The 57,051-nt window shown below is 70.3% G+C and carries 53 protein-coding genes (1 of these 53 running past the window's edge); 33 read left to right on the top strand and 20 right to left on the bottom strand.

Annotation, left to right across the window (positions count from 1 at the left end; all coding sequences use genetic code 11):
• The 7 genes from CRP27_RS11885 to CRP27_RS11855 form a co-directional block, all read left to right on the top strand.
• On the top strand, positions 1-2,384 hold the 3' portion of the coding sequence (locus tag CRP27_RS11885; RefSeq protein ID WP_097180844.1) for an MMPL family transporter. 556 nt of this gene lie to the left of the window's left edge; 2,384 of the gene's 2,940 nt are visible here — the last part of the coding sequence; the start codon falls outside the window, past its left edge; its stop codon occupies positions 2,382-2,384.
• The gene (locus CRP27_RS11880; protein WP_097180843.1) at positions 2,381-4,504 is read left to right on the top strand and encodes a YhgE/Pip domain-containing protein; all 2,124 of its coding nucleotides are present in this window, start codon (positions 2,381-2,383) and stop codon (positions 4,502-4,504) included. Before CRP27_RS11885 ends, CRP27_RS11880 begins: the two co-directional genes overlap by 4 nt.
• The gene (locus CRP27_RS11875) at positions 4,501-5,208 is read left to right on the top strand and encodes a response regulator transcription factor (RefSeq protein WP_097180842.1); all 708 of its coding nucleotides are present in this window, start codon (positions 4,501-4,503) and stop codon (positions 5,206-5,208) included. Before CRP27_RS11880 ends, CRP27_RS11875 begins: the two co-directional genes overlap by 4 nt.
• Before the next feature lie 86 nt (positions 5,209-5,294).
• Positions 5,295-6,665: a cell wall metabolism sensor histidine kinase WalK gene (locus CRP27_RS11870; protein ID WP_097180841.1), complete on the top strand. Its 1,371-nt coding sequence runs from the start codon at positions 5,295-5,297 to the stop codon at positions 6,663-6,665.
• Between the two features lie 39 nt (positions 6,666-6,704).
• Positions 6,705-7,481, top strand: a complete 777-nt coding sequence (locus tag CRP27_RS11865; RefSeq protein WP_097180840.1) for a DUF2993 domain-containing protein — start codon at positions 6,705-6,707, stop codon at positions 7,479-7,481.
• 91 nt (positions 7,482-7,572) lie between these two features.
• On the top strand, positions 7,573-8,478 hold the full coding sequence (locus tag CRP27_RS11860) for an alpha/beta hydrolase fold domain-containing protein (RefSeq protein ID WP_097180839.1): 906 nt from the start codon (positions 7,573-7,575) through the stop codon (positions 8,476-8,478).
• Between the two features lie 333 nt (positions 8,479-8,811).
• Positions 8,812-9,243, top strand: a complete 432-nt coding sequence (locus CRP27_RS11855) for a DUF5695 domain-containing protein (protein WP_141399751.1) — start codon at positions 8,812-8,814, stop codon at positions 9,241-9,243.
• Between the two features lie 226 nt (positions 9,244-9,469).
• Here the strand turns inward: CRP27_RS11855 and CRP27_RS11850 are convergent, their stop codons facing one another.
• Both CRP27_RS11850 and CRP27_RS11845 read right to left on the bottom strand, forming a co-directional pair.
• Complete coding sequence (locus tag CRP27_RS11850) at positions 9,470-10,507, bottom strand: methionine synthase (protein ID WP_097181055.1); 1,038 nt, start codon at positions 10,505-10,507, stop codon at positions 9,470-9,472.
• A gap of 14 nt (positions 10,508-10,521) precedes the next feature.
• A complete protein-coding gene (locus tag CRP27_RS11845; RefSeq protein WP_097180837.1) occupies positions 10,522-11,535 on the bottom strand; it encodes a putative oxygenase MesX in 1,014 nt (337 codons plus the stop codon).
• Between the two features lie 64 nt (positions 11,536-11,599).
• On the opposite strand from CRP27_RS11845, the gene CRP27_RS11840 reads away from it, so the two are divergent.
• The 6 genes from CRP27_RS11840 (at position 11,600) to CRP27_RS11815 (ending at position 18,625) form a co-directional block, all read left to right on the top strand.
• A complete protein-coding gene (locus CRP27_RS11840; protein WP_097180836.1) occupies positions 11,600-12,541 on the top strand; it encodes a LysR family transcriptional regulator in 942 nt (313 codons plus the stop codon).
• 22 nt (positions 12,542-12,563) lie between these two features.
• Positions 12,564-13,595 (top strand): LacI family DNA-binding transcriptional regulator, encoded by a 1,032-nt coding sequence (locus CRP27_RS11835; protein WP_176505576.1) that lies wholly within the window; start codon positions 12,564-12,566, stop codon positions 13,593-13,595.
• 94 nt (positions 13,596-13,689) lie between these two features.
• Positions 13,690-14,913: a Gfo/Idh/MocA family protein gene (locus CRP27_RS11830; RefSeq protein WP_255257560.1), complete on the top strand. Its 1,224-nt coding sequence runs from the start codon at positions 13,690-13,692 to the stop codon at positions 14,911-14,913.
• A 108-nt stretch (positions 14,914-15,021) separates the two neighbouring features.
• Positions 15,022-15,417, top strand: a complete 396-nt coding sequence (locus tag CRP27_RS11825) for a hypothetical protein (protein WP_097180834.1) — start codon at positions 15,022-15,024, stop codon at positions 15,415-15,417.
• Positions 15,418-15,696: 279 nt separating this feature from the next.
• The gene (locus CRP27_RS11820; RefSeq protein ID WP_097180833.1) at positions 15,697-16,584 is read left to right on the top strand and encodes a serine hydrolase; all 888 of its coding nucleotides are present in this window, start codon (positions 15,697-15,699) and stop codon (positions 16,582-16,584) included.
• 88 nt (positions 16,585-16,672) lie between these two features.
• Positions 16,673-18,625 carry a potassium transporter Kup gene (locus CRP27_RS11815; RefSeq protein WP_255257559.1) on the top strand — a complete coding sequence of 651 codons (1,953 nt, stop codon included), beginning with the start codon at positions 16,673-16,675 and terminating at the stop codon, positions 18,623-18,625.
• Between the two features lie 111 nt (positions 18,626-18,736).
• On the opposite strand, the gene CRP27_RS11810 is transcribed toward CRP27_RS11815, so the two are convergent.
• The 3 genes from CRP27_RS11810 to CRP27_RS11800 all read right to left on the bottom strand — a co-directional run bounded on the left by CRP27_RS11810 (position 18,737) and on the right by CRP27_RS11800 (position 21,207).
• Positions 18,737-19,615: a DUF808 domain-containing protein gene (locus tag CRP27_RS11810; RefSeq protein WP_097180832.1), complete on the bottom strand. Its 879-nt coding sequence runs from the start codon at positions 19,613-19,615 to the stop codon at positions 18,737-18,739.
• Between the two features lie 9 nt (positions 19,616-19,624).
• Positions 19,625-20,578 carry a helix-turn-helix domain-containing protein gene (locus CRP27_RS11805; protein WP_101686009.1) on the bottom strand — a complete coding sequence of 318 codons (954 nt, stop codon included), beginning with the start codon at positions 20,576-20,578 and terminating at the stop codon, positions 19,625-19,627.
• A gap of 68 nt (positions 20,579-20,646) precedes the next feature.
• A complete protein-coding gene (locus tag CRP27_RS11800) occupies positions 20,647-21,207 on the bottom strand; it encodes a GNAT family N-acetyltransferase (RefSeq protein WP_255257558.1) in 561 nt (186 codons plus the stop codon).
• A 121-nt stretch (positions 21,208-21,328) separates the two neighbouring features.
• On the opposite strand from CRP27_RS11800, the gene CRP27_RS11795 reads away from it, so the two are divergent.
• A complete protein-coding gene (locus tag CRP27_RS11795; RefSeq protein WP_097180830.1) occupies positions 21,329-22,282 on the top strand; it encodes a manganese catalase family protein in 954 nt (317 codons plus the stop codon).
• 6 nt (positions 22,283-22,288) lie between these two features.
• Here CRP27_RS11795 and CRP27_RS11790 read toward each other — a convergent pair whose 3' ends face one another.
• Positions 22,289-22,726: a VOC family protein gene (locus CRP27_RS11790; protein ID WP_097180829.1), complete on the bottom strand. Its 438-nt coding sequence runs from the start codon at positions 22,724-22,726 to the stop codon at positions 22,289-22,291.
• A 51-nt stretch (positions 22,727-22,777) separates the two neighbouring features.
• Between CRP27_RS11790 and CRP27_RS11785 the strand changes: the two genes are divergently transcribed.
• Positions 22,778-23,047: a hypothetical protein gene (locus CRP27_RS11785; protein WP_097180828.1), complete on the top strand. Its 270-nt coding sequence runs from the start codon at positions 22,778-22,780 to the stop codon at positions 23,045-23,047.
• Positions 23,048-23,075: 28 nt separating this feature from the next.
• Here CRP27_RS11785 and CRP27_RS11780 read toward each other — a convergent pair whose 3' ends face one another.
• The 3 genes from CRP27_RS11780 to CRP27_RS11770 are packed head-to-tail and all read right to left on the bottom strand — an operon-like array spanning position 23,076 to position 24,489.
• Positions 23,076-23,471, bottom strand: coding sequence for an arsenate reductase ArsC (locus tag CRP27_RS11780; protein WP_097180827.1), 396 nt, complete (start codon positions 23,469-23,471; stop codon positions 23,076-23,078).
• Positions 23,468-23,881 (bottom strand): VOC family protein, encoded by a 414-nt coding sequence (locus CRP27_RS11775; RefSeq protein ID WP_097180826.1) that lies wholly within the window; start codon positions 23,879-23,881, stop codon positions 23,468-23,470. Before CRP27_RS11775 ends, CRP27_RS11780 begins: the two co-directional genes overlap by 4 nt.
• A gap of 17 nt (positions 23,882-23,898) precedes the next feature.
• A complete protein-coding gene (locus CRP27_RS11770) occupies positions 23,899-24,489 on the bottom strand; it encodes a TetR family transcriptional regulator (RefSeq protein ID WP_255257557.1) in 591 nt (196 codons plus the stop codon).
• Positions 24,490-24,597: 108 nt separating this feature from the next.
• Between CRP27_RS11770 and CRP27_RS11765 the strand changes: the two genes are divergently transcribed.
• Positions 24,598-25,542, top strand: a complete 945-nt coding sequence (locus CRP27_RS11765) for an aldo/keto reductase (protein WP_097180824.1) — start codon at positions 24,598-24,600, stop codon at positions 25,540-25,542.
• 64 nt (positions 25,543-25,606) lie between these two features.
• Here the strand turns inward: CRP27_RS11765 and CRP27_RS11760 are convergent, their stop codons facing one another.
• Positions 25,607-26,185, bottom strand: coding sequence for a TetR family transcriptional regulator (locus CRP27_RS11760; protein ID WP_097180823.1), 579 nt, complete (start codon positions 26,183-26,185; stop codon positions 25,607-25,609).
• Between the two features lie 68 nt (positions 26,186-26,253).
• On the opposite strand from CRP27_RS11760, the gene CRP27_RS11755 reads away from it, so the two are divergent.
• Entirely contained in the window at positions 26,254-27,018 is a 765-nt protein-coding gene (locus tag CRP27_RS11755) for an SDR family NAD(P)-dependent oxidoreductase (RefSeq protein ID WP_097180822.1), read from the top strand.
• 7 nt (positions 27,019-27,025) lie between these two features.
• Here the strand turns inward: CRP27_RS11755 and CRP27_RS11750 are convergent, their stop codons facing one another.
• On the bottom strand, positions 27,026-27,592 hold the full coding sequence (locus CRP27_RS11750; RefSeq protein WP_097180821.1) for a TetR family transcriptional regulator: 567 nt from the start codon (positions 27,590-27,592) through the stop codon (positions 27,026-27,028).
• Between the two features lie 94 nt (positions 27,593-27,686).
• On the opposite strand from CRP27_RS11750, the gene CRP27_RS11745 reads away from it, so the two are divergent.
• On the top strand, positions 27,687-28,547 hold the full coding sequence (locus CRP27_RS11745; protein ID WP_097180820.1) for an SDR family NAD(P)-dependent oxidoreductase: 861 nt from the start codon (positions 27,687-27,689) through the stop codon (positions 28,545-28,547).
• 192 nt (positions 28,548-28,739) lie between these two features.
• Here CRP27_RS11745 and CRP27_RS11740 read toward each other — a convergent pair whose 3' ends face one another.
• Together CRP27_RS11740 and CRP27_RS11735 are read right to left on the bottom strand one after the other, a co-directional pair.
• Positions 28,740-29,330 carry a TetR/AcrR family transcriptional regulator gene (locus tag CRP27_RS11740; protein ID WP_097180819.1) on the bottom strand — a complete coding sequence of 197 codons (591 nt, stop codon included), beginning with the start codon at positions 29,328-29,330 and terminating at the stop codon, positions 28,740-28,742.
• A 70-nt stretch (positions 29,331-29,400) separates the two neighbouring features.
• Positions 29,401-31,482, bottom strand: coding sequence for an MDR family MFS transporter (locus CRP27_RS11735; protein WP_176505575.1), 2,082 nt, complete (start codon positions 31,480-31,482; stop codon positions 29,401-29,403).
• Positions 31,483-31,591: 109 nt separating this feature from the next.
• Here CRP27_RS11735 and CRP27_RS11730 point away from each other — a divergent pair, with 109 nt between their 5' ends.
• The 3 genes from CRP27_RS11730 to CRP27_RS11720 all read left to right on the top strand — a co-directional run bounded on the left by CRP27_RS11730 (position 31,592) and on the right by CRP27_RS11720 (position 35,573).
• Complete coding sequence (locus CRP27_RS11730; RefSeq protein WP_158521911.1) at positions 31,592-32,068, top strand: MarR family winged helix-turn-helix transcriptional regulator; 477 nt, start codon at positions 31,592-31,594, stop codon at positions 32,066-32,068.
• A gap of 114 nt (positions 32,069-32,182) precedes the next feature.
• Complete coding sequence (locus CRP27_RS11725; RefSeq protein ID WP_097180816.1) at positions 32,183-33,982, top strand: DEAD/DEAH box helicase; 1,800 nt, start codon at positions 32,183-32,185, stop codon at positions 33,980-33,982.
• Between the two features lie 277 nt (positions 33,983-34,259).
• Positions 34,260-35,573 (top strand): fibronectin type III domain-containing protein, encoded by a 1,314-nt coding sequence (locus CRP27_RS11720; protein ID WP_176505574.1) that lies wholly within the window; start codon positions 34,260-34,262, stop codon positions 35,571-35,573.
• A gap of 58 nt (positions 35,574-35,631) precedes the next feature.
• On the opposite strand, the gene CRP27_RS11715 is transcribed toward CRP27_RS11720, so the two are convergent.
• Complete coding sequence (locus tag CRP27_RS11715; RefSeq protein ID WP_097180814.1) at positions 35,632-36,555, bottom strand: NAD-dependent epimerase/dehydratase family protein; 924 nt, start codon at positions 36,553-36,555, stop codon at positions 35,632-35,634.
• A gap of 125 nt (positions 36,556-36,680) precedes the next feature.
• On the opposite strand from CRP27_RS11715, the gene CRP27_RS11710 reads away from it, so the two are divergent.
• The 4 genes from CRP27_RS11710 (at position 36,681) to opgC (ending at position 42,636) form a co-directional block, all read left to right on the top strand.
• Positions 36,681-37,424 (top strand): TetR/AcrR family transcriptional regulator, encoded by a 744-nt coding sequence (locus CRP27_RS11710; RefSeq protein WP_097180813.1) that lies wholly within the window; start codon positions 36,681-36,683, stop codon positions 37,422-37,424.
• A gap of 306 nt (positions 37,425-37,730) precedes the next feature.
• Entirely contained in the window at positions 37,731-39,677 is a 1,947-nt protein-coding gene (locus CRP27_RS11705) for a glycosyltransferase (RefSeq protein WP_255257580.1), read from the top strand.
• Positions 39,674-40,087, top strand: a complete 414-nt coding sequence (locus tag CRP27_RS11700) for an ATP-binding protein (RefSeq protein WP_176505573.1) — start codon at positions 39,674-39,676, stop codon at positions 40,085-40,087. The genes CRP27_RS11705 and CRP27_RS11700 overlap by 4 nt, the downstream gene beginning before the upstream one ends.
• Positions 40,075-42,636 (top strand): OpgC domain-containing protein, encoded by a 2,562-nt coding sequence (opgC, locus tag CRP27_RS11695; RefSeq protein ID WP_255257556.1) that lies wholly within the window; start codon positions 40,075-40,077, stop codon positions 42,634-42,636. The genes CRP27_RS11700 and opgC overlap by 13 nt, the downstream gene beginning before the upstream one ends.
• A gap of 339 nt (positions 42,637-42,975) precedes the next feature.
• Here opgC and CRP27_RS11690 read toward each other — a convergent pair whose 3' ends face one another.
• The 5 genes from CRP27_RS11690 to CRP27_RS11670 all read right to left on the bottom strand — a co-directional run bounded on the left by CRP27_RS11690 (position 42,976) and on the right by CRP27_RS11670 (position 48,001).
• A complete protein-coding gene (locus tag CRP27_RS11690) occupies positions 42,976-44,091 on the bottom strand; it encodes a Gfo/Idh/MocA family protein (RefSeq protein ID WP_097180811.1) in 1,116 nt (371 codons plus the stop codon).
• On the bottom strand, positions 44,088-44,894 hold the full coding sequence (locus tag CRP27_RS11685) for a ThuA domain-containing protein (RefSeq protein WP_097180810.1): 807 nt from the start codon (positions 44,892-44,894) through the stop codon (positions 44,088-44,090). The genes CRP27_RS11690 and CRP27_RS11685 overlap by 4 nt, the downstream gene beginning before the upstream one ends.
• Before the next feature lie 38 nt (positions 44,895-44,932).
• Positions 44,933-45,685 carry a carbohydrate ABC transporter permease gene (locus CRP27_RS11680; RefSeq protein WP_255257579.1) on the bottom strand — a complete coding sequence of 251 codons (753 nt, stop codon included), beginning with the start codon at positions 45,683-45,685 and terminating at the stop codon, positions 44,933-44,935.
• A 109-nt stretch (positions 45,686-45,794) separates the two neighbouring features.
• Positions 45,795-46,763, bottom strand: coding sequence for a carbohydrate ABC transporter permease (locus CRP27_RS11675; RefSeq protein ID WP_079238304.1), 969 nt, complete (start codon positions 46,761-46,763; stop codon positions 45,795-45,797).
• Positions 46,764-46,765: 2 nt separating this feature from the next.
• Complete coding sequence (locus CRP27_RS11670) at positions 46,766-48,001, bottom strand: extracellular solute-binding protein (protein WP_097180809.1); 1,236 nt, start codon at positions 47,999-48,001, stop codon at positions 46,766-46,768.
• 202 nt (positions 48,002-48,203) lie between these two features.
• On the opposite strand from CRP27_RS11670, the gene CRP27_RS11665 reads away from it, so the two are divergent.
• From CRP27_RS11665 to CRP27_RS11630, 8 genes are all read left to right on the top strand, one after another.
• Entirely contained in the window at positions 48,204-49,220 is a 1,017-nt protein-coding gene (locus CRP27_RS11665) for a LacI family DNA-binding transcriptional regulator (RefSeq protein ID WP_255257555.1), read from the top strand.
• A gap of 454 nt (positions 49,221-49,674) precedes the next feature.
• A complete protein-coding gene (locus CRP27_RS11660; RefSeq protein ID WP_097180808.1) occupies positions 49,675-50,994 on the top strand; it encodes an ABC transporter substrate-binding protein in 1,320 nt (439 codons plus the stop codon).
• The gene (locus CRP27_RS11655; RefSeq protein WP_176505572.1) at positions 50,991-51,962 is read left to right on the top strand and encodes a carbohydrate ABC transporter permease; all 972 of its coding nucleotides are present in this window, start codon (positions 50,991-50,993) and stop codon (positions 51,960-51,962) included. The genes CRP27_RS11660 and CRP27_RS11655 overlap by 4 nt, the downstream gene beginning before the upstream one ends.
• Entirely contained in the window at positions 51,962-52,810 is an 849-nt protein-coding gene (locus CRP27_RS11650) for a carbohydrate ABC transporter permease (RefSeq protein ID WP_255257554.1), read from the top strand. Before CRP27_RS11655 ends, CRP27_RS11650 begins: the two co-directional genes overlap by 1 nt.
• Positions 52,811-52,936: 126 nt before the next feature.
• On the top strand, positions 52,937-53,638 hold the full coding sequence (locus tag CRP27_RS11645) for an acyl-CoA dehydrogenase (RefSeq protein ID WP_255257553.1): 702 nt from the start codon (positions 52,937-52,939) through the stop codon (positions 53,636-53,638).
• Positions 53,639-53,645: 7 nt separating this feature from the next.
• Positions 53,646-54,203, top strand: coding sequence for a signal peptidase I (locus CRP27_RS11640; RefSeq protein WP_097180806.1), 558 nt, complete (start codon positions 53,646-53,648; stop codon positions 54,201-54,203).
• Positions 54,200-54,916, top strand: a complete 717-nt coding sequence (locus tag CRP27_RS18260) for a hypothetical protein (RefSeq protein ID WP_097180805.1) — start codon at positions 54,200-54,202, stop codon at positions 54,914-54,916. The genes CRP27_RS11640 and CRP27_RS18260 overlap by 4 nt, the downstream gene beginning before the upstream one ends.
• On the top strand, positions 54,913-56,724 hold the full coding sequence (locus tag CRP27_RS11630; RefSeq protein ID WP_097180804.1) for a choice-of-anchor G family protein: 1,812 nt from the start codon (positions 54,913-54,915) through the stop codon (positions 56,722-56,724). Before CRP27_RS18260 ends, CRP27_RS11630 begins: the two co-directional genes overlap by 4 nt.
• A gap of 44 nt (positions 56,725-56,768) precedes the next feature.
• Here CRP27_RS11630 and CRP27_RS18255 read toward each other — a convergent pair whose 3' ends face one another.
• Complete coding sequence (locus tag CRP27_RS18255; RefSeq protein WP_176505571.1) at positions 56,769-56,924, bottom strand: hypothetical protein; 156 nt, start codon at positions 56,922-56,924, stop codon at positions 56,769-56,771.
• Positions 56,925-57,051: the final 127 nt, after the last annotated feature.

Genomic DNA, 57,051 nt, shown 5'->3' with positions numbered 1-57,051 from the left:
TCCTCATCTTGCTCGTGACGTTCGGGTCGTTCCTCGCCGCCGGCATGCCTCTGGTCACGGCCATCGTCGGCGTGGCGGTGACGTTGTGCGGTGTGATCGTCGCGTCGCACTTCGGTCGGATCTCGAGCACGTCGCCGACGCTCGCAGAGATGCTCGGCCTCGCCGTCGGCATCGACTACGCCCTGTTCCTGCTGTCCCGGCATCGAAGCGAACTCGCGACCGGACTCGACCCGGTCGAGGCGATGGCGCGGGCTCTCGCGACCGCGGGGAGCGCAGTCGTCTTCGCCGGCGCAACGGTGGTCATCGCACTCTGCGGGCTGTCGATCACGGGTATCCCGATCCTCACGGTGATGGGACTGACCGCCGCAGGCGCCGTGGCGATCGCGGTCCTGATCGCACTCACCTTGGTACCGGCGATCGCGCTCACCTTCGGCACGCGGCTTCGTCCGCGAGCGAAACGCCGTCAGCGACGTGGCCGGGGAACGCAGCCTGCAAAGGCCCCCGCCATGCCGCCGACGAAGCAGGCGGCGCCTTCTGGTGGGTTGAGCCGCATCTGGCTCCGTCTGGTCACGCGCCGGCCACTGATCACCGTCGTCGTCGTCACCGTCGGCCTCGCCGTGATGTCAGTACCGGCATTCAGTATCGCCCTCGCACTCCCCGATTCGAGCACCGCCTCGGTCTCGACACCAGCCGGGAAGACCTACCAGAAGATCGCTACGGAGTTCGGCGCCGGGTACACCGCCCCGCTGTCGGTAGCTGCGAACATCATCTCCTCCGACGACCCGAAACAGACCGTCAGCGACCTCGCGGACGACATCAAGCAGATCGACGGTGTTGAAGCAGTCACGCAGGCCACCCCGAACGAGAGCGCTGACACAGCCCTCATCCAGGTGATCCCAGAGGGAGGACAGAGCGATCCCACGACTGCGGCGCTCGTGAATCGGATCCGTGCGGACGCATCTGCCCTCGAGAAGAAGGCGGGCGTCACCGACATTCTCGTTGCGGGCACGACCGCGGTCACGCTCGACGTGTCCGCGAAGCTCGCGACGGCGCTCGTCCCATTTGGGGCCGTCGTGATCGGGCTGTCGCTCGTGCTCCTGATGATCGTATTCCGGTCGATCGCTGTCCCGCTCAAGGCGACGTTCGGGTACCTGCTGTCCGTCGGTTCCGCGCTCGGAGCCGTCGTTGCAGTCTTCCAATGGGGCTGGCTCGGCCCGGGTCTGGAGACAGGTACGGGCACGGTGGTGAGCTTCCTCCCGATCTTCATCATGGGTGTGCTTTTCGGTCTGGCGATGGACTACGAGATGTTCCTGGTCTCCCGGATGCGGGAGGACTTCATCCGCACCAGGGACGCCCGCGCATCCGTGCTGACCGGATTCGCTGCTTCCGCGAAGGTTGTCAGCGCGGCGGCACTCATCATGGGCTGCGTGTTCCTGGCGTTCGTCCCGAACGGGTCAGCGACGATCCAGCCCATTGCGCTCGGACTCGCCATCGGCGTCTTCGTCGACGCGTTCCTCGTCCGGATGACCCTCGTCCCTGCAGTGCTCCAGCTCCTCGGTGCGCAAGCCTGGTGGCTCCCGGCCTGGCTGGATCGTGTTCTGCCGACCGTTGACGTCGAAGGTGCCGCCCTCGAGCGGTACGTGCGGTACCTGGAATGGCGGGACCGAAACGGTGCGGACGCGGCCATCTGGGCCCACGGGCTTCGCCTGCACGACACGCCGTTCGACATCGACCTGGTCGTGCCCTGCGGGGCGGTGGCGGGCGTCGTCGTCCGCGACGCGCACGTCGAGCGTTCCCTCGCGTACGTGCTCACGGGACGCGGGCGCTTCGCTGGCGGGGACATGGTGATCAACGGGCAGCTGCTCCCGGAACGGCGATCCGCGGTCGCTCGCTCGAGCGCTGTGGTGAACCTCGGTGACAACGTGTCGGTCGGCGCGTTCAACAGCCGCGAAGCAGCGCTCCGCGAGGTGCGGCACCGGGTCGACGGCCTGACATGGTCCCGCCGGAGCCGGCAGCGCATCGTTGCTCAGACCTTCGACCTTCTCGACACACTGTCCGAAGGTCGTGACGACGATGGGCACGAGATCGGGTCCGCCGACCTCGACGTCGCGATCGCGGCAGCAGCGGGAGCCGCGGTCATCGTGCTGTTCGGCGCAACCCCAGCGGATCACGCCGAAGCGATGGACCGTGCTGCTCAGTTGGCGCAAGGAACCGCGGAACACGGAGCCGCCGTTGTCCTCCTCGGAGCTGACCTCCGCGCTGCGGTCGACCGTAGCGTGCCGGTCGCCGAACTCGCTGGTCCACGGGCCCCAACCCCGCTGCCACTTCTCGACGTCGCGCCGCTGACAGCGGAAGCCGCACTCACCTCGAAGGACGCCCGATGACCACGATCGCCCCATTCGATGCTGCCGCGAAGCGCCCTCGGCGCGGGGAACGCCGCATGATCCTCTTCGTCACGACTGCCATCGTCCTGCCTCTGCTCGCGGCAGCAATGCTGGTGTGGTCAGTCTCAGGACGGAGCGATGCGCTCAACCGGGTTCCCGTGGCGATCGTCAACAATGACCAGATCATCACGGGAGACCAACCGATGGCCGCTGGCCGGTCCCTCGCCGCAGCATTGACCGATCCAAAGACATCGTCCACGGCCGACCTTGACTGGACGTTGACGAGCAGCCAGGACGCGAAGGACGGGTTGCAGAGTGGGAAGTACTACTCAGTGCTCACCATCCCAAAAGACTTCTCGAAATCCGTCCTGTCATCGGGAACCGACGACCCGACCAAGGCGAAGCTCCAACTCGTCAGCAACCAGGCATCGAGCACCACCGCTGGGGTGATCAGCTCGGCCGTCGCCACCACCGCGGCGACGACGCTCGGGCAGCAGATCACCGCCGGCTACCTCAAGAACGTTTACGTCGGCTTCAACGACGAGCAGGAATCCCTCTCGAGCGCCGCCGGGAGCGCGAAACAGGTCAGTGACGGTAGTGCACAACTGGCAAGCGGCGCCGATCAGATCGAAACTGGGAGCGCCAGCCTCGACGAGAGCCTCCAGGACCTCTCAGACGGTGCAGCCTCCCTCGCCACGGGGACCGCATCGCTGACCAAGGGTGCCGAGAAGGTCGAGAGCGGCGCAGCCAGCGTCGCTGCTGGCACCACATCTGTCAGCGACGGAGCGGCCGAACTCGGCGCGAGCGCAGGATCCATCGCCTCCGGCGCCTCGACATTGGCGGACAAGAGCGCGGACCTGGCAAGCGGAGCCAACACCCTCACTGATGGATCCGGGGCAGCGGCCGCCGGCGCCGCCACTGTGTCCACCACCCTCACCTCCCTGGTCAACTCGTGTCGTGCCGCAGCTGCAGCACCAGCGTTCTGCCAGTCGCTGACAACTGCGGCCACCGGCGCCGCGTCAGTCGCGCAGGCAGCGGCGCAGGTTGACGCCGGTGCGCAGTCCGTGGAAACGGGAAGCAACGAACTCGCCAAGGGTTCCGCGACGCTGTCGAGCAGCGCGACCGAGCTCGCAGCCGGCGCATCCTCGCTCGCGACGTCAGCCTCGAGCCTTGAGGACGGTGCGGGTCAAGTTGCCTCGGGGACTGCGTCCGTCGCCGACAGCGCATCAACCGTCGACGACGGGGCAAGCCAACTCGCATCCGGTGCAGCGACTGCCGCAGACGCCGGCACGTCTCTCGCGACGGGAGCATCGTCCCTTGCCTCCAGCGCCACCTCACTCGATTCCGGCGCGCAGTCGTTGACCAGCGGGCTCCAGAGCGGCGCGGCCAAGGCTCCTACCTACTCTGATCAACAGCAAGAGGAACTCTCAAACGTCGTCAGCGACCCGATCGATCTCGCGACGTCGAACCAGAACAGCGGCGACGGACTCGGATGGGTTACCGCTGCGATCATCGCGTTCGCGCTCTGGTTCGGAGCGATCGTCGGGATGCTGTTGTGGCGCCGACGCCCGGCCGACCTTCGCATGTCCGCGCCCGTATCCAATTGGCGTCTGACTGTTCGGTGGGTCCTGCCTCGTCTGGGCGTCGCACTCGCGCAGACCGTGGTCGTGGTCGCAGTCGTGGCCATCGCCGGCATCGAGGTCGCTCATCCGCTGACGTTCGGCGTCCTGACCCTGCTCGGGTCATTCTCCTTCACGCTCCTCGCACAGGCGTTCGCGAGTGTCTTCCGTCGCTTCGGCACGCTGCTGTTCCTCCTGTTCCTCGTGATCCAATTCGCGTCTGTCGGCAACATCGTGCCCCTGCAGACCGCACCCGGAATCTTGCAGTGGGCGAACGCTGTCATGCCCCTCACCGCGTTCATCAATGGCGTGAGCCAGACCGCGACCGGAGGGTCGACGACGTCGCTCACGTCAGTGGTCGTCGTCCTGACCATCTGGGGCGCCGGGGCCGTCGTCGCCATCGTCGTCGCGACGGCAAGACGGCGGATGGTCGGCCCGTTCGTTGTCACCACGGCTCCGAGTCGTCGGGGCTTGCAGATGGCGTGGCAGAGTGAAGCATGATCTTCGAGCCCGTTCGCGTCCTCGTCGTCGACGATGACCCCGACATCCGGGAGATGCTCTCGTCCACGCTCGAATTCGCCGGCTTCGCCGTCACGACTGTCCCCGGGGTCCGGGAAGCACTATCCGAGCTGACGAGGGAACCACCGGAGGTCCTGGTGTTGGACGTCATGATGCCGGGAACCGATGGCTTTGAACTGGTGCAGCTGCTCCGTGGGCGTGGAGACCGCCTGCCCGTCCTGTTCCTGACGGCTCGGGACGCGATCGAGGATCGGGTCCGGGGTCTCCGCATCGGCGGTGACGACTACGTCACAAAGCCCTTCAGCGTCGTCGAGATTGCTGCTCGCGTCGAAGCGCTCGTGCGGCGATCCCGTGCCGTCGCCGAGCCACCGAAGGGGAATACGATCCTCCGGTGCGCCGATCTGAGCGTCGATCTCAGTCGGCACGTCGTCGCCCGAGGTGCCGCAACGGTCGAACTCTCACCAACCGAGTACCGCCTGCTCACCTACCTGCTCGAAAACGTCGACGGAGTGGTGTCGAAAGCACAGATCCTCGATCGCGTGTGGAACTACGACTTCGGCGGCGACGGCAACGTGGTGGAACGGTTCGTCGCGAACCTCCGCCGGAAGCTCGACGCACTCGGCGACCCACTCATTCACACGATCCGGGGATTCGGGTACTCGCTGCGAGCTCCGGACCAACGGTGACACGACCGGACGGCGTGCGGTCCGTACATCTGGGGTCGCGGCCGCGTGTGCGATCGGTCCGTGCGAGGATCGTCGTCGCGATCGGTGTGATCCTGATCCTCGCGATTGCGGTGTCGGCGGTACTGAGCACGGTCTTGCTTCGGTCCTACCTCGAGGGCCGGGTCGACGACCGACTCCGAGAGACGTCCACCCGCCTGACGGCATCCCTCGATGCTCTGCACGGCCTCGACCTCTCCGCGAGCCAACTCCGCGACTTCACCGACAAGGGGACTCGCGACGTGGTCGCCCTTGCGGACAGCCGCGCAATCGCATGGTCCGGTGTCGACGCCGACACGGCTGACCGCATCGCCGACCACGAAGACCTGTTCTCAGAACCAACACCGGTGCCGGGCCACCCGAAACTCGTCGCCATGGCCGTCGATGTGCACGACCTCGGTCTCGTCCTCAATGTCGGAGGGGTGCGGACCCCGTGCGACACGATCGTCCTGGTGAACGACTCGTCCGACGACGTCGCCACGGTGAGCCAAGTCGTACGGATCACCTTCATCACTTCGCTCGCCTCGATCGCTTTCCTGGTGCTCCTCGCGTGGCTGATCGTGACCCGAGGACTTCGTCCACTCCGAATCATGGCTGAGCACGCTGCTCGTATCGCCGGGGGAGATCGTCGACGCCGACTGTCTCCGGACAGCGACGACCCGGACATCACCCGACTCGCGAGCACGGTGAACGCGGCACTCGACGCACAAGCCGACGCCGAGGCCCGGGTCCGGTCCTTTGTGGCGGACGCCTCGCACGAACTCCGCACGCCGCTCACCACGGCAGTCGGCTGGATCGAACTCGACCTCGCCGGGGGTCTGCTCGAGGCGGACGCCCGAGCGCACGCAATTCATCGTGTGCATGTGCAACTCGCTCGTATGCGAACCCTCGTCGAGGAACTCGCCCTGCTGACGCGGCTCGACGAGGGAACCGCCGCCGACGGCCAACCGCTCGACCTCGAACCGCTGCTGGAGGAGACTGTCGACGATGCTCGTGTCGTCGACCCGGACCGGATGATCACACTGGACGTGCGCGGCCCGTTGAGCGTGACGGCGGACGAGGGCCGTCTCCTCCAGGTGTTCCGCAACCTGATCGGTAACGCGGTGCGACATACATCGTCCACTGCGACTGTGCGTGTGACCGCCACGCGCACGTCGGGGTTCGCAGAGGTCCGAGTGGCAGACACGGGTCCGGGTCTCCGACCGGATCAGATGCCCCACATCTTCGAGCGCTTCTGGCGTGGGGACTCCAGCCGTACCCGCGAGACCGGCGGCTCGGGTCTGGGCCTTGCCATCGTGCGCTCGATCGTCGAGTCGTACAACGGAACGGTGACCGCGGAGAGCGAGCTTGGTGTCGGGACTGTCCTGGTGGTCCGTCTGCCCCTGCTCGCTTCCACTCCGTCAGGGAACCGTCAGCCTTGACGGCCCTTCGGCGTCATCTTCGTGCGATGTCGTGGGCTCATGAAGAAGCGAGCGGTCGGATTCATCGCAGCCGGTACCGCGGTCGTCCTCGTCCTCGTCCTCGGAGGCGGGGTGGCCGCTGAACTCATCATCCGCGAAAAGGTGGAAGCGCGCGTTGGAACCGCCGTCGCATGCGCCGTGGGTGGAGAGCCGTCGGCCGTGACGACCACCGTGAAGGGCTTCCCTGTCGCCACGCAAGCCGCTCGCGGGACGCTCGACGACGTGACCGTCAAGACTTCCGTGGCGGGGCGCTCCATGACGATCGATATGCGGGACCTCTCCACGAACACGGGGAACATCCACGCCTCCTCGGCTTCGGCGGACGTTGTGGTGCCCTGGTCCTCTCTCCCAAAGGTCGGCGGCGCGGATGCAGAATCGACGAGTGGTGGAGCGGCCGTCACGGCGCAGAGCTTCTCTGGGTCGGGCAGCCGGATCACAGGGGTGTTCGCGGTGTCGGGCAGGCAGGTGTCGGTCGTGTTCGCACTCGCGCACACCGCCACGGCCATCACGTTGACGGCAGAGTCCATCGGCGTGGGCGGGCTCGAGCTGCCGACCAGTTCCCTCGACTCCTCCCGGTTCCCCGCGCTCGACAAGCTCGCTGACCCCCGGAGCATCTCCCCGAAGCTGCCCACGGGTTCGACGATCAAGGATGTTCACGGCACGAGTAATGGACTGAGAATCAGCGTCGATCTCGATCTCGATCGTATGGCCGGCACGCAGCGAACTACCTCCGCAGGCACACTGTCCGAGTGTGCCTCGTCGTCGACCGCGAAATGACCACACCGGGGGCCGTCATCGACAGGAGCCTCGGCTCTGATGCCGGTGGGCGGCAGCGCGGCGATGTACCGACGATTCCGGAGGAAGGCCGTTGAGTGAAACGCCGCGCATCTCCCTTTTGATGAGGTTCGCGCACCTGGTGCTCCGCGCGCGAGGCGTGAAGCGCACGCTGCAGTCAGCTGCTGCAACCGAAGCCGCTCGCGCGAAGTCCAGCGGAAAACCGACTGCGAAGCCGAGTACGCGTGTCGGCCGAAGGCTCGAGATCGCCGAGCGGACCGATCTGTCAAGGACAGTGCTCACGGCTCGATCACGAGGGTCGAACCCGACACGCAAGCTGATCTACTTCCACGGTGGCGGGTACATCAACGATCTCGTCGCCCAGCAATGGGCCCTCGTCGCCGCCCTCGCCGGGCAAAACAACGCCGAAGTGCTCGTACCGCTGTACCGCGTTGCGCCCGAGAGCACAGCGTCCGTCGAGGTGCCGGCACTCGCCGACCTCGTCGAACAGCTCGCGTTCGGAATCGAGGTGGGGCCGCTTGTCGGCGACTCCGCTGGCGGGGGCCTCGCCGCGGCGGTCGCCGAGGAACTCCGGGTGCGCGGAAAACGGGTACCGCACCTCGTCCTCTTCTCGCCCTGGCTCGACATCGAGCTCAGCAACCCAGACATCGCGGCGGTCGAACGCGCAGATCCAAGCCTCGCCGCACCAGGGCTGCGTTACGCAGGAAGGCTTTGGGCAGGTGATCTTCCACCGTCCGACCCAGCGGTGAGCCCGCTGAGGTCGGACCTCCGTGGATTTCCGCCGACCACGATGGTCATCGGGACACACGACATCTTCCTCCCGGACTGCCGCCTGTTCGCCGAACGCGCCCGTTCCGCGGGGGTGGACCTCTGTTATGTGGAGGTCCACGGCGCCTTCCATGTCTTCGTGGCGGTGCCGGCGCTGCCCGAAGCGAGCCGAGCGCTCGAACAGGTCCGGGAGCGACTCGCAGCGGGATGAGTCGGCGCGAGAAGCTTGCGTTCGACGAACTCAGCTCGTGCTGATACGGCCATGCGTGGGGGCGCGGTTGCCCCGTCGGGCGTCGGTCGCTTCGGCCTGTGTGGAGTATTCCGGGAACGGATCTCGGGCTACCGTGCCGGCGAGCCTGGTGCCGACCCAACAATCTCGGCCGTCGGGCGGTCGAACAATCCGGGAAGCTGCCCGGGCGTCCGGCGCTGTTGGTGTGTGTCAGGCAGACGGCGATGGCGCCGCTGATGCGGTCTTCACGGGCTTCGCGATCCGCTTTGACCCTGTCGTGACCGGCTTCGCTGATGTCGTTGGTCGGGAGAGTCTTTGCTCGGATTCCGGGGCGGTGTGCGCGCTGCGTCGGTGATCGTGATTCAGGACCCCGGTGTCGGTTTGTACGCCTGCGGCGGCGACGTCACGCAGCGCGGCAACTCCTACACGATCACGCCTCGAGACGGCGTCCGGAACAAGTCCACCTTCGTCAACGTCGGCAACCTGACCGTCCAGGTCACTCGCGCGAAGTACACCAGCGCGACGGTTGTGGACGATAGGTCTTCCATCGAGGTTGTGCTGCAGAGCGTAAGCGGCGGTGCACACGCACCGAACCTCTCGATCCTCTTCCTCCCGCCCGGAACTTGCACGGTGACCGTCGACGGCGTTTCCGGCTCGACCACCGTACGCAGCGACGGGAACCCGGTGTCCATTGACCTGCCGATGCTCAGGGAAGCGTCGAGCACGGTCACCATCCGGCGGGACTGAGTCGACGCCGATTTCCCAGGCGCCCCCGACCACGAACAGGGTCAGGGCGGCTGCGGTGATGACGGTGCGGCGGCGGGGACGGTGGGTCATGTGCCGGATCCGACCATCGAAAGCTGCCGACACGGGTGGGGACGCACTGCCGACTCGCTGACGATCTCGACGGACTGGAGGCACGGTGCCAGCTGGCACCGCGCCTCCAGTCCGTCGGCTCGTCGGTCCGCGACCGTCAGCCGCGTCCCGAGAGCTCGGTCCGGACGATCTCCGCACCCGCGGACAACGCGCTCAGCTTGCCGAGCGCGGCCTGCCGGCCGAGCGGAGCCATCCCGCAGTTCGAGCTCGGGACGAGCTTGTCGGCGTCGACGAAGTCGAGGGCGCGGCGGAGGACCTCCGCGACCTCCTCCGGCGTCTCCACCGTCTGGGTCGCGACGTCGACGGCGCCGAGCATGACCTTCTTGCCGCGGATGAGCTCGACGAGCTCGAGCGGGACGTGCGAGTGGATGCTCTCCAGCGAGACGGTGTCGATGGACGACTGCTGCAGCAGTGGGAACGACTGCTCGTACTGGCGCCACTCCGCGCCGAGCGTCGCCTTCCACTTGTTGTTCGCCTCGATGCCGTAGCCGTAGCAGATGTGCACGACGGTCTCGGCGCGGAGCCCCTCGGCGGCGCGTTCGAGCGCGGCGACACCCCAGTCCCGCACCTCGTCGTGGAAGACGGTGAACGCGGGCTCGTCGAACTGGATGACGTCGACGCCGGCGGCCTCGAGCTCGCGTGCCTCCTGGTTGAGGATCGTGGCGAACTCCCACGCGAGCTGCTCGCGGCTCCCGTAGTGGCGGTCCGCAAGGGTGTCGATCATCGTCATCGGGCCGGGGAGCGCCCACTTGATCCGGCGGTCGGTCTGCGCACGCAGGAACTCGGCGTCCTCGACGAACACGGGCTGCCGGCGGCTCACCGCTCCGACGACGGTCGGCACCTGTGCGTCGTACCGGTCACGGATCCGGACGGTCTCCTTGTGCTCGAAGTCGACGCCGTCGAGGTGCTCGATGAACGTGGTGACGAAGTGCTGCCGGGTCTGCTCGCCGTCGCTGACGATGTCGATGCCGCGGTGCACCTGCTCGTGCACGGCCGACCGGAGCGCGTCCTGCTTGCCCTCGGCGAGTGCGTCGCCGTCGAGCAGCCACGGGGACCAGAGCCGCTCGGGCTCGGCGAGCCAGGACGGCTTCGGCAGGCTGCCGACGATCGAGGTGGGCAGGAGGGTGTTCGTCATGGTGTCCCTGTCGGTCATCGGATCGTGGCGGCGCTGGCGGCCCAGCGGTCGAGGAGCGCTCCGTGCGGCTGCACGAAGTGCTCCGCCGTCCAGTGCCCCTGGGTGACCGCGAGTCGGCTGCGCTCCTCGCGGTCGTAGTCGACGGCGGTCCGCGAGAAGTCCTGGTGTTCGAGGCTCGGCCGGTAGACGCTCGGGGCGGCCGCGTTCGCGTTGTAGATCTCCGGTCGGTAGATCTTCTGGAACGTCTCCATGGTGCTGATCGTGCCGGCGAGCTGGAGGTCCGAGTAGTCGTTCAGCAGGTCACCGCCGGCGTAGAACGCGAGCGGCGCCTTCGACCCGGGCGGCATGAAGTAGCGCACCTGCAGGCCCATCCGTCCGAAGTACTCGTCGGTCAGCGAGGACCGCTCGTGGTGGTACTCGACCCCGAGGACCGGGTGGACGTTGTCCGTGCGGCGGTAGGTCTGGCTCGACGAGACGCTGATGCACACGACGGGCTCGGTGTCGAAGCGGGTGCGGTAGGCGTCCGACGCCAGGAAGTCCTGGAAGAGCAGCCCGTGGAGACGGCCGAAGTCCTCGGGGATGCCCGCGGCCTTGTCGACGGACGGCAGCCGGACCGCGAAGTCGTAGTCGCGCAGGTACGACGAGAAGTTGTTGCCCACGATCCCCTGGTGGCGCAGCCCCGTGTGCTGGTCGACGATGTGGACGTCGAGCACTTCGAGGAGCGGGAACTCCTGGTCCTCGCCCGACGCCTCGAACCGGACCGTGGCCGAGACGATCTCGAGCTCGACGCGGTAGCGGTCACCGTTCGGGTTGTCCCACCGTGCGAGGTCGTTGCACCGCCGGTCGATCATCGTGAGCGCGTTGCGGAGGTTCTGCTGGCGGTGCTCGCCGCGGGCGAGGTTGGCGAAGTTCGTCGTCGCCCGCGAGCTCGTCGACGGGGTGTAGTCCTCGTCGAACCGAGTCGTGTCGATGTGGAAGGAGAAGTCCAAGGCCGGCCAGTCCGTAGGGTGCGGGAAGTGTGCGTTCATCGTGCCGTCCCTGGATGGTCATCGGGTAATCCAGAAGTGCTATGGCCACGTATAGGCTCCGCCTATGCCGCGCGTGTCGAACGACATCACCCTCCAGCAGCTCCGCTACTTCATCGAGGTCGCGTCCGAGGGCTCGATCAGCGCGGCGGCGGACCTGCTCTACGTGGCGCAGCCGACCCTGTCCGCGGCGATGAAGGACCTCGAGGCACGGGTCGGACGCGCGCTCTTCATCCGGTCGGCGCGGGGGGTCGAGCTCACCGTCGACGGGGTCGAGTTCCTCGGCTACGCCCGCCAGGTCGTCGAGCAGGTGTCCCTGCTCGAGCAGCGGTACGTCGGGCGGCAGCCGTCGCGGCGGCTGCTCGGGGTGTCCACGCAGCACTACTCGTTCGCGGTCGAGGCGTTCGTCCGCATGGTCGACGGCGCGAACGCGGACGAGTACGAGTTCTCCCTGCGGGAGACGCGCACCTGGGACATCATCGAGGACGTCCGGACGCTGCGGAGTGAGGTGGGCATCCTCTACCGCAACGACTTCAACGAGAAGGTCATCGCGAAGCTGCTCCGGGACGCGGGGGTCGCGTTCCACCCGCTGTTCGTCGCGGAGCCGCACATCTTCGTGTCGCGGCGGAACCCGCTGGCGTCCCGCGACCGGGCGACGCTCGCCGACCTGGCGGACCTGCCGCGGCTGACGTTCGACCAGGGTGCCAACAACTCGTTCTACCTGTCCGAGGAGATCCTCTCGACGCTGTCCAGCAAGCGGGAGATCCGGGTGTCGGACCGGGCCACGATCTTCAACCTCATGATCGGGCTCGACGGCTACACGATCTCGACGGGGCTCATCAGCGACGACCTCGACCCCGGGATCGTCGCCGTCCCGCTCGACGTGGACGAGCGCATCGAGATCGGGTGGATCGCACACACCGCGATACCGCTCTCCGAGCAGGCGCAGACCTACCTGGACGAGGTGCGTCGGGTCGTCGCCCGTGCCGGGGTCGAACTGCTGGACTAGGGCGTGCGGCAAGATGAGGTCCATGGCTGGCGACGGATCCGAGGCGCTCGTACGCCGTGCGACCATGCGGGACGTCGCCGGACGCGCCGGGGTCTCGAAGTCCCTCGTGTCCCTGGCGTTCAGCTCGCCGGAGTCGGTGAGCCCGCAGCGCCTCGCCCGCATCCTCGACGCAGCCGAGGCCCTCGGCTTCCGGCCGAACCGCGTCGCGCGTTCCCTGAACGGCCTGCGGGACGACTTCGTCGGCATCCTCGTCGCCGGCTCCCGGAACCCGGTGCTCGCGGAGGTCGTCGACGCAGCACGGAGCGAGCTGGCCGCGCACGGGCGGCTCGGACTCATGACGAGCGCCGTCCTGCCCGACGGTGTTGACCCGTCGGCCGGACCGGAGCTCGACGTCGAGGCCGTCGCGATGCTCGGCGACCTGCAGCCGTCCGGCGTGATCGTCGTCGGATCGCTGCCGAGCACGGACCGCGTCGTCGAGGCGATGGGCTCCGCCCGGATCGTGATCGCCAGCGCGCGCCCGGAGCGACTGGCCGGGGCGGCCACCGTGCGCGGCGACGACGAGGTCGGGATGCGGCTCGTCGTCGAGCACCTGACCGGGCTCGGGCACCGGCGGATCGGCCACGTCGGCGGTGCCGGTGGTCGAGTCGCCTCCGGGCGTGCCAGCGCGTTCGCGGCGGCGATGGGGGAGCACGGGCTCGACGGGACGCTGCTCGCCGAGAGTGACTTCTCCGAGGCCGCAGGGTTCCGCGCCGCGGGGGAGTTGCTCGACCGCGCTGAACCGCCCACCGCCATCACGGCGGTCAACGACCTGGCGGCGATCGGCGTGATCGCGGCCGTTCGGCAGCGAGGGCGCACTGGGCAGGTCGCCGTGACCGGGTACGACAACTCGTACCTGGCGGCGCTCGGGGCGGTCGAGCTCACCTCGGTCGACCCCGACAACGCGACGATCGGACGCCGTGCCGCCGAGGTGCTGCTCTCCGACGACGACCCGGGCGAGGTCCTGGTCGCGCCGACGCTGCGGGTCCGCGCGTCCTCGGTGCCCGCCGTGCGCTGAGCCTGTTGACATCCCCGTGAGCTCCACCGTACATTGAACCGGTCCAAGATTTTGGACCGGTTCAAAATCTCTTCGGGAAGCAAAGGAGCCCCCTGTGCCCGAGAACGACGCGTCCACGAACAGCGCCCCCCGCACCGTCGGTGTGGGGCTCATCAGCGTCGGCTGGATGGGGCGGCTCCACTCCCGCTCGTACGCCCTCCTCCCGCTCCTGTACCCGGAGCTGGGCATCCGCCCCCGCCTCGTCGCGGCGGCGGACGTGGCACCAGCGGGGCAGGACTACGCGAAGAGCGTCCTCGGCTACGAGAAGGTGGTCTCGGACTACCGCGAGGTCCTGGCCGACCCCGAGGTCGACGTCGTCTCGATCTGCGCGCCGAACTCGCTGCACGCCGAGATCGGGATCGCGGCAGCCCGGGCCGGCAAGCCCTTCTGGATCGAGAAGCCGGTCGGCCGCGGCGCCGGGGAGACCGAGGCCGTCGCAGCAGCAGCAGATGCTGCCGGAGTCGCGACCACGATCGGGTTCAACTACCGGCACGTCCCCGCCGTGCAGCACGCTCGCCAGCTCGTCCTCGACGGTGCGCTCGGCCGGATCACGAACGTCCGCGGCCGGTTCTTCGGCGGGTTCTCGTCGAACCCGCAGGACCCCCTGACCTGGCGCTTCGTCCGCGCGACCTCGGGCAGCGGTGTCCTCGGTGACCTGATGGGGCACCTCGTCGACCTCATGCACTACGTCCTCGGCCCGATCGGCTCGATCTCGGCTGCGACCGGCACGTACCTCACCGAGCGCCCGGGTCTGCCGGGCACGCCGGACGAGGGCACGCTCCTGCCCGTCGAGAACGAGGACTACGCGACCATGCTCGTCCGGTTCGACGAGTCGGCGGTCGGCGCCGGCGCGATCGGCAACCTCGAGGCGTCCCGCATCGCGGTCGGTCCCCGGTCGGAGTACGCGTTCGAGATCTTCGGCACCGAGGGCTCGCTCCGCTGGGACTTCGAGCGCCTCAACGAGCTCGAGGTCGCCCTCGCTCGCACGGGGCAGCACGTCGGGTACACCCGCGCCTTCGCTGACGGGTACTTCCCCGACTACTCGCGGTTCCAGCCGAGCTCCGGCACGAGCATGGGCTACGACGACCTCAAGGTCATCGAGGCGGCGAAGTTCCTCACCGCAGCGACCGGTGGCGAGGCGACCGGCTCCAACATCCACGACGCCGTGACCTCGGCGCGGGTGCTCAGCGCCGCCGAGCAGTCTGCCGCCTCCGGCCAGTGGGTCGACCTGCCTGCCGAGCCAGGGACCACGGCCAACATCCGCGCGACCAGCGACTGAGCGAGCTGCGACCGAGCCAGCGCAGAACGGACATCCGGACAAGCCTCCGACAACGCTGTACGTTGGCGGAAAGGTCGCTGAACGCGACCAGGTCAGAAGGAGCAGCACATGGCAAGCACGACAGGTCGCCCGACCTCCGTCACCGTCTCGTTCGTCATCTGGCTGGTGGTGGTCCTCGCCAACATCCTCCAGGGGATCATCAGCCTGGTGTCCGGCGGTGGATCGTCCGCCGCGGAGAGCGTCGGCACCGCCCCGCTCGTCGGCGGCGCGATCTTCGCCTTCATCCTCGCCGTGATCGAGCTCATCATCGTCTTCAAGATGCGCGACGGCCGGAACTGGGCACGCATCGTCCTGCTGGTCCTCGCGATCCTGCAGGTCATCGGGGTCGGCGTGGGCGCGGCCTCGGGTGGCAACGCCTTCGGCTGGATCGGTGGCGTCGCGGTGATCATCGCGACCATCCTGATGTTCGTCGGTGGCGCGAACGGCTACTTCCGCCGTCGCTGACGACGTCCGCCCGGCTCGCGGACGCGACCGGGTGACGGACTGGAGGCGCGGTGCCAGCTGGCACCGCGCCTCCAGTCCGTCTGTGGTCGTGACCATCCCGCCGAAGCGACAGCCCGTCGTCGTGTCGATCCGTCGATGCCGCCAATGCGACAGATTCCCGCCGAAGTTCAGCTGAGATCTGTCGCTTTCGCGTGCGCCAGGGGGCCGCGAGTCGGGCCGGCGCCCTCGCCGACCGCCGACCGCGTGCGGCGCGCGGCGCGCGGCGCGAGAAGATGGGGCGTGAGCTCCGCGCAGACGATCCTCGACGCCCTCGTCCGCCGTGTCGACGAGACCGGGTTCGGTGCCCACGGACTGCACGTGCGCGTCGGCGACGACGTCGCCGAGCACCACTGGTCGCCCGACGTCCGACGTAAGGTCCACTCCGTCGCGAAGGGCGTCTGCGTCCTCGCCACCGGGATGGCCGCGGACGACGGACTCGTCGACGTCGACGAACCGGTCGCGTCGTACCTGCCCGACCGGACGTTCGGCGCGGGGACCGACGCGGTGACCCTCCGGCACCTCCTCACGATGACGAGCGGCGTGGACATGCCGTGGTCCGAGACGGAGCTGACGGACTGGCCGGACCTGGCTGCGGAGTTCCTCGGACGGCCCTCCCACGGGCGGGTGTTCCAGTACGCGAACGCGAGCACGTACACGGCGATGCGGGTGCTCGCGACGCGGATCGGTGACGTGGGGGAGTACGTGTCCCGACGACTGTTCGACCCGCTCGGCATCCAGGACGTCGCCTGGAAGCGCTGCCCGAACGGGTTCGTCGCCGCCGGTGAGGGCCTGGCGCTCCGGACCGATGAGCTCGCCCGACTCGGACAGCTCGTCCGCGATCGCGGGGTGGTCGACGGTCGGCGCATCGTCGGCGCTCGGTGGTGCGACGCCATGCACACCGACTGGGTCGAGCGCGAGGGGACCGGCCCGGGCTACGAGCGCTTCGCGATGGCCGGTTGGGGCGGACCCGGGCGGCTCTGGCGGCTGCACGGCGCGTACGGGCAGATGCTGCTGTTCGACGGCGACGCCGTGGTCACCGTCACGGCCGACGACCACTTCGGCGCGGACGCGTTCGCAGCGGACGTCGCCGACGAACTGGAACGGCAGCGCCCCGCGACTCCTGCATGATGTGCGCGCGCTGCGAGCGTGACGAGGTCGGCGGTGCGAGGATGAGCGGCGGCCGTCGCCCGGACGGCCGGAGACGGAAGTGACGAGCGTGACCGAGACCCGCTCCGAGACACCGACGACCGAGACCGCCGACGACGGCGGCCACGGCACGGTCAAGAAGGGCGCCGCCGTGCTCGCCCTCGCGGCCCTCGGGGTGGTGTTCGGCGACATCGGCACGAGTCCGCTGTACGCACTCCGGACGGTGTTCACGATCGACGACGGCATCGTGAAGGCCAACCAGGAGGACGTCTACGGCGTGATCTCGATGATGTTCTGGAGCATCACGATCATCGTCTCGATCAAGTACGTCCTCGTCCTCATGCGCGCCGACAACGACGGCGAGGGCGGCGTGATGGCCCTCGCCGCACTCGCCCGCCGGCTCTACGCGAAGCGCCGCGGCGGCGCGGTGATCTTCCTCGTCATCGGGATCGTCGGCGTCTCGCTCTTCTACGGCGACTCGGTGATCACGCCCGCGGTCTCGGTGCTGTCCGCCGTCGAGGGCCTCGGCACCGCAGCACCCGCGGTCGGACACCTGATCGTGCCGATCGCAGCGGTCATCCTCGTGCTGCTGTTCGCCGCCCAGCGGTTCGGCACCGGCAAGGTCGGAAACCTGTTCGGCCCCGTGATGCTGCTCTGGTTCGTGGTCATCGCTGCCGCCGGGGTGCCGCACATCATCGCCCACCCCGGGGTCCTGCAGGGGCTGTCGCCGACGTGGGCGATCGCCTTCACGTTCGCGCACCCGTACATCACGTTCGTGGCGATGGGTGCCGTCGTCCTGGTGATCACCGGTGCCGAGGCCCTCTACGCCGACATGGGGCACTTCGGCCGACCGGCCATCCTCCGCGCCTGGTTCTTCGTCGTGTTCCCGGCGCTCGTGCTGAACTACCTCGGCCAGGCCTCCCTCGTGCTCCGCGACCCGTCGGCCGCGAAGGACCCGTTCTTCCTGCTGTTCCCGGACGCGCTCCGGCTGCCGGTGGTGGTGCTCGCGACGATGGCGACGGTGATCGCGAGCCAGGCCGTGATCTCCGGCGCGTTCTCGCTCACCCGCCAGGCCGTGCAGCTCGGGCTGCTGCCACCACTGACGATCCGCCAGACCTCGCGGCGGGAGAGCGGGCAGATCTACCTGCCGGCCGTGAACCTCCTGCTGTTCATCGGCGTGCTGGCGATCATGCTCGCGTTCCGGTCCTCGGCGAACCTCGCCACCGCGTACGGGGTGTCCGTGACCGGGGCGCTCGTGGTCGACACGCTCCTGCTGCTGCTCGTCGTGCGGCCGCTCTGGAAGTGGAAGCCGTGGAAGCTCGTGCTCGCCGCGGTGGCCTTCGGCGGTCTCGAGCTGACGTTCCTGGCCGGCAACCTGTCGAAGATCGTCCACGGCGGGTGGGTCCCGCTCCTCATCGCGCTCGCGGTGATCACGGTCATGACGACGTGGCGCCGCGGTCGGGCGCTCGTGCAGGAGGAACGCAAGGAGCGGGAGGGCTCGCTCGCCGACTTCATCGAGCGCGTCAACGAGGACCACGTCCCGCGCGTGCCCGGTGTCGCGGTGTTCCCGCACCCGAACAAGGAGACCACCCCGCTCGCCCTCCGCGCCAACGTCGACCACAACCACGTGCTGCACCGGACCGTGCTCATCGTGTCCGTCCTCACCGCCAACGTGCCGCACGTGCCGCACGCGCGGGCGTTCTTCCGCGACGACCTCGGGTACGAGGACGACGGCATCGACCACATCACCATCAAGTTCGGGTTCTCGGACGACCAGGACCTGCCGAAGGCCCTGCACGCCGCGTGCCTGGCCGAGGTGCTCGACATCGACCCGGACGAGATGGAGCACGCGTCGTACTTCATCTCCCGCGGCGCGCTCCGGCCGACGCCGGGGCACCACGGCATGGTCGGGTGGCGGAAGAAGCTGTTCGTCGGGCTCGCGCACAACGCGGCCGACCCGGCAGCGCGGTTCGGCCTGCCGGCCCACCGCACGGTGACGATGGGCAGCGACGTCGAGATCTGACGACGCCCACGGGCTGTCGGACGGGAGGCGCGGGGCGGGGCCGGCACGTGCCTCCAGTCCGTCACCGGGTCACGTCGCGAACGCGGGTCGACCTGGCTCGACGAAGCCGCGTCAGTGGGCTGCGCCTCGGCGCAGCCGGCCCACACCGAGCACGACCGCGACGACCACGAGCCCGAGCACCAGTCCGAACACCGCCGAGATCGCCGTGTCGACGATCCACGTGACGACGGGGCCGGTGGCCTCGATCGCGTGCTCGACGACGTGCAACAGGTCGTACGGCCCGTGCCAGAACGTCTCCGCCAGGTTCGCGATGACGAGGTGTCCGCCGACCCAGAGCATCGCGACCGTGCCGACGACGCTGATCACCCGGAAGACCGTCGGCATCGCGAGCACGATCCGCGCCCCGGTGCGTCGGGTCCGTCTGACGGGGTTCTTCATCATCTGCAGGCCGATGTCGTCGACCTTGACGAGCAGGGCGACGGCGCCGTAGACCAGCGCGGTCATGCCGAGCCCGATGACGATCAGCGCGCCGAGCGTGAGCCAGGTCCCGAGGTCCGGGTCGAGGCTCGCGAGCGCGATGAGCATGATCTCGGTGCTCAGGATGAGGTCCGTCCGGATGGCCCCGAACACCAGCTTGCCCTCGTCGGCGGACGGCTCGTCTCCGGTGGTGTAGTGGTGGCCGAACCACTCCGTGACCTTCTCAGCACCCTCGAAGCACAGGTAGGTGCCACCGATGAGCAGCAGCCACGGCAGCACCCACGGCGCGAACGCCGACAGCAGCAGCGCCAGCGGGATGATGATGACGAACTTGTTGAAGAGGCTGCCGAGCGCGATCCGGCCGACGACCGGCAGTTCGCGAGCGGGGGTGAGCCCCTGGACGTACTGCGGGGTGACCGCTGCGTCGTCGATGACGACACCCGCCGTCTTGGCACTGGCCTTCAGCGCTGCGGAGAGCACGTCGTCGACGATGGCGAGCAGACCGACTGACATGCGCTCACCCTAGCGGCGGACGTGTCGCCCACGGAGGGTCTCGGACGGCGGCTCGCCGTACACGTCGGCGTAGTAGCCGGAGAACCTGCCGAGGTGGTGGAACCCCCACGACAGGGCGATCTCGGCGACGGTCGTCTCGTCGGGGTCAGCGGCAAGCAGGTCCGACCGGACGCCGTGCAGTCGGGCCTCCCGCAGGAACTGCATCGGCCGCACGCCCACGTGCCGCTGGAATGCCGCCTGCAGGCCCCGCGCGCTCACCCCGGCGGCCGCGCTCACCTCGGCGACGGTGAGCGGTCGACGGGCGTTCGCGACCATCCACTCCTTGGCGAAGCGGATCGTCGACGAGCCGACGGCCGCCGTCGGTGCTCGTGCGGGGGTCGCGTCGAACGCGGCGGCGACGGCGTCCGCGATGGACTGGTTCCACCGGGCCCGGTCCGCCGCGGGGGTCGACGGGTCCAGGAGGCGCGGTGCGGCTTCCCCGATCCGGCTGCGGAGCGGACGCAGCGCGTCCACCCCGAGCGCGTCGCGGAACGCGAGCTGCCGCGGCTCGTCGTCGCCGCGCCGAGCTGCCGCGATCGACTCGAGGAACGCGCCGCCGAAGCGCACCGAGTGCTGCCCGGACGGGAGTCCGTCGAAGCGGAACTCGCGGCCGGCCGGGTACATCACGGGGATGCCCGGCAGCAGCTGGACGGGGTCGCGGGAGTCGGTGTCGATGGTCATGCCGGGCGAGGTCGCCCACACGAGGACGTAGTCGGTGCCGGGCGAGATCGTGCCCCAGCGGTGTGCCGCGACGTCCGAGGTCCCCATGGTGACGTCCTGGTCGCCGACGGCTCGGAAGCGGTAGGCGAACCCGTCCCGGGCGGTCTCGCCGATGTGGATGTCCCGGCTGGCGTACGCACGCTCGTACAGTGCGACGGCGTCGTCGACGAGGGAACCCCGACGATCGACGTGGATCGGCGTCACTGCTGGCTGCATACCCGTCCAGTGTCGTCCATCTCGGTGCGGAGCGGACCCCCACTCCGCGGGACGGCTCAGAGGTCGAGGCGGTTCCAGGTCTGTGCTCCACGGCCGTCGTCGGGCTCCGGGTGGGCAGTGGTCGCAGCGGGGTCGTGGACGAACCCGAGCCGCGCGGCGACCCGGAACGACGGTGCGTTCCACGCCCGGATCGTCGCCCACAGCCGGGTGTACCCGACGGACCGTGCCGCTGCGACGACGGCGGTCGCGGCCTCGGTGACGTGACCGTGCCCGTGCGCTGCCTCGAGGAACTCGTACGCGAGCTCCGGCTCGTCGGGAGTCGACCGGCCGACCACGAGTCCGCAGTACCCCAGGGGTGCCCCCGACGCGGCCAGTCGGACCGGGTAGAGCGGCAGCGGCGTGCCGATCGTGGTGGCGAGGGAACGGACGGAGGCCGCGGCCGCGTCGCGGTCCGGGCGACCGGCGGTCCGCGGCGTCGGTGGTTCGCCCCGACGAGCGGCAGCGGCACTCCGTTCGCCGACGAGTTCCGCGTACCACTCGGCGTCGCCGTCCGACCAGCCGTCCAGGACCAGCCGGGCCGTCCTGAGGCACGGGGGCATCGACGCCGGCGTCTGCATGCCTCGACGCTACCCAGGTGTCGCGCCCACTGCGCTTGCCGGCTGAACCGTGCGGGCTGCCAGTCGTCCCCGAGGACGGTGAGGTCAGCGGTGACCAGCCGCTCGACAGCAAGCAGGCTCCATGTACTTCCACGCACAGACCTGGATCAACGAGATCGCCGACGGCGAGCCGGACCCCGCAGCAGCGAACGCCCTGCAGGAGGGCCTCGGCGGCCAGTTCGGCGAGATGCGCACGATGATGCAGTACCTCTTCCAGGCGATGAACTTCCGTGGGCCGGCGGCGAAGCCCTTCCGGGACCTCATCCAGGGCGTCGGGACCGAGGAGATCAGCCACGTCGAGCTCATCGGGACGACGATCTCCCGCCTGCTCGACGGCGCTCCCGGCTACTCCGGCAAGGTCACCGACCCGGTGGACAAGCCGGGTGCGAAGGGTGCGACGCCGCTGAACATCGCCCTCGACACGGGCAACATCCACCACTACCTCGTCGGAGCCCAGGGCGCGTTGCCCGTCGACGCGGCCGGCAACCCGTGGAGCGGCAGCTACGTCTACAACTCCGGCAACCTGCCGCTCGACCTGCTCTACAACCTCATGCTCGAGTCGACCGGCCGCCTGCAGAAGTGCCGCATCTACGAGATGACCGACAACCCCACCGCACGTGGCACCATCGCGTACCTGATCGTCCGCGACCAGGCGCACGAGAACGCCTACGCGAAGGCGCTCGAAGCACTCGGCGTCGACTGGAAGACGCTGTTGCCGATCCCGAAGACCAACGCGGAGCGGTTCCCGGAGGTCAAGCAACTCGTCGACCTCGGCCTGCAGAGCAAGCAGTACAGCTTCGACCTCGACGGTGCGTCCGAGGCGGCGAAGATCTTCCGCGGGGCGTCCCCGTCGAAGGACGGCACCGACCTCTCCGCGACCGAGCAGGCGCCCGTCGGGGTGCCGTCGTTCAACGCGCCGGAGCGGCTCGAGGAGTTCGCGCCGGGACTCGACGCCGATCTCCTCGCGCTCATCCAGCAGACCGCGGAACTCGAGCTCGACCAGGCCGAGGCGCCGCTGTACGGCCCGGTCGCCTGACCGGGATCAGTCGAGGCAGAACTCGTTGCCCTCGACGTCCTGCATGACGATGCACGACTCGTTGACCTCGTCCGCGAGCATCCGGCGGAACTGCGTGGCCCCGAGGGCGACGAGCCGGTCGCTCTCGGCGTCGAGGGCAGCGAGTCGTTCGTCGCCGACCATGCCGGTGCCGACGCGGACGTCCAGGTGCACGCGGTTCTTCACGACCTTGCCCTCCGGCACGCGCTGGAAGAACAGCCGCGGGCCGGCGCCGGTCGGGTCGACGCACGCGAACGCGGACCCCCGGTGCTCGGGCGGCAGCGACTGGTCGAACGCGTCCCACGAGTCGAACCCGGGCGGTGGCGGTGGCACGACGTAGCCGAGCACCTCGCACCAGAACCGTGCCACCCGCTCGGGTTCCGCACAGTCGAACGTCACCTGCACCTGCCGCACCGTCGCCGTCATGGCGCCACCCTAGGCTGAGCGACGCGCAGCTGTCCTCCGTATGCTCGCGGCATGGCTGACTTCACCGCTTCCCAGGCCGCCGTCGTCCGGATCGAGCGTGCCGAGGAGGGGCGCTGGGACCTCACGGTGATCAGCGACTCCGGTGTCCGGATGGGGCACGGCGAGTACCTCTTCGACGCCGCGGACGACGATGCCGCCGGCGAGCAGGCCGCCGCGCTCGACTTCGTGCGCGACTACGGCTTCCGGTTCGAGCCCGAGGCCGTTGTGTCCGACGGGCCGGACGCCTACTGGGCCCCGCTGCTGCCGATCGACGCGCGGTAGGCCTGGCGTCGCGTCGCGTCGCGTCGCGTCACAGCGAGGCGAGCAGGCCCTCGACCCGGGAACGGATCGCGTCGCGGATCGGCCGGACGTCCTCGATCGGCATCCCGGCCGGGTCGTCGAGCACCCAGTCCTCGTAGCGCTTGCCGGGGAAGACCGGGCAGGCGTCTCCACACCCCATGGTGATGACGACGTCGGACTCCCGCACGGTGTCCGTCTCGAGCACGGCGGGTTCCGCCCCGCCGATGTCGATGCCGTCCTCGGCCATGGCCTGCACGGCGACCGCGTTGACCCGGTCGGCCGGTTCGCTGCCCGCCGAGTACACGCGGACGCGGTCGCCGCCGAGGTGCTGCAGGTACCCCGCGGCCATCTGTGATCGTCCGGCGTTGTGCACGCACACGAACAGGACGGTCGGTCGTTCGCTCACGCCAGCGCCGACGCTTCGAAGCCGATCAGCCACGTGACGCCAAAGACGTCCCGCACCGTGCCGTCCCAGTCGCCCCAGGGGCGTTCCTGGAGCGGTTCGACGACCGTTCCGTCGGTGGCGAGCTCGTCGAACCACCCGCGCAGGACGTCGGGCTCCGCTGCTCCGAGCAGCGAGAACATCAGCCCGGTCGAGGTGAAGGCGGTGTCGTCGGTGCCGGCGTCGGCCGCGAAGAGCTGCAGCCCGCCGGTGAGCTGGCCGTGCGCGACCGCGTCGGCGGGTCCGTCGTCGCGCGAGAAGTCCGCGAACGTCGCGATCCGCACCTCGCCGCCGAACACGCGCTGCCACCGGTCGAGCGCGGCGCGCGCGGTGCCGTCGAGGAGGAAGTAGGGGGAGGGCCCGCTGACGTTCATGCCCGCACCGTACCCGCTCAGACGGCGTCGCGGAGTGTGTCGAAGGTCCGACGCAGCAGCGCCGGGGCCGGTTCGTCGGTGACGGACCACCGCGTGATCGCGACGTCGAAGCACCCGAGGGACGCCTGCACGAGGACGGCGGCACGGAGCTCGGCGTCGGCGGTACCGAGCCGGGCGGCCACGAGCGGCGTGAGGACTTCGGCCCACGCCAGGTGCTTCTCGAGGTTCCGGGCCCGCAACGAGGGCGTCGACATCATCACCCGGACCGACCGGCGGCCGTACTCGACGTCCTCGTCGGCGCGGACCATCATCCCGGCGAAGGCCTCGCGCAGGGACTCCCACACGGGCTCGGTCGCGGGACGCTCCTCGAACGCTGCGGCGAGGGCACCGCGGTGCCGGCCGGGGTCGCCGATGACGGCGTCCTCCTTCGCCGGGAAGTAGCGGTGGAAGCTGCGCGCCGAGATGCCGACCTCGGCGGCGATCTGCTCGACGGTGACGGCGTCGAAGCCCTGTTCGTCGAAGCGGGCGACCGCGACCGCGGCGATGCGGGACCGCACGGCCTCGCGGGTGATGTCCCGCAGGCCGCTCCGCACGTTCGTCTCGCTCACGTCCACAGCGTACCGCGAGCGACGCTTCATGCCGAAGTTGTCAGAGACTGACAGAAACGGCGTACAGTGTCATCTGCACGTCACACACCACGACGAAAGGACGACACGATGCAGCAGCGCACCCTCGGAACGCAGGGCCTCGCGGCCGGCTCGATCGGCTACGGCGCGATGGGCACGGTCTTCGCGTACGGCCCGACCGACGACACGGAGTCGATCGCCGCGATCCGCCGCGCCCACGAGCTCGGGGTCACCCACTTCGACACGGCGGAGATGTACGGCTGGGGTGACGGCGAGCGGTTGCTCGGCGCAGCGCTCGCCCCGATCCGTGACGAGGTCACCATCGCGACGAAGTTCGGGTTCACCACCGACGACTGGAAGCCGGACTCCCGCCCCGAGCACATCCGGGAGGTCGTCGACCGGAGCCTCACCAACCTCGGCACCGACTCGATCGACCTCCTGTACCAGCACGTGCACGACCCCGCCGTGCCGATCGAGGACGTCGTCGGCGTCATGCAGGAGTTCGTGCAGGCCGGCAAGGTCAAGTACCTCGGGCTGTCCAACACCGACGGCGAGAACATCCGCCGCGCCCACGCCGTGCACCCGATCTCGGTGTTCCAGACGGAGTACTCCGTCTTCGCGCGGGAGTCCGAGGAGCTCTTCCCCGTCGTCGACGAGCTCGGCATCGGTCTCGTCGCGTACTCACCGCTCGCCCGCGGGTTCCTCAGCGGGGCTGTCCGCCCGCGCTCGGACTACCCGGAGGACGACATCCGGCACATCCTCGAGTGGTGGGCCGCCGAGCACTTCGACCAGAACGTCGTCGTGGCCGAGGGACTGTCGGGGATCGCAGCCGAGCGGGGTATCTCGCTCGCGCAGCTGTCCCTCGCGTGGATCCTCGCGCAGCGGAACGACATCGTCCCGATCCCGGGTTCGAAGAACCCGGTCCGCGTCGCGGACAACGTCGCGGCGGCGGACGTCGTCCTGACGGCGGACGACCTCGCACGCATCGACGCGCTGTCCCGCGACGTGCGCGGCAAGCGCATCCGCAACAACTGATCGAGGTGGTCACCCGGTGACGGACTGGAGGCGCGTCGCGGCGCCGCCACGTGCCTCCAGTCCGTCAGTGGAACAGGCCCAGGGCCTCGTCCACGACGTCCTCCGGGCGCCCGTCCCCGTGCAGCGCCCACCAGGTGAGCGCGGCGCTCGCCGCCGCGGCGAGGGCGTGCGCCCGCACGGTCGTGGTCAGGTCGTCGACCGTCCCACCGTCGCGTTCCGCGACGAACCGCTCGATGACGCCCGTGAGGGCGTTCGACGCCGCCTCGCCGCCGCGCTCGAGCGACGGGTTGGCCCGGATCACCCGGAGCCGGTGCCGGGTGACCTCGACGGTGCCCTCCGGGAAGGTCGCCCCGACCCGGTAGGCCGCGCGGAGTGCGACCCAGGCGGACTCGGAGGCGGGTCGCACCCGGAGTTCGTCGGTGAACCGGACCGCGAACTCGTCGAGGCCGCCCCACACGAGCGCCGCCTTGCTGGGGAACAGTCGGAACAGCGATCGACGGCTGATCCCGGCGGCCGTCGCGACGTCGTCCATCGACACCGCGTCGAAGCCCTGCTCGTCGAACAGCCGCAGTGCGACGAGCGAGACCGCAGCCGGGTCGATCGTTCGTGGGCGGCCGGTCTGACGGTCGCTCGTCGAGCTCATGGATTCCTTTCGGCACTGAGTGCTATAACCAGCATGGCGCATCGAGCGCCTCTCAGTGAGGAGACGACATGACCGACACCACCGCCGGACGGTTCACCGGCAGGACCATCATCGTCACCGGAGCGGGCTCCGGCATCGGACGCGCCACGGCGACGCGGATCGCGAACGAGGGCGGACGCGTGATCGCGACCGACGTCGTCGCCGAGCGGCTCGACGCGCTGCGGGCCGAGCTGACCGGCCTCCCCGGCGCAGTCGAGACCGTGGTCGGGGACGTCGCGGCCGCCGACACGATCGACGCCCTGGTCGCCGCGGCCGGTGAGCGGGTCGACGGGCTCGCGAACGTCGCCGGCATCATGGATGCGTTCCTGCCGCCGAGCGAGGTCGACGACGCCACCTGGGACCGCGTGTTCAGCGTGAACGTCACCGGGCCGATGCGCCTCACGCGAGCGGTCCTGCCGCTGATGATCGCCGCCGGTCGGGGTGCCGTCGTGAACGTGGCGTCCGAGGCCGCGCTCCGGGCCTCGGCCGCCGGTGCCGCGTACACGGCGTCGAAGCACGCGATCGCCGGGTTCACGAAGAGCGTCGCGTTCTTCCACGGTCCGCAGGGCATCCGCGCCAACGCGGTCGCGCCGGGAGCGGTCGCCACGAACATCGAGGCGCCGATGCGCAGCGAGTACGCGGCGGGCCGGGTCGGTCCGATCATGCAGATCGCCATCCCGCCGGTCGCGCAGCCGGAGCAGCTGGCGGCCGCGATCACCTGGCTGCTCAGCGATGACTCGGCGAACGTGAACGGCGCGGTGCTGCCGAGCGACGGTGGCTGGTCGGTGGTCTGACGGCGGATCAGGCGCGGAGGACGGCGGCGACCGTCGCGACGACGACCGTGCGTCGACGGGCCGCCCCGACCTCGTCGGTCAGTCGGGCGTACTCCGGGGTGGCGCCGCTCCAGAGCGCGGCGGTGTGGATGACGACGCCGAGGAGCTCCGCCGGCGAGAACGTCGAGGACAGTCGGCCGTCGCGCTGGGCTGCCTCGATCGCCCGGAGCTTCCCGGCGTTGCTGCGGACCACCGCGTCGATCGGGTGGTCGGAGTCGCCCCGCTCGAGCCGGTACCAGGTCGCCAGTCGCTGCACCCACGGTCGACGCACGTAGGAGTCGTGGAGGCGTCCGGCGTACTCCGCCAGGTCGTCCGGGTCGATCGTGACCTCGTCGAGGGTCTCCGCCACCATGGCGTCGAAGACCGCGTCGAACAGGCCGTCCTTGCTGCCGAAGTAGTGGTAGATCTGCGCCTTGTTGCTCGCGGCCGCGGCGGCGATCCGGTCGACGCGGGCACCGGCGATGCCCACGGCGGCGAACTCGTCGCGCGCGGCGAGCAGCAGGCGGGCGCGGGTGGCGTCGGCATCACGGGGCATGGGCACGACGGCATGCTATCAACCGAACGGTTGACAACCGAGCGCAGCGGGTGTTCCATGGCACTAGTCAACCAACTAGTCAGTTAGGAACACCATGTCCGTCTTCCTCGTCACCGGCGCCTCGCGGGGCCTCGGTCGCTCGATCGTCACCGCCGCGCTCGCCGCCGGCCACCAGGTCGTCGCCGGGGTGCGTGACCTCCACGCCCTCGACGACGTCACCGTCCCCGAGGGTGCGGCCCTCGTGCCCGTCGCGCTCGACGTCACCGACGCCGGTGCCGCCCGCTCCGCCGTCCGGACTGCCGTCGAGCGGTTCGGCCGTCTCGACGTGCTCGTGAACAACGCCGGGTACGCGAACCTGGCGAGCATCGAGGACGTCGACCCGGACGACTTCCGTGCCCAGGTGGAGACGAACCTCTTCGGCGTGGTGACCCTGACGCAGGCCGCACTGCCGGTCATGCGGGAGCAGGGGAACGGACACATCGTGCAGGTGTCGTCCGTCGGCGGACGGCTGGCCACCCCGGGCCTCGGCGCGTACCAGACCGCGAAGTGGGCGGTGGGCGGGTTCTCCTCCGTGCTCGCTGCCGAGGTCGCGCCGCTCGGGGTCCGCGTCACGGTCCTCGAACCGGGTGGGATGCGCACGGACTGGGCCGGCTCGTCGATGCGGGTCGCTCCGGTGCGCCCCGAGTACGCGGCGACCGTCGGTGCCTCCGCCCGCATGCACGGCGGCACGAGCGTCGGAGCGAGCGACCCGGACCTCGTCGCGCAGCTCGTGCTCGAGGTGGTCGCGATGGACGAGCCGCCGCTCCGCCTGCTCGTCGGCCCCGACGCGTACGGCATCGCCACCGCCGCGGGTCGTGCGCTCCTCGCCGAGGACGAGCGGTGGGAGGCGCTCAGCCGGTCGACGGCCGCAGCGGACGCGACGGCCGAGCAGCTGGACCCGCTCGCGCACGCCTGACGAGCGCGCGCCCGTCGGGTGGTCGACGGGAGTGGACGCCGACGCGGAACGACGAGTCCGACGTCGTACGACACCGGACCTGTCGCCCGCCCGCGTGCGCAACAGCGCGCGCCCACAACGGACGACAAAGCCGACGTCGTACGACATCGACGAAGTCGTTCCGCAGCGGAGCCCGCGCCCAGCGCGACAAGCTCAGGCGGAGGCGAGCGCACCCATCTCGCCCACCACGGCACGCAGCCGGGTGGCGAGCTCCTCGGTGCTGCGCACGGTCTCGCGGTGCGCGACCTCGGTCAGGGCCGACATGACCAGGGCGACCGCCGTCCGCGCGGTCCGCTCGTCGGTCCGGGTACCCACGGTGGCGAGGAGCGACTGCCGCGACTCGGCCATCCACTGCATCACCATCGGGGTCATCTCCGGCCGGAGCACGAGCAGCTCCTTCATCCGGCGGCGGTCCTGCGACAGCGGCACGGCCCGCGCGACCAGGCGGCACAGGTCGTCGACCAGGCGTCCGTCGGCGGCGGCGAACCAGGTCGCGGCGGCCTCCGGGACCTCGACGGTGTCGAGGCCGAGCGCGGCGTGCGCCTTCGACGTGAAGTAGTTGAAGAAGGTCCGGGGCGACACGTCGGCGTCGGCGCAGATCTGCTCGACGGTGACGCCGTCGAGGCCGTTGGCTGACACGAGGGTCAGCGCGGCGTCGTGCAGCGCCTGGCGGGTCTGCTGCTTCTTGCGTTCACGCAGCGTGCACGGCTCCGTCGCCGAAGTCGCTGCCGGGGTGGTGGTCACGTGGACTCCTGGTGGTGGTGGGTGGGGCGCCCGTCCACGAAGGGGGACAGCGGACGGACGCCCCGGTCGGTCACCGACGCTGCGTCGGTGTGGATCCGGTCATCGGGCCCGTGAAGGACCCGGCCTCGGCGACGGCCAGGCCGGCCGATGCCTCGAGCTCGTCCTCGGGTGACGGGCCGGCAGCACCGGACCCGGCGGCGTCGGCGCGCTCCTGCAGCGCCGAACGCTGGCGGAGCGGCGGCACCCGGAAGAACCAGGTGAGGACGAAGGCGAGCAGGATCACGCCGAGGCCGACCCAGTAGATCGTCACCGACGAGGCGTTGAAGCCCGCCATGAACGGACGCGTCAGCCGGGTGTCGGCGCCGGTCAGGAACGAGGTGTCGTTCGTGCTGATCGTGCTGTTCCCCGAACCGCTGCCGTCGGAGACCTGCTTCGCGACGGCCGGGGTCAGCTCGCCGACCCAGTAGGTGCGCTGGGACGCGTCCGACCAGTCGACGACGAGCGTGCCGTCCTGCACGGACGCGTGCGCCTTGTCGGCTGCGGCGGCGAGGGCTGCGTCCTGCACGGTCGCGGGGGCGCTGGCGGTCGACTGGCGCACCTGGGCGGTGACGTCGTCGAGCGAGGACTGCACGTTCTGCTCGAGCGGCGTGACGATCGGCGACCAGATCTTCTCCATGACGCCGCGGTTCTCGGAGGCGGTGGCCACGGTCGGGTTCGTCGCCGCGTCGAGGGCGGAGCGCAGGTCGGTCCGGTCCGCGGTGGCGTGCAGGATGTTCGACGGCATCACCGAGAACAGGATCGACAGCAGCACCGCGGTGCCGAGCGTCCCACCGATCTGGCGGAAGAACGTGGCGGACGACGTGGCGACGCCCATGTCCCGGGCCTCGACCGAGCCCTGCGACGCCAGGGTCAGCGACTGCATGACCGAACCGAGCCCGAGACCGATGAGGAACATGCCGATCATCAGGAACCAGAGCGGCTTGTCGATGCTCATGAACGTCAGGACGACGTAGCCGGAGGACACCAGCGCCGTGCCGATCACCGGGAAGATCCGGTAGCGGCCGACCCGGGCGACGATCTGACCGGAGGTGATCGAGGCGATCATCAGGCCACCGACGAGGGGCAGCGTCGCGAACCCGGACTCGGTCGGGGTCAGGCCGACGACGATCTGCAGGTACAGGGGGATGGTCAGCATGGCGCCGAACATCGCGAAGCCGACCAGGAAGCCGATGACGGTCGCCATCGAGAACGTGCCGGAGCGGAAGAGCTTGAGCGGGATGATCGCCGCGTCGCCCATCTTCGACTCGATGACGAGCAGGGCGATGAGCCCCACGACACCGATGACGTAGCAGGCGATGGCCGCGGGCGAGCCCCATCCCCAGGTGCGGCCCTGTTCGGCGACGAGCAGCAGCGGCACGAGCGTCGCGATGACGGCGGTGGCGCCCCACCAGTCGACCTTCGGCTTCGCGTCGTCGGCGCTGTGCACCTTCGGCAGGTGCAGGAAGACGAGCACCATGACGAGGGCGGCGATGCCGATCGGCACGTTGATGAGCAGGACCCAGCGCCAGCCGGTGATCCACAGGATCTCGGAGGAACCGGCGAGCAGGCCGCCGATGAGCGGGCCGATCACGGACGAGATGCCGAACACGGCCAGGAAGTAGCCCTGGTACTTGGCACGCTCACGCGGAGCGAGGATGTCGCCCATGATCGCGAGCGGCAGCGACATCAGCGCACCGGCACCGATGCCCTGCACGGCGCGGAAGCCGGCGAGCATGAGCATCGACGTGGACATCGACGAGAGCACGGCGCCGAGGATGAACACGACGATGCCGAAGATGTACAGCGGACGGCGGCCGAAGATGTCGGAGAGCTTGCCGTAGATGGGCGTGGCGATGGTCGAGGTGATGAGGTACGCGGTCGTCACCCAGGCCTGCTGGTCGAGGCCGTGCAGGTCGTCACCGATCGTCCGGATCGCCGTGCCGAACACCGTCTGACCGAGGGACGACAGGAACATGCCCGCCATCAGCCCGTAGATCACGAGGAGGATCTGGCGGTGGGTCATCAGCGGCTGCTGGCCGGAGGCACCGGAGGTCGTGGGGACCCCTGCTGCGCGTCGGCCGTGCTGCACCGGGACGGGTGCGGTGGCGGTCATCGAACTCCTTGCTTCGTGCTGTGTTTCCTGCTGTGAAAGTTTGCAGACCGCGCAACGATACATCCATTGCTTCCAGCAAGCAACTAAATGCGGCCACTACGCTGACTGCGTGACCGCGGAACGGGACGATGCCGAGCGACTGCTGCGCGCCCAGCTCGACCGACTCTGGGTCCGGCAGACGCTCCGGGCGTCGCTCATCGAGTCGCGCGGGGGACTCGACCCGACGGCGCGTGTGATCCTCCGTGCGGTGGACCACTTCGGTGCGGTGCGCTCGATGGCCATCGCCGACGCCACCGGGCTGTCGCGGCCCGTGATCAGCCGCCGCGTCGCGTCCCTCGTGGAGTCCGGCTACCTCGGCACCGAGCCCGATCCGGCCGACGGACGCGCCAGCCTCGTGTCGATCGCCCCCGCCGGGCGCACGCTCCTCGACACGCTCGACGTCGCCGGCGCCGAGGTCTTCGACGACCTCACCCAGGCGTTCGCGACGGGGGAGCTGCACACCCTCGCGGGGCTGCTCGCGCGCCTCAACGACCGCGCGGACGCGGTCCTCGGGGTCGGCGCGACGGCGCGACGCGACCCGGCCTGAGCACGCGGCCCACGCCCTGCAGGTGCCCACGAGACGGCCTGGAGGCGCGGTGCGGGCCCGCCCCGTTCCTCCAGTCCGTCACTGCTGACGCCGTATTCGAGATACCGTTTGCGCATGAGCACGGACACCGCCACCACCACCGAGACCGCCGACGAGGGGCCCGTGGTGACCTTCGCCGACCTCGGCCTGAGCGACCCGGTGCTCAAGGCCGTCAAGGACATCGGCTACGAGACCCCCTCCGCCATCCAGGAGGCCACCATCCCGACGCTGCTCGAGGGACGCGACGTCGTCGGCCTCGCGCAGACCGGAACCGGCAAGACCGCGGCGTTCGCGCTGCCGATCCTGTCCCGCATGGAGTCGGGCAGCAAGGTGCCGCAGGCGCTCGTGCTGTCCCCGACCCGCGAACTCGCGCTGCAGGTCTGCGAGGCGTTCGAGCAGTTCGCCTCCCACATGAAGCACGTGCACGTCCTGCCCGTCTACGGCGGCCAGGCGTACGGCGTCCAGCTCTCGGCCCTGCGCCGCGGTGTCGACGTCGTCGTCGGCACGCCCGGTCGCATCATGGACCACATCGCCAAGGGCACGCTCGACCTGTCGGAGCTGAAGTACCTCGTGCTCGACGAGGCCGACGAGATGCTCAAGATGGGCTTCGCCGAGGACGTCGAGACGATCCTCGCCGAGACGCCGGACGACAAGCAGGTCGCGCTGTTCTCCGCGACGATGCCGGCCCAGATCCGCCGCATCTCGCAGCAGTACCTCACCGACCCGGCCGAGATCACGGTCAAGACGAAGACGAAGACCGCCGCGAACATCACGCAGCGGTACCTCATGGTGTCGTACCCGCAGAAGGTGGACGCGCTCACCCGCATCCTCGAGGTCGAGGACTTCGAGGGCATGATCGTCTTCGTCCGCACGAAGAGCGAGACCGAGACCCTCGCCGAGAAGCTCCGCGCCCGTGGCTACGCCGCAGCGGCCATCAGTGGTGACGTCGCGCAGGCCCAGCGTGAGCGCACGGTCAACCAGCTGAAGTCCGGCAAGCTCGACATCCTCGTCGCCACCGACGTCGCCGCCCGCGGGCTCGACGTCGACCGCATCACGCACGTCGTGAACTTCGACATCCCCGTCGACATCGAGTCCTACGTGCACCGCATCGGCCGCACCGGTCGCGCCGGCCGCAAGGGCGACTCGATCAGCTTCGTCACGCCGCGCGAGCGTCGCCTGCTGTCCGCGATCGAGCGGCACACCAAGCAGCCGCTCACGCAGATGCAGCTCCCGACGATCGAGGACGTCAACGAGACGCGCCTGACCCGCTTCGACGACGCCATCACCGCGGCGCTCGAGCAGCAGGACCGGATCACGGCGTTCCGCGACATCATCGCCCACTACGTCGAGCACCACGACGTGCCGGCCGACGACGTCGCAGCGGCACTCGCGGTCGTGGCGCAGGGCGACGACCCGCTCCTGCTCGACCCCGCGTCGGACGCGCTCCGCAACCAGGTCGACCGTGACCAGCGCCGGGGTGACCGCCGTGACCGCGACGACGACCGTGGCGCACGGGGGGACCGCGGCGACCGGGCCGACCGGGCCGACCGTGGTCCGCGCCGGACGCAGCCGATGACCGCGTACCGCATCGAGGTCGGCCGTCGCCACCGTGTCGAGCCGCGCCAGATCGTCGGCGCGCTCGCCAACGAGGGTGGTCTGCGCCGCGACGACTTCGGCGCGATCCAGATCCGTCCGGACTTCTCGATCGTGGAGCTGCCGGCCGACATGGACGGCGGCGTGCTCGACCGTCTGACGGACACCCGGATCAGCGGGAAGCTCATCGAGATCAAGCCGGACCGCCGTGGTGGCGGTGGCGGTGGCGGTGCGCGTCGGTTCGACCGCGACGACCGCGGGCCGCGCAAGCCGCGGTACTGAGGCGGCGCGGGCGCGGGCGTACGCGCGCGCCGACGTACCTGACGGAAACGGGCGTACCTGGTCGAAACGGGCGTACCTGGTCGATTCTTTCGACCAGGTACGCCCGTTTCCCCTTGTCATCGCGATCGTTCTGGGAAGAACCGCACGTTGCGGTCTCGCGCCAGATCGACCGGACGGACCGCACGATCCGCGCCCGATCGCCCCGGAGTCTCCTCGCGGTGGTGCAATTCCTGCAGCCGCGGCGCAGGGATGCCGCGGGGACGACAGGGGATCGATCGTGTACAGAGCAGTACTCACCGTCGCGGCCACCGCGGCGCTGGTGATCGGGGGAGTGACGCCCGCAGTGGCGGCTCCGTCGTCGAGGCTCCCGGGAGCGCCGACGTCCGTGCAGGTCAGCGGGTCCGGCGACGGTGCCGCCGTGACCTGGAGTCCACCACGGTCCGGCGCGACGCCCACCGGGTGGCGGGTCACCGTCTCGCCGAACACGAACCAGCCCGCACACGGCGTGGACCGGCTGCCCGCGAGCGCCCGCTCGGACCGCTTCGGTTGGATCCGTGCCGGCGTGACCTACTCGTTCTCGGTGCGGGCGACGACCTCGCGCGGCACCGGACCCGAGGTGCGTGTCCGGTACACGGCACCGCGCAGCACGACGGTCGCGCAGTCCCTCTTCGCCCTGGACGGCGCCGGTGCACTGGTGCGCTACCCGGCGTCGGGCACGGCCGCTCCCCGCACGGTGACCACCGCCGGTGCCGGCTACACCGCGGACGACGTCGGCAACGTGTTCGTGCCCTCGACCGACCGCACCGCGATCCTGCTCCACCCGGCAGGCGGCGGTGCCGCGCGGGTGCTCGCGACCGGCCTGCACCTGACCCCGGACCTGCGCTCGGACGTCGCCGGCAACCTGTACTGGGTCGACTCGGTGTCGGGCGCGATCACGAAGCTCGGCCTCAAGGGCGGGTCCGTGACGACCGTGCTGCCGTCGAGTGGCACCGCGTGGACGGTCGGTCGCGACGGCACCGTCTCGGCGTTCACGACCACGAGCAACGGGGGCACCGTGGTGACCGCGTCGCCGCAGGGCACCGTGCGGACCCGGACGGTGGCAGCCGCCAACGGCACCCCGATCGGGTACTTCGCCGGGCTCCTCGCCGACGGGAAGGGCACGCTCTACGTCAGCTACCGCGCGTTCGGCGGGAGTTTCTACTACGGCTGGTGGTCGCTCGCGGCGGGGTCGTCGACCCTGCAGCAGGTGGACACCCGGCTGGCGTACCAGTACAGCGCGACGAACGACAGCTCGCTGGTCCTCGGGCAGTCGGCCGAGTGGTGCGCCGCGATCGCCGAGCAGTGGCCGCCGAACCCCTGCGTCGCCGACCACACGGTGACGCACCTCTGGTCGCAGGACGCATCAGGTGCGACGAAGGACGTCGCGACCAGCGGAGTGCTGGCACGGCCGAACGGACTGTGGCTCGGCGCTGCCGACACCGCTGGTGACCTGTTCGTGGACGCGGAGTCCGGGCTCTGGCGGATCCCCGCCGCCGGCGGGGCCGCGCAGCGGCTGTCGACGGCGCAGTGGTCGCGGTTGCTGGTGATCTAGCGGCGACCGCCGTGCTGACTGGAGGCGCGGTGCGGGCCCGCCCCGTGCCTCCAGTCCGCTACACACCCGCAGCCGTGCGGCGGCACACCTCGTCCCACGGCGTCGGCTCGATGCCGAAGTACGCCCGGGTCTCGGTGTCGTCGACCACGTACGGGGCCGTCCACTGGTAGCTCATCTGGGCGATCTCGCGCATCATCGGCGAGACGAGTCCCATCGCGCGGAGCATCCCCGCGGGCAGTCGTCGGACCGTGACCGGGGGCTTGCCCGCCGCCGCCAGGACCTCGGTGAGGGCCTGCTGCTGCGACCGCGGCGCGTTGCTCGGCACCATCCAGGTGCGCCCGTGCGCACTCGGGTCCTCCGCCGCGGCGACGAGCATCCGGGCGACGTCGAGCACGTCCGTGAAGGTGTGCGCCAGGTCGGTCCGGCCGATCATCGACACCGCCTTGCCCTGGAGTGCGGCTGGCAGCACGCGGGTGATGTGCCCGTTCTCGCCGATGCCGGGGCCGACGTAGTCCGAGGCGCGGACCTCGACGGCGCGGAGCCGTCCGGCGTCGTGCGCGGCGAGGGCGTCCGCCCAGAGCCGTGCGCGGAGGACGCCCTTGTGGTCGGTCGCGGCGTCGGGCAGGTCGGGCCGCATCGGCCCGTCGACGGGGCCGTACGGGTAGAGGTTCCCGGTGATCGCGTACACCGCCCCGGTCCGTTCGGCCGCCGTGAGCAGGGAGGCGGCGAGCGGCGGCCAGGTCTGCTCCCACTGCGTGTAGTTCCCCGGGTTGGCGCAGTTGTAGAGGACTGCGGCTCCCTCGGTCGCCCGCGTGAGCGCGTCGGCGTCGGAGGCGTCGAGGGCGACGTGACCCACTGCCTCCAGGCCGGTGTCCCGACCCGATCGCGTGGCGACCGTGACGCGGTCGCCACGCTCGGCGAGGAGGGCGGCGACGTGACGGCCCACGGGGCCGGCGCCGATGACGACGTGGTGCTGCGACATGACTTCCTGCTTTCGTCGGTTTGCGAGAGCGGTGCTCTCGGAAATCAGCATGCACCGCTCCGGCGACATTCGCAAGAGCACTGCTCTCATTTGTGTGCAGTGCTCTCTCATGGCAGGGTGGGGGGATGGCAGACCGGGCACCGACCGCACGCGAACTCGCTCGTGAGAGCGTGCACGCCAGCATCCTCGCGGCCGCGCGGGCCCGGCTCACCGACGAGGGGCCGACCCAGCTGAGCCTGCGTGCGGTCGCCCGCGACGTCGGCATGGTGTCGTCCGCGGTCTACCGCTACTTCCCGAGCCGGGACGACCTGCTCACCGCGCTGCTCATCGCCGACTACGACGAACTCGGCGCCGCGGTCGAGGCCGCGGACGCGGCCGCCGGCCCGCGTGCCGGAGCCCGCTGGGTCGCCGTGTGCCGCGCGATCCGCACGTGGTCGCTCGCGCACCCCGGGGACTTCGCGCTGCTGTTCGGATCGCCGGTCCCCGGGTACGCCGCACCGCGCGAGACGGTCGAGCCGGCGTCCAGGACGACGCTCACGATCGTCCGGGTGGTGGCGGACGCGCAGGGTGCGTACGCGTTTGCGCCCGCGTCTGCCGGGAGGCACGGATCACCGCTTCCGCCCACGGCGGCTCCCGGGGTGGTCGGCGCTGCGGTCGCCGACGGTGTGGCCTCGCTGCACGCGTTCGGCCTGGACCTGCCGGAGGAGGTCCTCCTCCGCACCCTGATGGCGTGGACGACGGTGTTCGGAGTGATCTCGTTCGAGCTGTTCGGGCACTACGTCGGCTCGGTGTCGGACGGCGCCGCCTACTTCGACGAGGTCATCGCCCGGCTCGCCGACGACCTCGGGTTCGCCGCCGAGTTCGGCTGACCGTCCCCAGATCGGGGCGCGAGACTGACGAACGACCCCGTCCTGCGGTAGACAGGTCGCTACGCCCGGATCGCACCCGACGGTCAGGGCGGACGATCGGGCAGCGGCACCTGGAACCGGTGACCGGTCGGCAACCACCCCTCGGGCGCGCGCCGCGTTCGGGGGCCGGCGGATCAGGGAGGCACGCTTGCGACGCAGCACGTTCGGCGACGCCGCGGACGGGGACACCCGGTGACCGCGCTCGACGTCAGCCGCCAGGACCGCCGACGACTGACGACGGGGACCTCGCGGCGGCGGATCGTCACGGTGCGGACGGTCGCGCTGCTCGCCTCGCTCGCCGGTGTGAACTACGTCGTCTGGCGCTGGGCGGCCTCGGTGAACTGGCACTCGTGGTGGATCGCCGTGCCGCTCATCCTGGCCGAGACCTACAGCGTCATCGACTCGCTGCTCTTCGCGTTCGGCGCGTGGCGACTCCGAGAACGCGGGGAGCCGCCAGCGCCTCCGAGCGACCCCGTGACCGTCGACGTGTTCATCACGACGTACAACGAGCCGGTCGACCTCGTCGTCCGGACGGCACGTGCGGCGAAGGCCATCACGCACCCGCACACCACGTGGATCCTCGACGACGGCAACCGCCCGGAGATGCGCGAGGCCGCCGAGTCGCTCGGCATCGGGGTGATCACGCGCGGCGCGGACTGGATCGACCGGCCCCGGCACGCCAAGGCCGGCAACCTCAACAACGCACTGCTGGCGACCCAGGGCGAGTTCCTGCTCATCCTCGACGCCGACCAGGTGCCGGATCCGTCGATCCTCGACCGGACGCTCGGCTACTTCAAGGACCCGCGGATGGCGCTCGTGCAGACCCCGCAGTGGTTCGAGAACGTGCCGGACGCCGACCTCCTCGGCAGCCAGGCGCCGCTGTTCTACGGCCCGATCCAGCAGTCGAAGGACGGCTGGAACGCCGCGTTCTTCTGTGGTTCGAACGCGATCCTCCGGCGCGAGGCCCTCATGCAGCTCGGCGTGACCCGGTACGTGCGCGAGGTCGAGGCCTCGGTGGCGCGCACCATCAAGACGTCCCGGAAGCTCCTCGCCCGTGCGCGCGAGACCGAGACCGACCCGCGCGTGCTCGGCGCCCTGGACGAAGCAGAGGCCGTCGTCGACCGCGCCCGCGACCAGGTGCAGCGCGGCGAACCGCTCGGTGACGTGACCTACGACTTCCAGCGGGGCATCGACGCGATCTCGTACCGGTTCGCCGCGTCGGACCTCGAGTCCGTGCGCAACGACCTGCAGGAACTCGCCGCGATGTCGACGGACGCGAACACCTTCGCGGGCCTCGACGACGCCGCGCTCGACGTGCTCGGCCGCCGCGACGCCTCTCCCGTCGCCGCGATCGAGGCCATCGCGGTGCTGGCCCGCGCGCTCGACGTCAACCGCGACGACGAGGCACAGCCGATCATGCCGCTCGCGACGATCTCCGTCACCGAGGACATGGCCACCGCGATGCGCCTGCACGGCCTCGGCTGGAAGTCCGCGTACCACGACGAGATCCTGGCGAAGGGGCTCGCTCCGGAGGACCTGCCGACGATGCTCGTGCAGCGACTCCGCTGGGCGCAGGGCACCATGCAGGTCTTCTTCCGCGAGAACCCACTCGTGCAGAAGGGCCTGTCGTGGGGCCAGCGGCTCATGTACTTCTCGACGATGTGGAGCTACCTGTCCGGGTTCGCCGCGATCGTCTACATCGCCGCGCCCGTGCTGTGCCTGTCGTTCGGCGTCGTCCCCGTCCAGGCCTACAGCGTCGACTTCTTCGCCCGGCTCATCCCGTTCCTCGTCCTCAACCAGCTGCTGTTCTGGGTGGTGGCCGCCGGGCGCCCGACCTGGCGCGGGCAGCAGTACTCGCTCGCCCTCTTCCCGGTCTGGATCGAGTCCGTCACGAGCGCCTTCGAGAACGTGTTCCGCGGCAAGCCGCTCGGCTTCCGGGTCACCCCGAAGGTCCGGGACGAGTCCGAGCAGAAGCCGCGGTGGGACCTCGTCCGACCGCAGCTCATCGCGATGGGGGCGCTCGTCGCCGCGCTCGTGCTCATCGGCATCCGCTACCTGACCGGGCAGGCGTCCGGCATCGCCCCGCTCGTGAACACCGCGTGGGTGGTGTTCGACCTCTTCATCTTCAGCATCGTCATCCGGGCGGTGCTCTACCGGGGGCCCGGCACGGCGCAGTCCGAGCACGAGTCGAGCACGGCAGGGGGACCCCTGTGAGCGCGGCGCGGATCGCGTTCGAGGTCCCGGCGACGGTCGCGTCCCTCGACGAGGTCCAGGACCGCTTCGGTGCGTGGTGGGACACCCTCGGCACCGACGACGTCCGGCTCCGGTTCGGCCTCGAGACCGCCGTCGCGGAGATCGCGGCGAACATCGTCGAGCACACCCGACGCACCGATCAGGAGGCCGGTCGGCGCTACACCGTGGAACTCGACGCGACCGACGACGAGCTGGTCGCCGTGCTCACCGACAACGGGTTGCCGGCCGACGTCGACCTCGCCGCGGTGACGATGGCGGACGTCGACGAGGAGAGCGGTCGTGGCCTCGCCCTCGCGATCGCAGCGCTCGACCGGCTCGAGCACCGGCACGAGGGCGGCCACAACGTCTGGACGCTGGCGTGCGCACGGTGATCCAGCGGGCCGTCGCGTTCCTCGTGGTGGTCGCGACCCTGGCGCTCGGTGGTGCGCTCCCCGCGTCGGCCGCTGCGGCGACGACGAACTCGGGGACGACGAGCGCGGCGACGACGAGCGCGGCGACGACGAGCGCGGCGACGACGAGCGCGGCGACGCCGGTCTCGGGGAAGACGTGGTTCGGACCGGACATCGACTGGGGCGACGATGCACCGGACGGGTACGCGGGCCGACTCGGTGCGACGCCGTCGATGTACGGCGTCGAGATCCACTACCCGCTCGACCGCAGCGCCCGCAAGGAGTTCCTCCGCGCGACCCGGGCTGCGGCGACGCAGGGGGCGGTGCTCGTCGTGAGCCTGGAGCCCGACCAGTCGCTCCGGTCCCTCACCGCGGCGGACGCCCGGACGGCGAACACCCTGCTCGAGGAGGTCCACCGGCAGTACGACACCCAGGTCCTCGTCCGCTTCGCCCCGCAGATGAACGGCACGTGGGTGCGCTGGGGGCAGCAGCCGACGCAGTTCGTGAAGGCGTTCCGCGCGCTGGCGACCACCGTGCACGACGGCAGCTCGGACGCCCGCATGGTCTGGTCACCGTCGTACGGTGCCGGCTACCCCTTCGGCGAGTCCGCCGGGCGGCTGCGGGACCTGTCGGCGACCGACGTCGCCAAGCTCGACACGAACGGCGACGGGCAGCTCACCGCGGCCGACGACCCGTACGAGCCGTACTGGCCCGGTGACGCGTCCGTCGACTGGGTCGGGCTGTCGATGTACTCCTTCGGCAAGGGGAAGGCGACCGAGGCCGCGGGGCGCGACGTCCCGCTCACCCGGAACGACGTGCCAGAGGACGGCGAGGTGGCCGGGCGCTTCGACGAGACCTGGGGCTACGAGCAGCCGCAGTCCGGCAACTTCTACGACCGCTTCGCCGTCGCGGGCGACCGGCCGATGCTGCTCGACACCGGCGCCCTGTACGACCACTCGCTCCGTGGCGACGCCGAACTCCCGGTCAAGCAGGGCTGGTGGCGGCAGGTGATCGCCGCCGTGCAGGACCGTCCGCTGATCCGGGGCGTGACGTTCCTCGAGACGAACCGCCGGGAACCCGAGGCGGGCAACAGGGTCGCGGACTGGCGTGACACCGCCGTGCCGGGCATCGCCGGGTCGTTCCGCACGGATCTCGAGCGCGCCGGGGACTTCGTCTTCGGGCCCGTGACCGACCGGGTGACGCCGCAGGACGGTGCCGCCGCGACCGACCAGCAGTACGACACCGGTGGCGACCAGATGGCGTGGATCGTCTGGCTCGCGGTGGGCCTGGCGGTGGTGTTCCTGCTCAGCGGGGTGTTCGGCCGACTCCTGCCCGGCTGGCGCTACCCGGACGACGGCAAACCCGGGCGCGACCTGCGACTCGACCTGTTCCGGGGGTTCATCATCCTTGCGGTGGTCATCACCCACATCGAGATCGGCGGACCGTACTCGTACATCACGCTGCACGCCACGGGTGCGATCACGGGCGCCGAGATGTTCGTGTTCCTGTCCGGCATGGTCCTCGGCATGACGTACCCGTTCGCCATCAAGAAGTTCGGCGAGTGGGCGGCGGCGATCGGGGCGTGGAAGCGCGCGCGGAAGCAGTACCTCGTGACGCTCGGGGTGATCCTCGTGGTCTTCGCGCTGAGCTTCGTGCCGTTCCTGAACACCGACGCGATCACGACGTTCACGGACCGGGGGACCGGTACGGGCGGGGTCGGTGCCGAGGGACGCGTGTACGACCTCTACCCGAACGCGATGCAGCTGCTCGCCTACCCACCGCCGTGGTACGCGATCCGCCAGTTCCTGCTGCTCGAGATGGGCCCGTGGCCGTTCAACATCATGGGCTTGTTCGTGGTGCTCAGCCTGTTCATCCCAGTGTTCATGTGGGTGATCCGGCGCGGCTACTGGTGGGCGTTGCTCGTCGTCAGCTGGGCGCTCTACGTGTTCCAGGCCGTCAACCCGGACTTCCGCCCGCTGAACTCGCAGTTCGAGTCGGTGTTCCCGCTGCTCACCTGGCAGGTCGTCTTCACGCACGGACTCGTGCTCGGGTACTACCGACGGCAGGTCATCGGCGCCCTGACCGGTCGGCTCGGCAAGGTCCTGGTCGGCATCGGCCTGAGCGGCTACGCGCTGTTCCTGGTCTACGTCTGGGCCGGCAACCAGTACGGGTTCACGCCCGTGCCGTTCCCGGCGTCGATGTACGACCAGCTCTACAACACGGCGTACCAGCGGGTGGACCTGCAGTGGGGGCGCCTGGTGGACATCGCGTTCTTCGCGATCGTGTCGTACGCGATCCTCACGGTGTTCTGGAAGCCGATCGCGAAGGCCATCGGTTGGCTCTGGATCCCGATCGGCCAGGCGAGCCTCTACGTGTTCGTCTGGCAGGTCTTCTTCGCGCTGGCGATCGCGTCGATCCCGGGCCCGGACTGGGGCAACCCGTGGATCGGCTTCGCCACCCACACGCTCCTGATCCTGCTCGCCTGGTACATGGTGCGGAAGCGGTTCCTCTTCTCGGTCATCCCGCGCTGACGAGTGCACGTCCGCCTCGCGGTCGCGTCGCGACGTTCCTTCCCAGAACGGTTGCGATGGGTTGCGAGAACGGGCGTACCTGGTCGAATGAATCGACCGGGTACGCCCGTCTAGACCGGGTACGCCCGGCGTGGCGTGGGCCGCGAACGTGCGTGCAGACGGACTGGAGGCGCGTGGTGCCGTGGCCACGCGCCTCCAGCCCGTCTCGCGGTCGCGTCGCGACGTTCCTTCCCAGAACGGTTGCGATGGGTTGTGAGAACGGGCGTACCTGGTCGAATGAATCGACCGGGTACGCCCGTTTCGACCAGGTACGCCCGGAGCCCCCTGCGTGCGGGAACGTCAGCCGAGCGTGGCCGCGTCCGGCGCGTGCGTCGCGAGCGCGCCCCGCACCGATCCCCACGCGGCCAACCGCTCGCGGATCGCCGCATCCTGCTCAGCCTCGAGCGCAGCGGCATGCGCCTGCTCGAGCACCTCGTCGATGACGATGCGGCGTCCGGACCGTGCCGAGGCGATCGCGGCGTCCACCATGGTGAGGCTCATGACGTTGCCGTGGACCTCACCGTCCGGGGTCTCACCGGACCGGACCGCGCGCACGAACGATGCGAGCGCCCCGGCGATCTCGTTCCCGACGCTCGGCGCGGCCGCGGGTGCGCCCGGCGTGCCGTCGAGGTCGCTCCACGGGTCGTGGTCGCCGTCCCACAGCGCCGTGCCGGCCGCCCCGGAAGCACGCCAGTCGCCGTTCCACGAGGTCTCCGCACCGGGCGCGCACCACGAGCCGTCGTACACATACCGGACGTCGTCCTCGAAGGTGAAGACCGCTGCGGCCGCGGCGTCGCCCCGGTACCAGGACCACGACGGGTTCCACGACTCGCAGTACACCGACACGGGGTCGCGTTCGAGCACGTAGCGGGCGGAGTCGAACGCGTGGATCGCCATGTCGAGCAGGAGCACGTCGTCCATCTCCTCGCGGAATCCGCCGAAGTGCGGGGCCTTCGCGAACCGGGTGCTCAGGCCTCCGACGGCGCCGAGGTCGCGGACGTGCTGCCGGAACGCGACGAGGTGGTCGTTGTACCGGCGCGACTGGGACACCATGAAGAGCTTGCCGGTGGCCTCGGCGGCGGCCGCGAGCGACAGGGCCTCGGCGACCGTCTGCGCTGCGGGCTTCTCGCCGAGCACCGGGAGCCCGGCGCGGAGGGCCTCGAGCGTGACCGGGTGGTGGGCGACCGGCACGGTGATGTCGAGCACCGCTTCGGCACCGGTCTCCGCTGCGAGCGCAGTGAGGTCCGTGCCGACGGGGATCGTCGGGTCGCCCGCGACGGCGGCTCCGGCGCGTGCGGCGTCGAGGTCGAGGTCGACGATGCCGACCAGCTCGACGTCCGGGTCGGCGGCGACGGTGGCGAGCCAGGCCCGTCCCATGCCGCCGGCACCGACCTGGACGACGCGGAGGGGGGTCACGCCTGCGCCCCGGCTTCTGCCGGCTCGTCCACGGGGGCGTCGTCGAAGGGGCCGCGGTAGTGCTGCCCGTCGAAGTACTCGCCGAGGTCGTAGCGGCGCAGCGTCGGGATCTCCCGCTCGCGCTCCGGCCGGGCCCACTCGGTGGCGTTCGCGATCACGCGTCGGACGTCCTTGTGGTGGTACACGGGGAAGTCCTGGTCGCCGGGGGAGAAGTAGAAGATCTTCCCGAGGCCGCGGCGGTACGTCATGCCGCTGCGGAACACCTCACCGCCGGTGAAGCCCGAGATGAACACGAGCTCGTCGGGGGTCGGGACGTCGAAGTACTCGCCGTACATCTCCTGCTCGGGGATGACGATCGGGTTCGGGACGCCTCGGGTGATGGGGTGCTGCGGGTTCACGGTCCAGACGAGCTCCTGGTCGTGCTCGCTGCGCCACCGGAGCGTGCAGGTCGTGCCCATGAGCTTGCCGAAGATCTTCGACCAGTGCCCGGAGTGCAGCACGACGAGCCCCATGCCGGAGAGGACGTGCTTGTGCACGCGGTCGACGACGGCGTCGTCGACGTCCTGGTGTGCGGCGTGGCCCCACCAGGTGAGGACGTCGGTCTGGGCGAGCACCTCGTCGGTGAGACCGTGCTCGGGCTCCTGCATCGTGGCGGTCCGGACGACGGCGTCGGGCAGGTTCTCGCGGATGCCGTCGGCGATGGCGCCGTGCATGCCGTCGGGGTAGCGCTCGGCGACGTGCTGCTCGACCTGCTCGTGGACGTTCTCGCCCCAGACGGTGATGCGGAGCGGGGTGGTGGTCATGGTGTGCCTTTCGGGGGTTGCGGGGCCGGTCGGGTCGGTCACTTGACTGCGCCGCCGGTGGCGCCGGCAGCGATGAACTTCTGCGCCACGAGCAGCAGCACGATGGCGGGGACCGATGCCATCACCGCGGCGGCCATGACGGTCGACCAGTCGGCGGTGAAGGTGCCGATGTAGTTGTAGATGCCGAGCGTGATCGGTCGGACGTCACCCGTGGTGGTGAGCGTCAGGGCGAACAGGAAGTCGCTCCAGGTGAACAGGAAGGTGAAGAGCCCGGCGGTGATGAGGGCGTTGGCGCTGATCGGCACGACCACGGAGCGGAACGCCCGGAAGTTCCCGGCGCCGTCCACCTTCGCGGCCTCGATGATCGACGGCGGGATGTTCTGCATGAACGCCCGCATGATGAGGATCGCGAACGGCACCCCGGCGGTCGAGTCGGCGAGGATCAACCCGGGGATCGTGTTGAGCAGCCCGAGGTCGTTGTACGCGGCGTACAGCGCGTTCGCCACGACGATGCCCGGGATCATCTGCGAGATGAGGATCCCGAACAGGACCGCCCCGACGCCCTTCACCTTGAACTGCGCGAGGGCGTAGGACGCGGGCGTGGCGATGAGCAGGCTGACCACCACGCTGCCGAGGGCGATCGCGAGGCTCGTGACCAAGGCGCCGCCCTGGTCGGCGATGGCCTGCGCGTACCCGCCGAGCTGCGCGTGGATCGGGAACCAGGCGGCCTCGATCGCGGGGCCGGCCGGCTGCAGCGAGATGTTGATCATCCAGTAGACCGGGAAGAGCATCACGGCGAGGATCAGGATCCCGACGCCGGACAGCACCCACTGCTTCGGGGTCGTCGGCCGGGTGGGGCGACGGGTGCCGCGGGTCACCACGGCGCGCGTCGCGGTTGCGTCAGTCATCGATGGCCTTCCGGTTGAGACGGAGGTAGACGATCGCGAACAGGGCGGAGATCACGATGAGGATGTTGCTCAGCGCGGCACCCTGGCCGAAGTCGAACTGCTTGAACGACAGGTCGTAGGACTGTGTCGCGATCGTCTGGGTGGCGTTCGCCGGCCCGCCGTTCGTCAACCCGAGGATGATGTCGAGCACCTTGATCGTGTAGACGACACCGAGCACGAGCGTGACGCTGACGACCGGTCGGAGCATCGGCCAGGTGATCGACCAGAACGCCTTCCACCCGGTCGCCCCGTCGAGCGCGGCAGCCTCGTACAGCTCGGTCGGGATGTCCTGCAGGCCGCCGTAGAGGATCGTCGTGTTGAACGGGATGCCGATCCAGATGTTCACGCCGATCACGGTGATGAGCGCGACCGCCGGGCTGGTGAGCCACGGGACCGAGCCGATGCCGAAGATCCCGAGGAACTGGTTCACGACGCCCGAGTCCTGGTCGAGCATCCACTTCCACACCGCACTCGAGACGATGAGCGGCAGCAGCCAGGGGAGCAGGAGCAGCGAGCGGAGGAGCCCGGACAGCGGGAAGTTCCGCCGGAAGAACAGGGCGAGGAGCAGCCCGAGGACGAACTGGCCGACGATCGACCCGATCGTGAACAGTGCGGTGTTGAGCAGTGCCGTGCTGAACAGCTGCGACGACACCACGGAGACGTAGTTCGAGAGCCCGACCCACGGCGCCTCGCCCGTGTAGAAGGTCGAGGTCGTGTAGGCCTGGAAGCTCATCACGATGTTCTTGACGACCGGGTAGCCGAAGAACAGCACGAGGAACACCACGGCCGGCAGCAGGAACAGGAGCTGGGCGATCCGCTCGAAGCGCAGACCGCGGCCCCGGCGGGCGGGCCGCGGGGCGGGAGTGGTGCTCCCGTCCCCGGCGGCCCGCTGCGGGGCGACGTGCGTCGCGGTGGAGGTCATGCTCAGTTGCTCGACTGCGCGTTCTTCAGCGCGTCGGCGGGCGAGTCCTGCCCGGTCAGCGCGGACTGCACGGCGGTGTAGATCTTCGTCGCCGCCTTCGGCCAGTCGGCCCCGAGCTCACCGGTGCGGGCGCGGGCGTCGGCGACCAGGTCGACGAAGACCTGCTCCTCCGGGACGTCCTTGCCGAACTGCTGCGCGACCTCGGTCTTCGACGGGATCGTGTAGCGGAGCTTGGCCATCGCGAGCTGGTTCTTGGCGTCGTTCATGCAGTCGACGACCTTGGCCGCGACCTGCTGCTTCGCCTTGTCGCCGGTGTTCGGGACGGTCCAGACTTCGCCGCCGAGCGGTGCCACGGCGGTGTCGCTGGCGGACTGCACGGGGATCTGCGCGATCCCGTAGTCGATGCCGGAGTCCTTGAGTGCCGGGATCTGCCACGGGCCGTTGATCATCATCGCGGCCTTGCCGGCCATGAACTGGTCGTTGACGTCGGCCTGGGTCCAGTTCACGACGCTCTTCGACATCGAGCCGTCCTTGACGAGGTCGGTCCAGAGGGACAGCGCCTCGGCGGTCTTCGCGGTGGCGATGTCCTTCTCGTCGCCGCCGTTCGACCACATGAAGGGCAGGAACTGCCAGGTGCCCTCGTAGGTGGCGTTGGCGTCCACGGCGAACCCGTACTCGCCGTTCGCGGTGAGCTTCGCCGAGGCGGTCTTCAGCTCGTCCCAGGTCTTCGGCGGGGTGACGCCGGCCGCGGCGAGCTTCTTCTTGTCGTAGAAGAGGGCGATGGTGTTCACGGTCGGCGCGAGGCCGTACACCTTCCCCTTGTAGGTGCCGGCCTGCAGCACGCCCTTCGCGTAGCCGTCGGTCGAGATGCCGTAGTCGGTGAGGGGCGAGAGCGCACCCGTCTCGGCGATCTGTTGCAGGTCGGGGTTGTCCAGCATCAGGACGTCGGGCAGCGTCTTCGACGACGCCTGCTGGAGCACCTTCTGGATCAGGGAGGAGCCGGGGACCAGGCTGCGCTTGATGGTGACGTCGTTCTCGGCGCCGCACTTGTCGAGGTAGTCGCCGATCACCTTCTTGTCGTTGCCCTGGTTGTAGTAGTCGAGGACGGTGATGGAGTCCACCTTGCCGCCGGAGCTCGCGGAGGAGCCGCCGGAGCAGCCGGCGAGGACGAGGGGGACGGCCGCCAGCATGGCGACCGCGCTGAGGACCGTGGGCGTCCTGCGGTGTCGAGGCTTCATTGCTTCGCTCTTCTCTGGATGGTTGCCGGGCACGGACGGGCATGTCGTCCGTGGATCGGGTGCGAACCGGACCAGAAGCGCTCCGTCGCGTCCCGAGTGGCACGAAGCTAGCATCTAAGCGCTTCGACAGTAAAGCGCTTAGACGGACTTTCTCCGAACTCCGCGGCGCTACAGTGAGCGGATCACACGAACGGGAGACGTCATGGCGACGATGCAGCAGGTCGCCGACCGGGCTGGGGTGTCGATCGCCACCGTGTCGTTCGTGGTGAACGGCAACAAGCGCGTGTCGGAGGACACCCGTGCCCGGGTCACCGCGGCGATGCGCGAGCTCGGGTACCGCAACAACGTCGTCGCACGGGCACTGGCATCCCGGCGCACGCACATCCTGGCGCTGCTGTTCCCGGTGCTCGAACACCGGCTCGGCCAGACGGCGCTGCAGTTCTTCACGAGCGCCGCCAGTCGTGCTTCCGAGCTCGGGTACCACCTGGTGCTCTGGCCCGCCGCGACCACGGCGGAGGACGTCCGCGACCTCATCTCCGGCGGGCTCGCCGACGGGGTCGTCGTCATGGAGGTCACCATGCACGACCCCCGGATCGAGCAGCTCGCCGCGATGGACGTCCCGTTCGTCGCCATCGGGCGGACCGCGGACCCGTCGGCGATGTCGTACGTCGACATCGACTTCGAGCGCACCGTCGAGGACGCGCTCGACCACCTCGCCGGCCTCGGGCACCGGCGCATCGGCCTCGTCGTGGAGGACCTCGACGGCACCGCGATGGCCGAGTACGGCCCGAAGGTCCGGTCCGAGGCGGCATTCCGGGCCTCGATGGACCGCCGGGGTCTGCACGGCACGGTGGTCGCGTCCGGCGCTTCGGCGGAGGGTGGGCGACGCGCTGCGCGGGAGCTCCTCGCGAGCGACCCCGACGTCACGGCGACGATCATCATGAAGGACGACTCGAACTTCGGGCTGGTCAGCGGCCTGATCGCGGCCGGGCGACGGGTCCCCGAGGACGTCTCGATCATCGCGATCGTCTCCTCCGACGGTGCCGGCGCGGCGACCGAACCCGTGCTCACGACGCTGAACGCCCCAGGGCCGGAACTCGGGCGGCTCGCGGTGGAGTCCCTGACGGACCACCTCGAGGGCCGGACGACGGCGCTCACGCACACGCTCATCCCCTGCGCCATCCACCTCGCCGACTCGACGGCGCCCGCGCCCGCCTGACCCGTCGCGAAAGCGACGGTCTGCCGCAGGACTCCCGCGCACTTCTGTCGCCTTCGCGGCACGGCCCGCGGCCGGAACTCGGGATATGTCGCGTCCGCAACACCGTGTCGGCCTGGAGACGCGTGGCGGGCCCGCACCGCGCCTCCAGGCCGCCGTCCGCCGCGTCCACCGCTTCGCCGGCTCGACGGCGCCCGCGCCCGCCTGACCCGTCGCGAAAGCGACGGTCTGCCGCAGGACTTCCGCGCAGCACTGTCGCTTTCGTGACACAGCCCGCGGCCGGGACCCGGGATCTGTCGCCTTCGCGGCACCGTGTCGGCCTGGAGGCGCGTGGCGGCTCCGCACCGCGCCTCCAGGCCGACAGGCGGCCGCCCCGCCACCCCGCCCACCGGGCGTCCAGGGAGCGTTGGTTGTGTGGACGTACAGGAACGACACACCACACGTCGAGGAGGACGGGATGGCGATCGACCGCAGGATGTTCCTGCTCGGGGGAGCGGGTGCGCTGCTGCTCGCCGGCTGCTCGACCCGCCCGGAGCGCACCACCGTGGAGGACTGGCCGACGGACCCGCCCGAGGGTGACGTCACGATCAGCTGGTGGGCCGGCCAGGTCGCCTCGAAGGACGGCGGGGACCTCCGGCGGCGGCTGATCGCCGAGTTCCAGAAGGAGCACCCGAACATCCGGGTCCGGATCGTCAGCGCCCCGAGCGACACCGACACGAACCGGACGAGCCTCACGACGCAGATCGCCGCGGGGTCGAGCACCCCGGACGTGTACCTCGGCGACGTCGCGTGGCCCGGGCAGTTCGCGAAGAACAAGCTCGCGACGCCCGTGAACCAGCTCGTCGGCGCGGACTTCTTCGACCAGTTCCCCGAGGGCCTCCGCCAGGCGGCGAGCGTCGACGGGACGTACTACATGTTCCCGCTCTACATCGACGAGTCCTTCTTCCTGTACCGGAAGGACCTCCTCGACAAGCACGGCTTCCAGGTGCCCGCGTCGTGGGAGGAAGTGCGTGAGACGGCGGCGAAGCTCGTCGACACCGGCGACGTCAGCTACGGGTTCGCGTTCCAGGGCGACGTGTACGAGGGGCTCACCTGCAACGTCACCGAGTTCGTCGCGGACGCCGGCGGCTCACTGCTCAACGACGACCTGACGAGGCCCGAGACCACGAGCTCCGAGACGAAGCGCGCCTTCGAGTTCATGCGGTCCCTGATCACGGACGGCGCGAGCCCCCGGGCCACCCTGACGTACCAGGAGCAGGACACGAACGACGCGTTCTCCGGCGGACGGGCGGCGTTCCTCCGCAACTGGTCCTACGCGTGGGGCATCGCGAACGGTCCGGACAGCCGGGTCGCCGGCAAGGTCGGACTCGCCGCGCGGCCGACGTTCGACGGATCCGACGAGCACCACTCGACGATCGGCGGGTGGGGCAACTCCATCAACCCGCACACGCAGCAGCCCGCGGCGGCGTTGACGTTCGCGAGCTGGATGTCGAGCGAGACCGCGCAGCAGTTCCTCACCCGCGAGGGCGGTGTCCTGCCTGCGCGCAGCGAGTCGCTCACGAGCGAGGACGCCAAGCGGCAGCAGCGCCCGACGTACGACACCGCCGCGGGGATCACGCTCGTGCCCCGCCCGACCTCGACGGCGTACTACCCGAAGGTCTCGCAGGGCGTGTACCAGAACGGCAACAGCATCCTCGGTGGCCAGGCGTCGGTCGACGGCGGCACCAGCGCGATGGCCTCCGCCATCTCGCTCGCACTGCAGGGCGAAGCGCTGTGAGCGCGGGCACCGCGACGCGGGCGTCGACCAGGCCTGGAGGCGCGGGTCGCCTCGACCCGCCACCTCGCCTCACGGGGCGGTCGCGACTCGACCGCATCCGCGCGCGGGGCGCGTGGGGCTTCGCGGCCCCGGCACTCCTGGTCGTGGCGGCGGTCACGATCTTCCCGGTGGTGTACTCGATCGTCCTGAGCTTCGCGGACGTCGAGGTCGGCTACGAGGGCTTCTCGATCCAGTCGTTCGGGCTCGGCAACTACGCGGCGCTGCTGCAGAGCGCCGACTGGTACCGGGCGCTGGGCTTCACGGTGCTGTACACGCTCGTGACGGTGTCGGTGGAGCTCGTCCTCGGGATGCTCGTCGCCCTCGTGCTCGAGCGGCTCGGTGCCACCCGTGGGTGGATGCTCGCGCTCATGCTCGTCCCGTGGTCGCTCGTCACCATCGTGAACGCGCAGCTCTGGAAGTACGTGTACGACTCCACCTACGGGGTCGCCACGTGGTTCTTCGGCCTGTTCGGCGACGCACCCGTGATCCTCGGCGAACCGGTCCCCGCGATCACCGGGCTGATGGTCGCGGACATCTGGAAGACGACGCCGTTCGTGGCGATCATCCTGCTCGCGGGGCTCGTGCAGATCTCCGAGGACCACTACGAGGCAGCCGAGCTCGACGGCGCGAGCCCGTGGCAGACGTTCTGGCGCGTGGTGCTGCCGCAGCTCACCCCGACGCTCACGATCGCGGTGCTGTTCCGCATCCTGCAGGCGTTCGGCGTGTTCGACCTCCCGTTCGTGCTGACGAACGGCGGACCGGGGACCAGCACCCAGTCGCTCGCGATCATGGGCTACAAGGTCCTGTTCCAGGACATCAACATCGGCCCCGGTGCGGCGATCGCGACCTCCACGGCGGTCATCGTCGCGGCCGGCTGTCTGCTGTTCCTCCGGGCGTTCCGGAACCAGGCGAAGGGAGGGGACGACTGATGCCCCGTCAACGCGTGCGCCGGGGGTGGCGCAAGTGGGTCAACACCGTCAACGTCAGCGGTGTCGTCATCGCGGTGCTCACCGCGCTGCCGCTGTACTGGCTCGTCACGACGTCGCTCAAGCCGGCGTCGGAGATCTCGCAGTCGCCGCCGACCGCGTGGCCGCAGGCGATCACGTTCGACAACTTCGTGGTGGCCTTCCGCGACAACGCCCTCGGCCAGTACATGGTCAACAGCGTCATCGTGTCGGTGTCCACGACCGTCATCGTGCTCGCCCTGGCGTTCCTCGCCGGGTACGCGCTCGCCGGCCGGTTCATCCGGGGCCGCACGGCGATCATGACCTCGTTGCTCATGCTCTCGGTGTTCCCGGCGATCGCGGTGCTGACGCCGCTGTACCTGCTCGAGCGCAACCTCGGGCTGCTCAACTCGTACCCGGGGCTGATCGTGCCGTACGTCGCGTTCAACCTGCCCTTCGCCATCTGGATCATGCGGAACTACCTGCAGGGCATCCCCTCGACGATCGAGGAAGCTTCCGAGATCGACGGTGCCGGCGCCTGGCGCACGGTGCGCTCGGTGATCCTGCCGATGGCCAAGCCGGGGCTCTTCACGGTCGGGGTGTTCACCTTCACGGCGTCGTGGAGCGAGTTCCTGATGGCGTTGACGTTCAACAGTGAGAACTCGTTCCGGACCATCCCGGTCGGGATCGCCCTGTTCGGCACCCAGTTCACCGTGCCGTTCGCCCAGATCTTCGCGGCGAGCGTCGCGGCGACGGTGCCGATCGTCATCCTCGTGCTGGTGTTCCGCCGGTCGATCGTGTCCGGGCTGACGTCGGGTGCCGTCAAGGGCTGAGCAGACCTTGTCGATCCCTCAGGTCTACGAGAGGATCGAGGAACGACGTCGAGCACGACGGCCCGGGACCAACCACCCCGGGCCGTCGTCGCATCCGGTCGACGTCACGGATCAGGAGACACGGCAATGGCTGACACCAGCACACCCGCGCGCGCTCGGCGCCGCACGAACCGCACCAGGGCGTTCGCGATCGCGGCGGGAGGAGCCCTCGTCGTCGGCGGCCTCGGCTACACGCTCGCCTCGTGGACCGACACCGAGTGGGTGTTCGGCGGCAACGGCTCCGGAGGCGCCGGCGTCGGCACCTCGGGCTTCGAGGTGCAGCAGAACGTCACGGCACCGTTCACCGCGGCGGGGTTCACCTCGGACGAGACGAACCCGGGCCAGGCGCTCCGGTTCACGGTCGACGCCCTGGCGCTCTCGCCCGGAACCGCGGCCTACGCCCCCGTCGCCCTGCGCACCACCGCCGACTCGGTCGCCGGTGACGTGGCCCTCCGCGCTGCCGTCCCCGCCGTCGGCGTCACCGTGACCGACGCCGACGACGCACTCTGGGGCGCGCTGCACGTCCGGGTGGCCACGGCGACGAGCACCACGGCCGCCTGCGACGCCACCGCCTTCGCGACCCCGGCGAACGTCATCGCCGACGGGCCGCTCGGCACCACCGCCGCGTCGGCGCCGCAGCGGCTCGCCGCCGCCGGGGCCTCGACGCAGCGGTACTGCTTCGAGGTCTCCCTGCCCGCGTCGCCGACCCTGCCGCCGGGCGTGCCGCTCGACGCCCTGCAGGGGAGGACCGCCGCACCGGCGTGGCAGTTCGCCGCCGAGTCCGACTGAGCGCGTCGTGCGCGGCACCACCGCGCCGTCGTCCTCCGCGGAGGACACGGCGCCACCCCGCCGTCTCGTCGACCGGGTCCGCACGGTCGTCGTGACCGTCGCGGGTGCGATCGGCCTCGCCTGCCTGCTCGGGTGGGTCGCGATCGCCCTGACCGGGCTGTCGTTCGTCGTCGTCACGACCGGGTCGATGGCACCGACGATCCCCGCTGGTGGCCTCGCGATCACCCACGAGGTCCCCGCGACGGAACTGCACGAGGGCGACGTCGTCACCGTGCCCCGACCGGGTTCCGCGCTGCCGGTCACGCACCGGATCGTCGCCGTCGAACCGGTTCCGGGCGAGCCCGGAGCGCGATCGCTCACACTCCGCGGCGACGACAACGCCTCGGACGACCGCGACCCGTACGTCGTCCGCGAGGCCGGCCTCGTCCTCGCCCACGCACCCACCCTCGGCTCGGTGCTCGTCGCCCTGACGAGTCCGGTCGGCCGGGGCCTCGCCGTCACGGCCCTCGGGGTGCTCGTCGCGTGGGCGTTCTGGCCGGACCGTCGGCGGGAGGACCACGCGTGACCGGGCGGCTCACGTCGTTCGTGGCGCTCGCCGCAGTGGTCGTCGGGTGCGTCGGTGCCGGCACGACGGTGGCGGCGGTCGCCGCGACGGACTGGAGGCCCGTGCCCGAGACCGGCACGCCGGGTCGCCTCGTGCTGCACACCGGTCCAGAGCCCCTGACCCTGCCCGACGCAGCCGGCGTCACCGAGACGGCGTGGCAGGTGCGCACGGAGGTCCGGGTCGCCGGGCCCGTCATGCTCGACCTCGAGGTCCGCAAGGACGGCGCGCTCGCCGAGGCCCCGACCGGGCTGCGCGTCACGGTGTCGTCCTGCGACCGCGCCTGGCAGGACACGGGCGGTACCCCGAGCTGCCCCGGTGCCTCGGTCGACCTCGTCCGGGCCACGCCTGCCGAGGACTGGGCGACGACGAGCCCCATCGTCCGGGTGCCCGATCCCGACGGCGACGGCACCGCGTTCCTGCTGGTCCGCTCGTCGCTGGACGACGCCACGGACCCCGGGCTCGCCGGACTGTCCGGGCGCCTCGGCCTCGGGGTCACCGCCCGCGGCGACGACCCCGTGGTGAGCGGACACGCTGTGGCTGCGGGTCCCGCTCCGGCCCTGGCGTACACCGGCGGTCCGCTCGTCGGGCCGGCACTCGTCGCCCTCGCCGCGGTCCTCGGCGGCCTCGCGCTGCGCCGCCGTCGGGACGCACGGGCAGCGGAGGCACGACCGTGACCCCGCGGAGCCGGTCCGCCGTCGCGACGGGCATCGCCCTCGCCGCAGCACTGGTCCTGCCGACCGCCGTCCCGAGCACGGCGTCCTGGACGGACCGGGAGTGGGCCACAGGCACCGTCGGGACGTCGACCTTCGACTGCGGAACGGACTCCGGGTACACCGCCACGGCGTCGAGCCGGTTCCTCGGCGGCTCCCTGGCGGGGGTCGACCTCGACGCGGTCGCCGCCGTGCAGGGCGTCACCGTCGCCAAGACCGGTGCCGCTGCCGCATCCGTGGAGCCGGCCACGTCGCCGGAGATCGGGAACGCGCGCCCGTTCGCGCAGTCCTTCGGCAACCCGCTCGACGTCGGGCTGCTCGGTGACCTGGTCGGCATCGACCTGACCGGGCTCGGCGTCGGGCTGCCGGCGGGGTCGGCCGGCGCGGTGAACCAGGTCGCCACCGCCGCCGGCACCGGGGACGCGGTCGCGGCAGCGGGCCTCGTGGCGGACTCCGGCGGTCTGCTCGTCACCGACACGACCCCGACGGGCGAGCTGCCGGAGCCCGCCTCCGTCACGCTCGGGACCGCGCTGCCGGGGATCGCTGACGTCACCGACGTCGGCCTGGACGTCGGGGCGGTGGGGGCGACCGCCGAGCTCGCGGGGTGCGACGCGATCGAGGAGGAACTCTGGGGCGGGGTCGTGCAGCAGACGCTCCGCACGAACCTCCGTGCCGCCGTGCAGCAGGCCGTCTCGGCGGGGGAGACGACCGGGGTCACGCGGGACTACGGCATCGCGAGCCTCGACCTCCGTGTGGACAGCCCGCTCGTCGGCGCGCTCGCCGCCGCCGTCGACGACACCGTGGTCCAGCTCGACACCGCCGTGGGCGCCCTCGGCGGGAGCGACGGTGTGCTGGCGCGGACGATCGACCAGGGCGTGCTCGGCGTCCTCGGCACGCTGACCGGCGGTCTCGGACTCGGCACCGTCGGCGGCACCGTCGTGCTGAGCGGACCCGACCTCGGCGCTGCGGTGTCGCCACTGCTCGCCGAACCCGTGCAGGACGCGGACGGCACCATCACGCTCGACCTGTCCGCCGGGACGATCCGGGTCGACCTGGCACACCTGCTCGGCGACGACGAGCACGGACTGAACGACCTGCCGCGCAACCACGAGGTGGTCCTCGACGCGGTCACCCTCGGGGCAGTCGCCGACCGGCTCGGTCAGGTCGTGGACGCGTGGGCGAACCGGATCACCGCGGCGCTCACGACGGCGCTCGGCTCGATCCACCTGCGGATCGCACTCGCCGCGGACCTCAGCGCACCGCTGCTCGGCGTCCGGGTCCCGATCGCGAAGCTCTCCGTCGGGGTCGACACCGGCATCGCGGCGCTGATGTCCGGCCAGACGAAGCTGACGGTCGGCGTCGACCTGCTCGGCCTGCCGCTCGGCGGGTTGCTCGGCGTCGTCACCGGGCTGGCGACCTCGCTCGTGAACCCGTTGACGCAGGCGGTGGTCGGGGAGCTCGCGACGAGGCTGTTCGCGCTCGTCGATTCACTCGGCACGACGATCACGACGACGATCGGCGGGCCGGTCGTCACCGCGCTCGCGACCGTGCTGGCCGGGCTCCCCGGAGTGCTCTCGCTGCGGGTCAACGTGCAGGAGGACAGCGTGCCCGCCGGTCCGGGCGGTGGCCGCGCAGCGACCGGGCGGCACACCGAGACGGCCCTGCGCCTGACGATCGCGGATGCGCTCGCACCCGGAGGCCTGGCGCGCGTCGACCTGGCGACCGCCACTGTGGGACCGAACGCGGTGTCGCTGGTGCCGCAGCGTCCGTGACGGACGCGCGCCGTGCCTCCAGGCCGGACCCGGGTGACCCGTCGTCAGCCGCGACGCGGGTCGCGGGCGGTGTCCGTGAAGAAGTCCTCGTACAGCCTGGCGCCGTCCTGCTGCTCGCCGTGCTTCCAGCGCTTGCGCATCAGCCGGAACGTCTCGATGCGGACCGGGTCGACACCCTGCTGCGACTCGTAGTGGCTCATCGTTCGCTCCCTTCGCCCTCGTACCCCCGATCGGGGGCATCCGTGGACGAAGGTACGGGCGCGCGGGCCGTGCGTCCGGCAATGTAGGTAGGGAAGTTACCTAACTGCGCTTGGTGGACAAATGATC

This window comes from Curtobacterium sp. 314Chir4.1, from assembly GCF_900215175.1.
Lineage (GTDB): Bacteria > Actinomycetota > Actinomycetes > Actinomycetales > Microbacteriaceae > Curtobacterium > Curtobacterium pusillum_A.
Note: the sequence above shows the minus strand (reverse complement) of the source record. Positions and strands in the feature narration are given on the sequence as shown.

What these genes read in the sequence shown, in the direction of transcription:
- CRP27_RS11675 (WP_079238304.1), bottom strand. Translation starts at nt 46,763, where the DNA reads ATGACCTCCACCGCGACGCACGTCGCCCCGCAGCGGGCCGCCGGGGAC.
- CRP27_RS11825 (WP_097180834.1), top strand. Translation starts at nt 15,022, where the DNA reads ATGGCAAGCACGACAGGTCGCCCGACCTCCGTCACCGTCTCGTTCGTC.
- CRP27_RS11845 (WP_097180837.1), bottom strand. Translation starts at nt 11,535, where the DNA reads ATGAACGCACACTTCCCGCACCCTACGGACTGGCCGGCCTTGGACTTC.
- CRP27_RS11850 (WP_097181055.1), bottom strand. Translation starts at nt 10,507, where the DNA reads ATGACGAACACCCTCCTGCCCACCTCGATCGTCGGCAGCCTGCCGAAG.
- CRP27_RS11835 (WP_176505576.1), top strand. Translation starts at nt 12,564, where the DNA reads ATGGCTGGCGACGGATCCGAGGCGCTCGTACGCCGTGCGACCATGCGG.
- CRP27_RS11875 (WP_097180842.1), top strand. Translation starts at nt 4,501, where the DNA reads ATGATCTTCGAGCCCGTTCGCGTCCTCGTCGTCGACGATGACCCCGAC.
- CRP27_RS11790 (WP_097180829.1), bottom strand. Translation starts at nt 22,726, where the DNA reads ATGACGGCGACGGTGCGGCAGGTGCAGGTGACGTTCGACTGTGCGGAA.
- CRP27_RS11735 (WP_176505575.1), bottom strand. Translation starts at nt 31,482, where the DNA reads ATGACCGCCACCGCACCCGTCCCGGTGCAGCACGGCCGACGCGCAGCA.
- CRP27_RS11755 (WP_097180822.1), top strand. Translation starts at nt 26,254, where the DNA reads ATGACCGACACCACCGCCGGACGGTTCACCGGCAGGACCATCATCGTC.
- CRP27_RS11645 (WP_255257553.1), top strand. Translation starts at nt 52,937, where the DNA reads ATGGCTGACACCAGCACACCCGCGCGCGCTCGGCGCCGCACGAACCGC.
- CRP27_RS11840 (WP_097180836.1), top strand. Translation starts at nt 11,600, where the DNA reads ATGCCGCGCGTGTCGAACGACATCACCCTCCAGCAGCTCCGCTACTTC.
- CRP27_RS11795 (WP_097180830.1), top strand. Translation starts at nt 21,329, where the DNA reads ATGTACTTCCACGCACAGACCTGGATCAACGAGATCGCCGACGGCGAG.
- CRP27_RS11880 (WP_097180843.1), top strand. Translation starts at nt 2,381, where the DNA reads ATGACCACGATCGCCCCATTCGATGCTGCCGCGAAGCGCCCTCGGCGC.
- CRP27_RS11745 (WP_097180820.1), top strand. Translation starts at nt 27,687, where the DNA reads ATGTCCGTCTTCCTCGTCACCGGCGCCTCGCGGGGCCTCGGTCGCTCG.
- CRP27_RS11750 (WP_097180821.1), bottom strand. Translation starts at nt 27,592, where the DNA reads ATGCCCCGTGATGCCGACGCCACCCGCGCCCGCCTGCTGCTCGCCGCG.
- CRP27_RS11665 (WP_255257555.1), top strand. Translation starts at nt 48,204, where the DNA reads ATGGCGACGATGCAGCAGGTCGCCGACCGGGCTGGGGTGTCGATCGCC.
- CRP27_RS11670 (WP_097180809.1), bottom strand. Translation starts at nt 48,001, where the DNA reads ATGAAGCCTCGACACCGCAGGACGCCCACGGTCCTCAGCGCGGTCGCC.
- CRP27_RS11810 (WP_097180832.1), bottom strand. Translation starts at nt 19,615, where the DNA reads ATGTCAGTCGGTCTGCTCGCCATCGTCGACGACGTGCTCTCCGCAGCG.
- CRP27_RS11760 (WP_097180823.1), bottom strand. Translation starts at nt 26,185, where the DNA reads ATGAGCTCGACGAGCGACCGTCAGACCGGCCGCCCACGAACGATCGAC.
- CRP27_RS11775 (WP_097180826.1), bottom strand. Translation starts at nt 23,881, where the DNA reads ATGAACGTCAGCGGGCCCTCCCCCTACTTCCTCCTCGACGGCACCGCG.
- CRP27_RS11660 (WP_097180808.1), top strand. Translation starts at nt 49,675, where the DNA reads ATGGCGATCGACCGCAGGATGTTCCTGCTCGGGGGAGCGGGTGCGCTG.
- CRP27_RS11785 (WP_097180828.1), top strand. Translation starts at nt 22,778, where the DNA reads ATGGCTGACTTCACCGCTTCCCAGGCCGCCGTCGTCCGGATCGAGCGT.
- CRP27_RS11800 (WP_255257558.1), bottom strand. Translation starts at nt 21,207, where the DNA reads ATGCAGACGCCGGCGTCGATGCCCCCGTGCCTCAGGACGGCCCGGCTG.
- CRP27_RS11715 (WP_097180814.1), bottom strand. Translation starts at nt 36,555, where the DNA reads ATGTCGCAGCACCACGTCGTCATCGGCGCCGGCCCCGTGGGCCGTCAC.
- CRP27_RS11685 (WP_097180810.1), bottom strand. Translation starts at nt 44,894, where the DNA reads ATGACCACCACCCCGCTCCGCATCACCGTCTGGGGCGAGAACGTCCAC.
- CRP27_RS11680 (WP_255257579.1), bottom strand. Translation starts at nt 45,685, where the DNA reads ATGCTCTTCCCGGTCTACTGGATGATCAACATCTCGCTGCAGCCGGCC.
- CRP27_RS11725 (WP_097180816.1), top strand. Translation starts at nt 32,183, where the DNA reads ATGAGCACGGACACCGCCACCACCACCGAGACCGCCGACGAGGGGCCC.
- CRP27_RS11710 (WP_097180813.1), top strand. Translation starts at nt 36,681, where the DNA reads ATGGCAGACCGGGCACCGACCGCACGCGAACTCGCTCGTGAGAGCGTG.
- CRP27_RS11650 (WP_255257554.1), top strand. Translation starts at nt 51,962, where the DNA reads ATGCCCCGTCAACGCGTGCGCCGGGGGTGGCGCAAGTGGGTCAACACC.
- CRP27_RS18255 (WP_176505571.1), bottom strand. Translation starts at nt 56,924, where the DNA reads ATGAGCCACTACGAGTCGCAGCAGGGTGTCGACCCGGTCCGCATCGAG.
- CRP27_RS11865 (WP_097180840.1), top strand. Translation starts at nt 6,705, where the DNA reads ATGAAGAAGCGAGCGGTCGGATTCATCGCAGCCGGTACCGCGGTCGTC.
- CRP27_RS11765 (WP_097180824.1), top strand. Translation starts at nt 24,598, where the DNA reads ATGCAGCAGCGCACCCTCGGAACGCAGGGCCTCGCGGCCGGCTCGATC.